This window comes from Curvibacter soli (assembly GCF_029211125.1).
Classification (GTDB): domain Bacteria; phylum Pseudomonadota; class Gammaproteobacteria; order Burkholderiales; family Burkholderiaceae_C; genus Curvibacter_A; species Curvibacter_A soli.
The window spans coordinates 1-52,280 of sequence record NZ_JARGEN010000009.1 but is presented as its reverse complement, the minus strand read 5'-3'; the positions used below and the strand labels follow the sequence as shown (position 1 = coordinate 52,280).

The following is a 52,280-nucleotide window of genomic DNA, read 5'->3' as shown; positions in this document are numbered from 1 at the left end:
GCCAGGCTCATTGCTCAGTGGAATCACGAGCCCGGCTCCAGGCTCATACCTCGTTGGACAAGACTGCAGCTTGCGGGGAAACCCGCAAGCTGCCATAATCGCCGGCTTGCGTTGCACCTTGCAGCGCAAAAAATGCGCATCTCCCTTCACACACGGGCTTGCGATCCAGCCTGCCGCGGGGCCCTTCCCCGCAGCGCCTGAGCATCGCGCATGAAACCCACCCCACGCCTTCGCGGCGCAGGCTTTGTTTGATGGTTGATGTTTTTCCGACCATTGAATAGAAGCCTTCGCAGGTTCGCCCTGCGGCGTCTTCGCGTAAGAAAACCGATGACTGATTCTTCTCTGCCAGTGCAGGGCGATTTCGCGCCTGCCGAACTTTCCATTTCCGAATCCCTGGCCCTCGCCGCGCAGCCGGTGGCCGCCGCGTCCAACGGTTTCGTGCGCCTGGGCCTGGCGCCCGAGCTGGTGCAGGCCGTGGAGGACCTGGGGTTCACCCAGCCCACCAGCGTGCAGGACAAGGTCATCCCGATGGCCATGGCCAGCGAGCCGGGTGAGGGCGAACGCTTCGTCGACCTGATGGTTTCCAGCCAGACCGGCAGCGGCAAGACCGCCGCCTTCCTGCTGCCCGTGCTGCACACGCTGATTCGCCGGCAGGCCGACGAGGAGGCCGCCGCGCGCGCCGAGTTCGAGCGCTCCTGCGCCGATGCCGCCGCCAAGGGCGAACCGGCCCCTAAGCGCGCCAAGCGCAAGGACCCGACCAACCCGCGCCACTTCAAGGCCGCCGCTCCCGGGGCACTGGTGCTGTGCCCCACGCGCGAACTCGCGCAGCAGGTGGCGCACGACGCCATCGACCTGGTCAAGCATTGCCGCGGCCTGCGCATCGCCAACGTGGTGGGCGGCATGCCCTACCAGTTGCAGATCGCCAGGCTGCAGAACGCCGACCTCGTCGTCGCCACGCCGGGCCGCCTGCTGGACCTGCAGCGCTCCATGCAGATCCAGCTCGACCAGGTCAAGTTCCTGGTGGTGGACGAGGCCGACCGCATGCTCGACCTGGGTTTCTCCGACGACCTGGCCGAGCTCAACCAGCTCACCGCCGGGCGCCAGCAGACCATGATGTTCAGCGCCACTTTCGCACCGCGCATCCAGCAACTGGCCACGCGCGTGATGCGCCAGCCGCAGAAGGTGCAGATCGACTCGCCGCAGGAAAAGCACGCCAACATCAAGCAGGTGCTGTTCTGGGCCGACAGCGCCATGCACAAGCGCAAGCTGCTCGACCACTGGCTGCGCGACACCACGATCAACCAGGCCATCGTCTTCGCCAGCACCCAGGTCGAGTGCGACGGCCTGGCCAATGACTTGCAGCAGACCGGCTTCAGCGCCGTGGCGCTGCACGGCGCCTTGAGCCAGGGCCTGCGCAACCGCCGCCTGATGGCCCTGCGCAACGGGCAGGTGCAGATCCTCGTGGCCACCGACGTGGCCGCGCGCGGTATCGACGTGCCCACCATCACCCACGTGTTCAACTTCGGCCTGCCGATGAAGGCCGAGGACTATACCCACCGCATCGGCCGCACCGGCCGCGCGGGCCGCGACGGGCTGGCCGTCACCTTCGCCGAGTTCCGCGACCGCCGCAAGATCTTCGACATCGAGGGCTATAGCAAGCAGTCCTTCAAGGCCGAGGTGATTCCGGGCCTGGAGCCGCAGCAGCGCTTCACCGAGTCGCGCGCGCCGCAGGGCCGGCATGGCGCCGGCGCGCGTGGTAGCCGCGACGGGCGCGATGCGCGCCCCGCCGGCGGTCGTGGCGGCGAATACCGCGGTCGCCGCGATGGCGATGGCGGCTATGGTCACAAGCCGGGCTTTGGCGAATCCGCATTCGCGCCGCGCGGCGGCTACGGCGCTGCTCGTTCGGAAGGCGGCTCTGACAATCGCGGCGGCCACGCCGCGCCGCGCGGCAGCCATGGCTTTGCACCCAAGCCCGCTGGCGCGCGCGCCAGCGCCAAGCCGTTCGCGCCCTACGAAGGCCGCAACAAGCGCGCCGCCAAACCGGTTCGTTGACGCCGAGGCGGGGAGCGGCCCCGCCGGACATTTCCCCGAGGGTACAGGCCGGCTTGCAATAGCCGGCTTTTTACGTGTATTGAACGACATCCCCGCCGCGTACACTGCCGCGCATCCACCGAGGAATTTGCACCATGCCACCCTTGCCTCTTGCATCTGCTGCGGATTTCGAGCACATGTTCGCGCTGGCACCGGTTTCGCTATGGCTGGAGGATTTCAGCGCGCTCAAGGCGCTCTTCGACGAATGGCGCGCCCAGGGCGTGACGGACCTGCCGGCCTTCCTGCACCAGCACCCCGAGCAGGTGGTCAAGGGCACGGCCTGTCTGCGCATCCTGCAGGTCAACCAGAAGACGCTCGCGCTGTTCGCCGCCGGGAGCCAGGAGCATCTGATGGACAACCTGGGCCGCGTCTTCCGCGACGACATGCACCAGGGCGTGGCGCGCGAATGGCTGGCGCTGTGGAACGGCGAAACCGAATTCCATAACCAGACGGTCAACTACACGATCGATGGCCGACGGCTCGATGTGGTCGTGCGCGGGCGCATCCTGCCGGGCCACGAGGGCACGTGGGAGCGCCTGCTGGTGTCGCTGGAGGACATTACCGAGCGCGAGCACGCCCTGCGCCAACTGGTGCGAAGCGAGCGCTATGCGCGCGGCCTGTTCGAGCATTCGCCCGTCTCGCTGTGGGTGGAGGATTTCAGCGCGGTCAAGCGGCTGCTCGACGACGTGCGTGCCCAGGGCATCCTGGATTTTTCCACCTTCATCAAGGTGCACCCGGAATTCGTCACGCGCTGCATGCACGAGATCCGCGTCATCGACGTGAACCAGCAGACGCTGCGCATGTTCGCCGCGCACGACAAGAACGACCTGCTCAAGAACCTGGGCCGCGTGTTCCGCGGCGAGATGCGTGACTCCTTCAGCGAGCAGTTGCAGGAGCTGTGGCTCAACCGCACGTCGCAGCAGCGCGAGGTCGTCAACTATTCGCTGGCGGGCGACGCGGTGAACATCCACATGCAGTTCGCGGTGCTGGCGGACCACCTGGAGCGCTGGGACCTGGTGCTCGTCTCCCTCGTGGACATCACCGCGCGCAAGAAGGCCGAGGCGTATCTCGAATACCTCGGCAAGCACGACGTGCTGACCCAGTTGCGCAACCGCGCCTTCTACGTGGAGGAACTGAACCGCCTTTCGCGCAAGGGGCCGTGGCCGCTCGGCGTGCTGGCCATTGACCTCGACGGCCTCAAGCGCGTGAACGACGAGGCCGGCCATGCTGCGGGCGATGCCATGCTGCGGCGCATGGGCGAGGTGCTTGGCAAGGCCGTGGACGCGCCGGGTTGCGCCGCACGCATCGGCGGCGACGAATTCATCGTGCTCATGCCCGCGACCGACGAGCGTGGCGCGCTGGCCATGCGCGAGCGCATCGAGTCGCTGATGGATCTGAACAACCAGTTCTATCCGGGCCAGACGCTCAGCGCGTCCATGGGCCACGCCGTGTGCGCCAGCGGCGACCAGGTGGAGGCCGCCATCAACCTGGCCGACCAGCGCATGTACGCCGAGAAGACGCGCTACTACCGCGACGAGCAGATCGACCGGCGCGCCCGGTCGTAGGGCCGCACGTTCCTATGCCGCATGGGGGTAGGGCCTGCCGCGACCAGCGCCGAAAGCTGACGTTCCGGCAATATCCTGGCAATGGGCCTGAAGTGAAAAGGCCGCTATCTTTTGGATAGCGGCCTTTGCAGCGCCGATGCGCTTATGGTGGTGGGTCCTGAGTGGCTCGAACACTCGACCTACGGATTAAGAGTCCGCTGCTCTACCAACTGAGCTAAGAACCCACTGAAAAAACCTGCCGCCGTGTGGTGGAGAGGATGAGGATCGAACTCACGACCTTCGCATTGCGAACGCGACGCTCTCCCAGCTGAGCTACCCCCCCACAAGCATTCCGCAGTGCAGTTGTCTGTCGTGCAGAAGAGGCAAGACCAAGATTATGCACTATTTTTGGCGCTTCCTGCGGCGTTTCGCGCTTCCCTGCTGCGCTGCGCCAAAAATTGGCCGTCCCGCCGCCGCTCACTGCATGCCGTTGCGGCTGGCCAGCTCCACGAAAAGGCCGGCGTGGTCCAGGCCGCTCAGCCCGTGGTCCACGCTCTGGGCGTAGAGCGACTCGAACAGCGCCGTCGCCGGCGCGTCGAAGCCGATCTCGCGCGCCGTGGCCAGGGCGTTGCGCATGTCCTTGAGCTGCACGGTCATGCGTGCGCGCGGCGCGAAGTCGCGCTCCACCATGCGCTGGCCGTGCAGTTGCAGGATGCGGCTGTCGGCAAAGCCGCCGGCGATGGCCTCGCGCACCTTGGCCATGTCGGCGCCGCCCTTGGCCGTGAACAGCAGAGCCTCGGCCACCGCGCCGATGGTGATGCCCACGATCATCTGGTTGGCCAGCTTGGCGAGCTGGCCCGCGCCGTGCGGCCCCACGTGCGTGGCGTGCCCGAGCGCGCCGAACAGCGCCTGCGCGCGCGCGAAGTCCGCCGCCTTGCCGCCCACCATGATGGCCAGCGTGCCCGCCTCGGCCCCCGTGGTGCCGCCCGACACGGGGGCGTCCAGGTGCGCGATGCCGCGCTCGCCCAGGCGCGCCGCATGGTCGCGAGCCTCCCGGGGCTGGATGGATGCCATATCCACCACCAGCGCGTCGGGCCGCAGCGCGGTGGCAACGCCGTGCGCGAACAGCACCTCGCCCATGGCGGCGCCGTCGGCGAGCAGGCTCAGCACCATGTCGGCGCCGCGCGCCGCCTCGGCAGCGTCGGCGCACACCTGCACGCCGTGCGCCGACAGGCCGGCGGCCTTGGCCGTGGTGCGGTTCCAGGCGCGCACGCCGAAGCCCGCCGCGCGCAGACGCAGGGCGACCGGAAAGCCCATCATGCCGGTGCCCAGCACGGCGACGCAGGGAAGGGGCGATGCGTTCATTTTTTGTCTCTCTCTCGTTGTGTGCGCCGCGCGGCCTGCGGCACCGTGGTGGCGATGATCGTTGCTTTCTTTTCGCCAAGGCTGTCACGGGGCTTGCGGCACCGCAGCCCGCGTTTGGCGCTGCCAGTGCCTTTTGTGACAGCAGCGCACGCATGTTCCAATGAGGCCAATCCCCGGCAAAGGGCGCAACGGGGGATGCGGCCCCGGCCCTGCCGCCCCTTCCATTGCGCGGCCACACTGTCATGCAACACATTGCAGAAAACCACCCGCCCATGCGCATCGCGGCACTCGATGACGATGCGCAACAGTTGAAACTCGTATGCAGCGTGCTGCAATGCATGGGCCACGACTGCGTGGCCTTCGAGCGGGCCGAACCGCTGCTGGCCCAGTTGCGCCGCGAGAGCTTCGACCTGCTGATCCTCGACTGGCAACTGCCCGGCGCCTCGGGTCTCGACGTGGTGCGCTGGGCGCGGGCCAACCTGGAGCACCGCGTGCCGATCATCTTCGTGACCAACCGCAGCGACGAACGCGACATCGTGGAGGGCCTGAGCGCCGGCGCCGACGACTTCATGGTCAAGCCCCTGCGCGTGCAGGAGCTGCGGGCCCGGGTGCAGGCGCTGCTGCGCCGCAGCTACCCCGAGATGCAGAACACGGTGCTGCAGTACGGCGGCTACCGCTTCGACACCGTGCGCAGGACGGTGGAATTCCAGGGCCAGGCCATGGAACTCAAGGACAAGGAGTTCGACCTCGCGCGGCGCCTGTTCGCCAACTGCGGCCGCCTGCTGTCGCGCGCGCATCTCATGCAGGCGGTGTGGGGGCTCGATGCCAGCATCCCATCGCGTACGCTCGACACCCACGTCTCCTCGCTGCGCGCCAAGCTGGGCCTGCGGCCCGAGCGTGGCTTCCAGTTGACCGCCGTCTACGGCCAGGGCTACCGGCTGGAGGCGCTCGACGAGGGCGATGCCGAAGGAAAGATGCCCGCATGAACATGAAAAATCGCCCCCACGCTCCACCGCTGCGCGGGTTGCTGCCTTCCGAGGGGGCAGCATTCCATCTTGGAGCGGTCCGGCGATGAAAAAACTCCTGGCCCTGGCCGCGGCGGCCCTGCTGGCCGCCGCATCCGGCGCACGCGCCGAAGACCTCGTGCCCTACGAGGTGCGGCCCGGCGACACGCTCTACGGCGTGGCCGAGCGTCTGCTGCTGGAGGGCGCGCGCGGCTGGCCCCTGCTGCAGCGCATCAACGGGGTGGCCAATCCGCGGCAGCTCGTGCCCGGCTCCACGCTGCGGCTGCCCGCCGAGCGCCTGCGCGGCACGCCGCAGACGCTGCAGGTGGCCTATGCGCGCGGCCGCGTCGTGGCCGCCGCCGCCGACGGCAGCGAGCGCGCGCTTGGCGCCGGCGACACGCTGCAGGAAGGCGAGACCGTGTGGGTGCAAGACCGCAGCTTCGCCACGCTGCGCCAGCGCGACGGCTCCGAGGTGCAGCTTCCCGCTGGCAGCCGCCTGCGCCTGCTGCACTTGCGCGAAATCGATGGCGCCGACCGTTCGCGCAGCGTGTTCGAGCTCGAAGGCGGCCGCGTGGACGCCGCAGTGCAGCCGCAGCGTCCGGGCTCGCGCTACGAGGTGCGCACGCCGCTGGCCATCGCGGGCGTGCGCGGCACCCGCTTCGGCGTCGCCCTGTCGCCTGCCGGCACCGTGTCCGACGTGACCGAGGGCGTCATCGGCGTGGCTGCGGCGCAGGCCGCCGCCACGCCGGTGCCGGTGCGCGCGGGGCAGGGCGCCGTGGTGGGCGCCGGCGCGGGCGTGAGCGTGGTGGACCTGCTGCCCGCGCCCGACCTGTCGGGCCAGCCGCAGCGGCAGGAGGACATGCCCTGGAGCGTGCCGCTGCCACCCCTGGCGCCGGATGCTGGCGCCGCGCGCTACAGCGTGCAGGTGGCGCGCGAAGGCGCCGCCGCGCAGGTGCTCGAAGCCATCGACGCGGTGGCCGCGCCCGTGGTGATCGGCGGCCTGCCCGACGGGCGCTACCTGCTGCGCGTGCGCGCCATCGACGCGCGCGGCCTGCCCGGCGCCGTGGCCGAGCGCGGCGTGCGCGTCAAGACCCGGCCCGTGGCGCCGCTGGTCCAGTCGCCGGCCGCCGGGCAGTTGCTGCCGCTCGGCACGGTGCACCTGGCCTGCACTGACGTGTACGGAGCCGAGGGCTACCTGCTGCAGCTCGCGCGCACCCCCGACTTCGCCGCGCCCGCCGAGCAGCGCGCCGAGCGCGCCTGCGGCTTCGACATCCGGGTGGAGGAGGAGGGCGCGTACTACTGGCGCGTGGCCAGCCTGGCGCGCGAGGCCGCCGGCGCGCCGCCGGAGCGCGGCCCCTACAGCGCCCTGGAATCGTTCCACGCCTCGGCCCTGCCGCCCGCGCCCGGCGCGGGCATGGAGCAGGAGGACGGCGCCGACGGCCAGCGCATCCGCTGGAAGCCGGTGCCCGGCGCCCGCTACGTGGTCGAGGTGGCGCAAGAAGGCGATGCCGACTTCGCGCACCCCGTGCAGCGCCTGGAAGTGGACGAGGCCGAAGCCCGGCTGCGCCTGCCCGCCACCTGCGGCGGGCGCTATGCCGTGCGGCTGCAGGCCATCGCCGCCAATGGCCTGCGCTCGGAGTTCTCGCCGCCGCGCTGGCTGCGCGCGCCGCAATCGCTGTGCACGGGCCAGGGGCTGCCCGTCGGCAGCGGAGCCGGCATGCCCTGGTCCCGGCCGTGACCACCCGCGCGCGTGCGCTGGCGCGCGCGTTCCGGTCTTTCTGGCCGTTCTGGTGGGCCCTGGCCGCCGCCGCGCTGGGCTGGATCAACGGCCTCGGGCCGCAGGACGGCCTGCTCATGGACCAGATCACGCGGCTCAATGGCCGCGTGCCATCGCCGGGCATCGTCATCGTCGCCATCGACGACCGCAGCATCGCCGAGCTCGGGCGCTGGCCCTGGCGGCGCAGCCTGCATGCCGCACTGCTGGAGCGGCTGCATGCCGCGGGCGCGCGCGCCGTGGGGCTGGACATCATCTTTTCCGACGAGGACCTGCTGCACCCGCAGGACGACGCCGCGCTGGCCGCCGCCCTGCGGCGCAGCGGCAACGCCGTGCTGCCGCTGCGCATGGAGCAGATCGGCGCACAGCCGCCCGCCGCCGCCCTGCCGCGGCCCGAACTGGCGGCGGCGGCGCGCGGGCTCGGCCACGTACACGTGGAGCTGGACGCCGACGGCATCGCCCGCAGCCTGTTCCTGCGCGAAGGCACGGCGGGCCGCTGGTGGAACCACTGGACGCTGGAGCTGTTGGCCGCCGCGGGCCAGCCGCTGGCCCAGGCGCGCTGGCCCGGCGAGCGCCGCCGCGCGCAGGAGGGCGCCAGCGCGCAGGGCCTGTGGCTGCGCGACTACCGCATGCAGATCCCCTACGCCGGGCCGCCGGGCAGCTTCGCGCGGGTGTCGTACGTGGACGTGCTCGACGGCACCGTGCCCGATGCCGCGCTGCGCGGCAGGATCGTGCTGGTCGGCGCCACCGCTGCGGGGCTGGGCGACGCCTACCCGGCGCCCGTCACCAGCCAGGACGGCATCATGGCCGGCGTGGAAATCTCGGCCAACGTGCTCGATGCGCTGCAGCGCGGCATCACGCTGCGCCGCGCCGCGCCCTGGCAGAACGCCGCCTTCACCGTGGTGGCGCTGCTGCTGGCCCTGGCGGCGCTGCGCCGGCTGCCGCAGCGCGTGGCGGGCGCGGCCATCGTCGCCCTGCTGTTCGCGGCGCTGGGCGCCGCCGCGCTGGCGCAGCGCTGGGCCGGCCTGCAGTTCGCGCCGGGCGCGGCGCTGCTGTGCCTGGGCCTGAGCTACCCGCTGTGGAGCTGGCGGCGCCTGGAGCGTGCCATGGGCTATCTGGCCGAGGAGTTCGAGCGCACGCGCCAGGGCGGCGGCAGCCTGCTGCTGCCCGCGCCCGCCGGCAGCGCCCCGGCGGCGGACGAGCTGGAGCGCCGCATCCGCGCCATGAGCAGCGCCGCCGAGCAACTGCGCAGCCTGCAGCGCTTCGTGCGCCAGAGCATCGACGCGCTGCCCGACCCGATGCTCGTGAGCGACGCTGCGGGCACGGTGCTGCTGGCCAACCAGAGCGCGCAACGCGAGTTCGGCGCCAGCCCCCCGCTCGTCGGCGCCATGCTCGGCGGCGTGCTGTCGCGCCAGTTGCGCGGGCCTGCGGGCGCGCCACTGCCGGCTTTCGACGCGGTATGGGCGGCCATGGACGCCAGCCCCCAGAGCGCGGACGTGCGCGAGATCCAGGTCACCGACGCGCGGCGGCGCGAACACCTGCTCAAGGCCGTGGAGCGCGTGGACGACCAGGGCGCCCACGCCGGCTGGATCGTCAGCCTCGTGGACGTGGCTCTGCTGCTGCAGGCCCAGCACCAGCGCGAGGAGACGATGCGCTTCCTCTCGCACGACATGCGCGCGCCGCTGTCCTCCATCCTCACGCTCATGGAGCTGGAGCGCGGCAACCCGCGGGAGGCCGCCGCGCTGCACCCGCGCATCGCCGCGCACGCCCAGCACGCGCTGCGCCTGGCCGACAGCTTCGTGCAGTTGGCGCGCGCCCAGGGCGACGCCTATACCTTCGACGAGGCCAACCTCGGCGACATCCTGCTCGACGCCGTGGAGCAGTTCTGGGCCCGCGCGCGTGCCATGTCCGTCACGGTGCGCGCCACGCTGCCCGATGCGCCCTGCTACGGCCGGGTGGAGCGCGCGCTGCTCACGCGCGCACTGGCCAACCTGGTGGACAACGCGCTCAAGTACAGCCCCGCGGGCGCCAGCGTGCAGTGCACGCTGCAGGTGCAGGACGGTGAAGCGCGCATCGAGGTGCGCGACCAGGGCCCCGGCATCCCCGCCGCGCAGCAGGAGCTGCTGTTTCGCCCCTTCCAGCGCCTGGGCGATACCCGCGGCGGCCCCGGCGGCGCGGGCCTGGGGCTGGTGTTCGTGCAGACCGTGCTGCTGCGCCACAACGGGCGCATCGAGGTGCATTGCGCGCCCGGCCAAGGCACGGCCTTCGTGCTGTTCGTGCCGCTTTGCGATGCCTGATGCCACGGGTTCATGCGCATACTCTGGGGGAGTATGATAATGCACCGCCCGTTTAATCTGCGCTGGCGGATAGGAGGGGTGGGGAGTATATTTTTTCTTGTGACACCCGCGCAGCGCGGGGCTTTCCCAATGTCAAAGATCGTCAACTCGCTGGCCTTGCATGCGCGCCCTGCCTACAGTTGCCTGCACAAGCAACCCCACTGCATTGCAGGAAGCGCATCCATGGCGATCTGTCAACTCCACTACTCCGGGCAGCGGCTGCCCGGCCGCCACGCGCTTGCCGCGCGCCAGGCCGCCGCCAGCGTCCCCCATGCATGGAGCCAGCCCGCCGCCGCGTCCCTGCCCGCCGCCGCGCCCCTGCGCATGCCGCCCGCCGGCACCCGCCCCGTGCCGGGCGACGAGGGCCTGCCCGCCTACATCGAACACATCGCCCCCGCCCTGGGCCACGTCGACCGCCATGCGGGCCTGCTCGCCTACTGCCGCGGCCTGCTGCTGCCGCTGCCGCGCAAGACCATGGACGTGCTGGCCCAGGCGCTCGACCCGCAGCGTGCCGGCGCCCTGCACCAGTCGCTGCACCACTTCGTCTCCAAGTCCGGCTGGTCCGACGCCGCCGTGCTGCGCCGCGTGGCCCAGTGGGTGCTGCCGCGCATGGACATGCGCGCCGGCGGCTACTGGGTGCTGCAGCAGACCGCGCTGGTGCCCGAAGGCCAGAACCCCGCCGCCGCCGGGCCGCAGCGCCGCGCCGTCAGCGTGTCGCTGGCGGGTGCAGACGGCAGCCTGCCCGTGTCGTGGCAGCGCTACCTGCCCCATGCCTGGGCCACCGATGCGCAGCAGCGCCGCAAGGCCGCGGTGCCCGCCGGCCAGGCCTTCGCCACGCCGGTGCGCATGGCGCTCAACCAGCTCGCCGCGCTGCGCGCGGAGGGCGCGCCCGCTTGGTGCGTGGTGGCCGACGCCGGCCTGGGCACCGAGCCCACCCTGCGCGACGGCCTGGCCGCCCTGGGCCTGCCCTATGTGGTCGAATCCGACGCTGGCGTCCGCGCCAGCGTGGACGGCGCGGCGCCGGCCCCGCTGCGCGACATCGCCCGCGCGCTGGCGCCGCGGGCCTGGCGCACGCTGTGCTGGCAGGACGGCGACGGCACCGAATACAGCGGCCGCTTCGCCGCCGTGCGGGTGCGCATGGCGCGCAGCCGCCGCGCGCCCGAGGCCGCGCAATGGCTGCTCGTCGAATGGCCCGCGCGGCAGTCCGCGCCGCTGCGCTACATGCTGTCCACGCTGCCCGAGCACGCCAGCCTGGTCGACCTGGTGGCCGCCATCAACACGGGCCGCCGCGCCGCGCGCGACCTGCAGGCCATGCGCCGCGACTTCGGCCTGGGCGACTACGAGGGCCGCAGTTGGCGCGGCTTCGTGCACCATGCCACGCTGGCGACGGTGGCGTACGGCTGGCGCATGGCGCAGCGGCTGCAACAGCGCTGCTGAGCCTGCAGGCCAGGAGCGGCGCCAGCGCAGACGCTGCCTGCGCTGGCAGCTACTGAATTGATAGCGGTCGGCGCAGAGGCCCTACATCAGCAGGTGCTCGCCCGCGTTGTCCCCGCCCAGGATCACGTAGTTGACCCGGCGGATGTCCATCAGCCGCGTGCCGCCCGCGTAGCTGATGGAGCTTTGCACGTCCTGCTCCATCTCGACCAGCGTGTCGGCCAGATGGCCCTTCACCGGCTCCAGGATGCGCTTGCCCTCCACGTGGCGGTACTCGCCCTTGTTGAAGTCGCTGGCGCTGCCGTAGTACTCCTTGTAGAGCGCGCCGTCCACCTCCACGGTGGTGCCGGGCGATTCCTCGTGGCCCGCGAACAGCGAGCCGATCATCACCATGCTGGCGCCGAAGCGCACGCTCTTGGCGATGTCGCCGTGGCTGCGGATGCCCCCGTCGGCGATGATGGGCTTGGTGGCCACGCGGGCGCACCACTTCAGCGCGCTCAACTGCCAGCCGCCGGTGCCGAAGCCGGTCTTGAGCTTGGTGATGCAGACCTTGCCGGGGCCGATGCCCACCTTGGTCGCGTCCGCGCCCCAGTTCTCCAGGTCGATCACCGCCTCGGGCGTGCCCACGTTGCCCGCGATCACGAAGGCGCCGGGCAGCCGGCGCTTGAGGTAGGCGACCATGTTCTTCACCGCGTCGGCGTGGCCGTGGGCGATGTCGATGGTCACGTAGGCGGGCTCCAGCCGCTCCTCGGCCAGCCGGTCCACGGTGGTGTAGTCGGCCTGCTTCACGCCCAGCGAGATGGAGGCGAAGCAGCCCTTGTCGTGCATGCCGCGCACGAAGGCCACGCTGTCCAGGTCGAAGCGGTGCATCACGTAAAAGTAGCCGTTGGCCGCCAGCCAGGCGCAGATCTTCTCGTCCACCACCGTTTTCATGTTGGCCGGCACCACGGGCAGGCGGAAGCTGCGCGGGCCCAGGGTGACGCTGGTGTCGCATTCCGCGCGGCTGTCCACGCGGCACTTGCGCGGCAGCAGCAGGATGTTGTCGTAGTCGAAGATTTCCATGGCAAGGCTCCAAGCTCCAGTGAAGGGGCCGGGCGGAGGGATTTCCACCACGGCTGGGCGCTTGGCCTGATGCCGGCTTTTGGGGCGCTGGCGGCGAACGCGGGCGCAAAAAAACCGGGCGTCAGGAAACTTGGGCCCGGTGGCTGATTCTAGGCCGCCCGTGTTGCCCCGGCCTGCGCGGGGGCTTATGGCCGGTATATGGGAAATAAGGGGAACCGGCTGGCGGCTACTGCGTGGCTGGCGGCGCGCAGCGCGACACGGCGGCGGCCTGGATGCGCCCGCGCGCGTCCTGCAGCAGCCCCACCAGGCGCAACCGCTCGGGGCGCGCGCCTGCGGGGATGGACATGGATCGCCGCTCCTGGTAGCCCAGGGGCCCGTCGCCGTCGAGCTGCAGCGCCGGCCCGCTCCACGGCGCGGCCAGCGCGTTGCGCACCAGGTTGCGCTCCACCGGCGAGCCCTCGGTGCCGGTGGGCAGTGTTTCCACCAGCAGCAGCCAGGCGGTCAGCGGCGCGCCCGGGCGCGGCGGCTGCCGGCCCGCGGGCGGCAGGTAGCGCATCGCCGTGCCCAGATAGCCGCCCACGGGCACGCCGCGCGCCACGCGCAGGCCCGGCAGGGCCTGCTGCTGGACTGGCTGCGGGCCTTGCGGCGCGCGCATGGCCACGGCGGCGCGGCGCGTGCTGGTTGCGGCGGGCGCCTTCAGGCCCAGCGATGCCAGCCGCTCGGTGCTGTCGCGCGTGGCGGCGGCGGAGAGCGGCGCCTCGTCGCCGCGCGGGCTGGGCACGATCCAGTCCAGCGCCAGCTCGCCCGCGGCCGGCACCTGCGCGGGGCGGCTCCAGCAGGCTGCGCAGTCGGCGCTCATGAAGCGCTCCACGATGGCGGCGGGCGCGGGCTCGCCGTCGCTCGTGCAGGCGGTGAGCCACTGGGCCGCGGCGGCGCCCGCGTGCAGCAGGGCGGTGATGATTGCCGCGGCGCGGGCGGCGCGGGGGAAGGGCGGGGGCATGGACTTCGGCCGGGTTCCTACAATCGCGGCATGTTCCCACAACACCCGCCCGCCGCGCAGCCCGCCGCCGGCATGGCCCCGCAAGCCTCCCCCCTGCTGCGCAACCTCAACCCCGAGCAACTGGCCGCCGTCACGCTGCCCGCAGGCCATGCGCTGATCCTGGCCGGCGCGGGCTCGGGCAAGACGCGCGTGCTCACCACGCGCATCGCCTGGCTGCTGCAGAACGGGCTGGCCACGCCGGGCGGCATCCTGGCCGTCACCTTCACCAACAAGGCGGCCAAGGAGATGCTCACGCGCCTGTCGGCGCTGCTGCCCATCAACGTGCGCGGCATGTGGATCGGCACCTTCCACGGCCTGTGCAACCGGCTGCTGCGCGCGCACCACAAGCTCGCCAACCTGCCGCAGGCGTTCCAGATACTGGACACGCAGGACCAGCTCAGCGCCATCAAGCGGCTGATGAAGCAGTTCAACGTCGATGACGAACGCTTCCCGCCCAAGCAGGTGCAGTGGTTCATCGCCGGCGCCAAGGAAGACGGCCGCCGGCCCGGCGACGTGGAGGGCGGCAACGAGGACGACCGCAAGAAGATCGAGCTGTACCAACTGTACGAGGAGCAGTGCCAGCGCGAGGGCGTGGTCGATTTCGGCGAGCTGATGCTGCGCAGCTACGAGCTGCTGCGCGACAACGACGCCATCCGCGCGCACTACCAGCGCCGCTTCCGCCACATTCTGGTCGATGAGTTCCAGGACACCAACCGCCTGCAGTACGCCTGGCTCAAGCAGCTTGCCGGCCCCGAATCCAGCGTGCTGGCCGTGGGCGACGATGACCAGAGCATCTACGCCTTCCGCGGCGCGCGGGTGGGCAACATGGCCGACTTCGTGCGCGAGTTCAACGTGGCCCACCAGATCAAGCTGGAGCAGAACTACCGCAGCTTCGGCAACATCCTCGACGCCGCCAACGAGCTGATCGGCCACAACAGCAGTCGCCTGGGCAAGAGCCTGCGCACCGAGCAGGGCGCGGGCGAGCCGGTGCGCGTGTACGAATCCACCAGCGACCTGGGCGAGGCGCAGTGGATGGTGGAAGAGATACGCAACCTCGTGCGCGGTGGGCGCGGCGCCGGGCCCTCCCAAGCCGCGCCAGCCGCCCCGGGGGGCGGCGCAGCACACGAAGCGGCAAGCGCGGGGGCTGAGGGATATGAAAAGCGCGAGATCGCCATCCTCTACCGCAGCAACGCGCAAAGCCGCGTGATCGAGACTGCGCTCTTCAACGCCGCCGTGCCCTACCGTGTGTACGGCGGCCTGCGCTTCTTCGAGCGCGCCGAGATCAAGCACGCGCTGGCCTACCTGCGCCTGCTGGAGAACCCGCACGACGACACCAGCTTTCTGCGCGTGGCCAACTTCCCCGCGCGCGGCATCGGCGCGCGCACGCTGGAGCAGTTGCAGGACGCCGCGCGCAAGGCCGGCGCCTCGCTGCACGACGCCGTGGCCGGCATCCCCGGCAAGGCGGGGGCCAACCTGGCCGGCTTCGTCGCCATGATCGACGTGATGCGCGAGCAGACTAAAGGGCTGCCGCTGCGCGAGATCATCGAAGTGGTCAACGACGCCAGCGGCCTGGTGGAGCACTACCGCCACGAGCGCGAAGGCGCCGACCGCATCGAGAACCTGCACGAGCTGGTGAACGCCGCCGAGAGCTTCGTCACGCAGGAGGGCTTTGGCCGCGACGCCGTGGCCCTGCCCGTCGATGAACTGCGCGGCGAGCCGCCGCACGGGGACGAACTGGCGCAAAGCCCCGCCAGCCAGGGCATAGACCCCGCGCGCCCGCTGCTCGACGAACCGCTCGCGCCCGACGCGCAAACCGGCGAGACCCTGAGCCCGCTGGCCGCCTTTCTGACCCACGCCGCGCTGGAGGCCGGCGACAACCAGGCCCAGGCCGGGCAGGACGCGGTGCAGCTCATGACCGTGCACTCGGCCAAGGGCCTGGAGTTCGACTGCGTGTTCATCGGCGGGCTGGAAGAGGGCCTGTTCCCGCACCAGAACGCCATGAGCGACCGCGACGGGCTGGAGGAAGAGCGCCGCCTGATGTACGTGGCCATCACCCGCGCCCGCAAGCGCCTGTACCTGAGCCACGCGCAGACCCGCCTGCTGCACGGCCAGATGCGCTACAGCGTGCCCAGCCGCTTCTACGACGAACTGCCCGAAGGCGCGCTCAAGTGGATCACGCCCAGGCACGGCGGCTTCGGCGCATATGCTCCTGATTCGATAGCTACAGGCGCAGGAACGACAGGCGCTGGCGGCCCATTCGGCAAGTATTCATCGCCCTTCGCCAGCTTCAGCAACGTGGTGCGCGGCACCCCGCCCGTGGCGCAGAAGGCCGCTCCCTCGCACGGCCTGCGCGCGGGCCTGCAGGTGTTCCACGCCAAGTTCGGCGAAGGCACCGTGCTGTCCATCGAAGGCATGGGCGACGACGCGCGCGCGCAGGTCAACTTCGCGCGCCATGGGGTGAAGTGGCTGGCGCTTTCCGTCGCCAAGCTCACCGTCGTCGAATAGCGGGCGTCGCAGCCCAGCGTTTTCAGCAGGACTTGCGCAAACAAGGATGCACCAGCCGTTGCGTCCAGAAGGCGGGCGTCTCGCCTGAACCCGTTTTGCGTAAGTCGTGTTCAGAAGTGCCGGCGCGGCACATGGTGCCGTGCCCGCATGGCGTGGTTTTGCGGCTTGGCTGGCATACTCCCCCACACCCATCTTCCCGCCGCCCTGAAAACGGGCGGTGTGGCAATATACTCCCCTACCTCCGTGCCCCGGCGCGCTGCCGCAGCCCCCATCCGGCCGCGCCCAGCAGCAGCGCCAGCAGCGCCAGCGCCCACTGCGACAGCGTGGGCACGCCCGTCACGCCGCCGCCGGGCGGCAGTGGGGGCGCGGCGGCGAACACCAGCTTCACCGTATTGGGGACGGCCACCGTGTCGTACACCACGCTGGCCGTCAGGCCGGCGACGGCGGGCAGGGTTCCTATGGTGAAGTTGCCGGCAATGGTGCCCGCCGTCAGCAGCGTGTAGCTCCCCGCCACGGGCGTGCCGGCCAGGTTGGTGACGTTCAGCATGGTCGCATTCAGCGTGGCCGTGCCGCCGACGGCCAGCAGGTCGGCGGCGGGCGGCAACGCGCTGGCGTCGATCTCGGCGCTGTAGGTGCCGGTCAGGGCCGCGTCGCCCGCCACGCTGATGGTGCCCACCGAATGGCCTGGCGCCAGCGTGCCGTTGAGCGCCAGGCTGCCCGCCACCGTGGCCGTGCCCTTGAGCGTGCTGCCCGCACCCGTCAGCAGCAGGTCGCCCGTCACCGTGGTGCCGGTCAGGTCCAGCATGTTGCCGGCGCCGGTGAAACGCACGGCGGCGCCGGGGGGCAGCCCGCCGATGTCGCCGCCCGCGCCGGCCGCGATGCTGCTGCCGCTGCTGGCGATGATGGTGTTGCCGCTGCCTTCCACCCGGATGCCGTCGCCGCCCGCGCCGCCATAGCCGGGCGCGCCGCCGGCAGCGCCGCTGCCGCCCGTGACGGCTTGGCCGCTGCCGATGGTGATGGCATTGCTGGCACCCGCCAGCCAGATGCCGCTGCCCCCGCCGCCGCCGTGGCTGTTGACGAAGGCATCGCTGCCGCCGACACCGCCGTTGCCGCCCGTGGCGCCCCCTTGCAGCGCGATGCTGGCGCCGCTGCCGGTCACGTACATGCCGCCCCCGCCGCCGCCGCCGCCGCCGCGGTTTGGGGTGTTGCCACCGTTGCCGCCGGTCGCGGTGCCGGCAAGGGTGATGGTGGTATTGCCGGTGCCCACCACGGCCCCCGCGCCGCCGCCGCCGGAGCCGCCGTTGCTGCCGCTGATAATGTTGGAGCCGCCCGCGCCGCCGGTCAGCGAAGCCAAGGACGGGTTCGGCAGGTCACTGACGATGACCATGCCGTCGCCGCCGCCGCCGCCGCCGCCGGCAGGAGCGCCGCCATCGCCGCCGGCCCCTCCGCCGATGCCCCCACCGGGGCCTGCACCCACGCCGCCGACACTGCCGGCGCCGCCGTAGCCGGGGGTGCCATTGGCGCCGCTGGCGGGGTTGCCGATGTCGCCGCCGCCGCCAATACCGGCGGCGCCGCCAATGCGGTAGATGTTGCCACCGCCGGCGCCGCCGCCGTAGCCGCCACCGCCAGCGCCGTAGGCGCCGAGCCCTCCGCCTCCGCCGCCCGCCCAGGCCGGCAGCGGCGCGCCCGCCCAGGCCAGGGCGCAGAGCAATACCGCCGCCGCCAAGGCGCGGCGCCGGCTGCGGGGTGGGGAGGGAACGTCCGGGCCGTAGGGCCGGCGGTCAATCAAGGGCATGGAGTCGAAGGAGTGCATGGACGGAGGGACTATTTCAGGGAAGGCGCCCATCGCGGCGCCCGCGCGTTGTGGGCCGGTAGGATGTGCGTCAAAATGCAAGAAATCACAAACCTGCCATTCATAAACCAGCCATTGTGGCGGCGTCCGCATTCCCTTGGCAATTCCCCAAAAGAGTGAATTTCATGCTCGCCCCTGCCGCCTCCCCTGCCTTGCCGCCAACCCTGCCTGCTGCCTTGCAGTCGGCGCTGGACCGATCCCTGGTACGGCTGTATTCGTCCGACCTGGACTTGCACGCCTTGCCGCAGGCCATCTTCGGCTGCGTGGACGAACTGATCGCGGTGGAGCAGGTGTCGTATGGCGAGTTCCACGCCCCGAGCCGTGATTTCCGCTGCCTGTTCCTGCACAACCCCGACGAGGGCCACCAGCGCACGATGAGCCTGGAGGCGTACAACCGCCACGCGGCCAGCCATCCGTTCTGGCAGAACGATCCGGCGTTCTATGGCGAGCGGGCGCTGCGCGAGTCGGATTTCTTCACCGACGCGGAGTTCATGGAACTGCCGATCGCGCGCGAGGTGTTCCTGCCGTCTGGGGCGCGCCGGATCATGGGCATCGTGATCGCGCTGCATGGCTACGTGGTGACGATCGCGTGCCACCGCGTGCTGGGGCGGCCCGCATTTTCCGACGGCGAGCGCGATCTGCTGCAGGCGCTGCGCGGGCATGCGCAGCGCCTGCACCGCCAGGCGCTGGAGCGCATGGTGGCGTCGCTCACGCTGCGCGAGCGGCTGGCCTACCTGTGCCCGGACCTGACGCGGCGCCAGCGTGACGTGGCGGTGCGGCTCGCGCAGTCGATGTCGAACGAAGCGATCGCGCAGGAATTGCACGTGAGCCTGGATACGGTGAAGAGCCATGTGCGCACGCTGTTCGAGAAGCTGGGCGTGGAGGATCGACTGGCCGCCGCGATGGCGATCATGCAAAAGCCGCTGTTCGCCCGGCTGCCGCCGCTGTGGAGCCTGCCCGGCTCGCACGGTGGGCCGGCGGGCGCGCAGGTGAACGCTCCCCCGGGCGAGGCGGATGCCATTGCCGGCGCGCTGCGCGCGTAGGCGCGGCTGGGCTGCGCCTCTGCCACAATCGCGGCCATGTTCACCGGAATCATCACGGGCGTGGGACGCATCGTCGCCGCGCAGGATCTGGGCGCCGCCGCGGGCTATGGCAAGCGCCTGGCGATCGAGGCGCCCGCGGGTTATCTCGACGATGTGGCGCCGGGCGACAGCATCGCGCTCAACGGCGCCTGCATGACGGTTGCGGCGCTGCAGCCGCAGGCGGGGCGGTTCGACATCGACATTTCGCAGGAGTCGCTGGGCAGGACCACGGGGCTCGGCGCGCCGGGCCCGGTCAATCTGGAGAAGGCGGTGCGCGCGGACGACCGGCTGGGCGGCCACATCGTGTCGGGGCACGTGGACGGCGTGGGCCGCGTCACGCACTTCGCGCGGGTGGGCGAAAGCTGGGAACTGCGCGTGCTGGCGCCGCCCGAACTGGCGCGCTTCCTGGCCTACAAGGGTTCGGTGGCGGTCAACGGCGCGAGCCTGACGGTGAACCGCGTGCAGGACGCGCCCGAGGGCTGCGAGATCAGCATCAACCTCATCCCGCACACGGTGGAAAACACGACGCTGGGCACGCTGGCGCCGGGCGCCGCCGTCAACCTGGAGGTCGATACGGTGGCGCGCTATGTGGCGCGCATGCTGGAGCTGCGTGCGCAGCCATGACGCAGCAGGCGCTGGCGCTCCAGGACATTCTTTTCACGCAAGGCTTCGGCACCCGCCGCATCTGCGCGGGGCTGGTGCAGCAGGGGTACGTGTCCGTGGCGCGGCCCGGAGACGGCGCACCCTGCGCCTGCACCGATCCGGCGCAGGCTTTCGTGCCCGACGGCCTGCGCTTCTGGGTGCAGGGCGCCGCGTGGGAATACCACGCCCGCGCCTACCTCATGCTGCACAAGCCGGCGGGGGTGGAGTGTTCGCAGAAGCCATCCACCTACCCGAGCGTCTATACGCTGCTGCCCGCGCCGCTGCGCTCGCGTCCTTCCAAGAGCGCCGTGGCGGGCGTGCAGGCCACCGGACGGCTGGACCAGGACACGACGGGGCTGCTGCTGCTGAGCGACGACGGTCAGTTCATCCACCGCATGGCATCGCCGAAGAAGCATGTGCCCAAGGTGTACGAGGTGGCCGCGAAGCATGCCGTGGACGCGGCGCAGGTGCGGCTGCTGCTGGAGGGAGTGGTGCTAGACGACGACCCGCGCCCCGTGCGCGCGGCGGCCTGCGAGCGCATAGGTGAATATGGGCTGCGGCTGACGCTGACCGAGGGCAAGTACCACCAGGTCAAGCGCATGGTGGCCGCGGCGGGCAACCGCGTGGAGCGGCTGCACCGCAGCCGCATCGGCGCGCTGGACCTGCCGCCCGACCTGGCGCCGGGCCAGTGGCGCTGGCTCACGCAGGTCGAACTGGCGCTGGTGACGGCGCAGGCGCCTGCATAAACCTGGAAACGGCAGTTGACCGCTTTGCATCCCTTGCCAGGCCGCATGCAATCGAGCGTTGACGGCTTCGATGGGGTTCACCTCGTGGGTGAGAGCGCCATGCACCTGCCAGCACCGCGCTCGGCGCGCCATGCGGCGTTGCTCCTCCTTGCGGGCATCAAGCCCGCCGCGTCGCCCGGTCTTGCCTGGCACGCCGATCACGGCACCGGCAGGCGCATCCAACTGCCGTTTCCAGGATAAAAAATGCCCCCCGGTGCGAACCGGGGGGCATGGCGGACGGGGGGTGCGGAGCGGTCAGCGCTGCGCGAGGGGTTTCACGTCGCGCTTGGTGGTGCCGGTGAACAACTGGCGCGGGCGGCCGATCTTGTACTCGGGGTCGCCGATCATCTCGTTGAGCTGGGCGATCCAGCCGACGGTGCGGGCCAGCGCGAAGACGGCGGTGAACAGGCTCACGGGGATGCCAATGGCGCGCTGCACGATGCCGGAGTAGAAGTCGACGTTCGGGTAGAGCTTGCGCTGCACGAAGTAGTCGTCTTCCAGAGCGATCTTCTCGAGCTGCTTGGCTAGCGCGAGCAGCGGGTCTTTTTCCAGGCCCAGTTCGGATAGCACTTGGTTGCAGGTTTCCTGCATGAGCTTTGCGCGTGGGTCGTAGTTCTTGTAAACACGGTGGCCGAAGCCCATGAGCTTGACGCCGGAGGACTTGTCCTTGACCTTCTCCATGAACTCGCCGACCTTGGCGATGCCGCCGTTGGCCTGGATGTGTTCGAGCATGTTCAGGCAGGCTTCGTTGGCGCCGCCGTGGGCCGGGCCCCAGAGGCAGGCCACGCCTGCCGCGATGGCGGCGAACGGATTGGTGCCCGAGGAGCCGCACAGGCGCACGGTGGAGGTGGAGGCGTTCTGCTCGTGGTCGGCGTGCAGGATGAAGATGCGGTCGAGCGCCTTCTCGACGACGGGGTTGACCTTGTATTCCTCGCACGGGGTGCCGAACATCATGTGTGTGAAGTTGCCCGCATAGGACAGCGAGTTCTTCGGGTACATGAAGGGCTGGCCGATGCTGTACTTGTAGGCCATGGCGACCAGCGTGGGCATCTTGGCGATCAGGCGGATCGCGGCGATCTCGCGGTGCTCGGGGTTGTTGATGTCGGTGCTGTCGTGGTAGAAGGCCGAAAGTCCACCCACCAGGCCCGTGAGCACGGCCATCGGGTGCGCGTCGCGGCGGAAGCCGCGCAGGAAGAACTGCATCTGTTCGTTGACCATGGTGTGCTTGGTCACGGTCTCGGTGAACGTCTGCTTCTGTGCGGCATTGGGCAGCTCGCCGTAGAGCAGCAGGTGGCAGGTTTCGAGGAAGTCGCAGTTCACCGCGAGCTGCTCGATGGGGTAGCCGCGGTAGAGCAGTTCGCCCTTGTCGCCGTCGATGTAGGTGATGGCGGACTGGCATGCGGCCGTGGACAGGAAGCCCGGGTCATAGGTGAACATGCCCGTCTGCGCGTACAACTTGCGGATGTCGATCACGTCCGGCCCGATGGTGCCGTGGTAGACCGGCAGGTCGACGCTGGGGCTGCCGTTACTGAACGACAGGGTGGCTTTGTTGTCAGCAAGTTTCATTTCGACTTTCCTTCTAGGGTTGACCCAACATCTGGCGGGGTGCGCTTCGCATCACAGATGCGCATCAGCTCCAGCACTTCTCTTACTTCATGCGTATCGGTGGCGCCTGCGGGCTCCTTGCGGCGCAGGAGCAGGTCCAGCAGGTCGTTGTCTGCCAGATCCATCAATACGGTCAATCCACGCGCATGCGCCGCTGTGAGCGATGGCTCGTGTCGCGTGAAGAAACGCTCGATGAACAGATCGTTCTCGAGCAGTCCACGCTTGCAGCGCCACTTGAGCTTGCCGAGTTCCCGCGCTTGCAGCGGCTCGGCGGCAGGCTGGCGTGCCGGTGGTGCGGTCATGTCGGTGTCCACGGTGCCTTCGGTTTACGGATGCGCGGGTGGTCACACCGCGCGGCGCACCATCAGTTCCTTGATTTTGCCGATCGCCTTCGTGGGGTTCAGGCCCTTGGGGCAAACGTCCACACAGTTCATGATGGTATGACAGCGGAACAGGCGGTACGGATCCTCGAGGTTGTCCAGGCGCGCGCCAGTGGCCTGGTCGCGGCTGTCGGCGATGAAGCGGTAGGCCTGCAGCAGGCCCGCGGGGCCGACGAACTTGTCGGGGTTCCACCAGAAGCTCGGACAACTCGTGGAGCAGCTCGCGCACAGGATGCATTCGTACAGGCCGTTGAGCTCCTCGCGCTCTTCGGGCGACTGCAGGCGCTCCTTCTCGGGCGGCGTGTTCTCGTTGATGAGGTAGGGCTTGACCGAGTGGTACTGGTTGAAGAACTGGGTCATGTCCACGATCAGGTCGCGGATCACGGGCAGGCCGGGCAGGGGCTTGAGGACGATCGGGTCCTTGAGCGTGCGCAGGTTGGTCAGGCAGGCCAGGCCGTTCTTGCCGTTGATGTTCATGGCGTCGGAGCCGCACACGCCTTCGCGGCAGGAGCGGCGGAAGGCAATGGACGGGTCCTGGGCCTTGAGCTTGATCAGCGCGTCGAGCAGCATGCGCTCGTGGCCGTCGAGTTCGATCTCCACCGTCTGCAGGTACGGCTTGGCGTCCTTGTCCGGGTCGTAGCGGTAGATCTTGAAGGTGCGTTTGATGGTGCTCATGGGGGTGCTTTCTTGTTTTGTCGCTTAGAAAGTACGTGGCTTCGGCGGCACGGTCGGCACCGTCAGCGGTTTCAGGCGCACGGGCTTGTAGTCGAGGCGGTTGCCCTCGCGGTACCACAGCGTGTGCTTCATCCATTCCTTGTCGTTGCGGCCCAGCGGAAAGTCGGCGTCGTCGGCCGGGCGGTCGTAGTCGTCCACCGAGTGCGCGCCGCGGCATTCGTGGCGGGCGGCGGCGGAGATCATCGTGGCCTTGGCGACTTCGATGAGGTTCTCCACTTCCAGCGCTTCCATGCGCGCCGTGTTCCAGACCTTGGACTTGTCCTTGAGCGCGATGCTCGGCACGCGCTCGGCCACTTCCTTGATCTTGGCAACGCCTTCGTCCATGGACGCCTGGGTGCGGAAGACGCCCGCGTGGGCCTGCATGGTCGTGCGGATGTCGTTTGCGACGTCTTGCGCGTATTCGCCGCTGCTGGAGCTTTCGAGACGGTTCAGGCGGCTGAGTGAAAAATCGGCAGCATTGGCGGGCAGTTCCTTGGCTGCGGCGGTGGCCTTGCTGTATTCGGTGATGTGGTTGCCCGCAGAGCGGCCGAACACTACGAGGTCGAGCAGCGAGTTGGTACCCAGGCGGTTGGCGCCATGCACGCTCACGCACGAGCATTCGCCCACCGCGTAGAGGCCGCCGACGATTTTCTCGCCGCCGCTGCCGTCGGGCGTGACGACCTGGCCGTGGATGTTGGTCGGGATGCCGCCCATCTGGTAGTGGATGGTGGGCACCACGGGGATCGGCTCCTTGGTGATGTCCACGTTGGCAAAGTTGACGCCGATCTCGAACACCGAGGGCAGGCGCTTGTGGATGGTCTCCGCCCCCAGGTGGTCGAGCTTGAGCAGCACGTAGTCCTTGTTGGGGCCGCAGCCGCGGCCTTCCTTGATTTCCTGGTCCATGGAGCGCGACACGAAGTCGCGCGGCGCCAGGTCCTTCAGCGTGGGGGCGTAGCGCTCCATGAAGCGTTCGCCTTCGCTGTTGATGAGGATGGCGCCCTCGCCGCGGCAGCCTTCGGTGAGCAGCACGCCGGCGCCGGCCACGCCGGTGGGGTGGAACTGCCAGAACTCCATGTCCTGCAGCGGCAGGCCCGCGCGCGCGGCCATGCCCAGGCCGTCGCCGGTGTTGATGAAAGCGTTGGTCGAGGCCTGGAAGATGCGGCCCGCGCCGCCCGTGGCGAGCAGCGTGGCCTTGGCCTGCAGGGTGTAGATCTCGCCGGTTTCCAGCTCCAGCGCGGTCACGCCCACCACATCGCCGTCGGCGTCGCGGATCAGGTCCAGCGCCATCCATTCGACGAAGAACTGGGTGCGCGCCTCCACGTTCTTCTGGTAGAGCGTGTGCAGCAGCGCATGGCCGGTGCGGTCGGCGGCGGCGCAGGCGCGCTGCACGGGCTTTTCGCCGTGGTTGGCGGTGTGGCCGCCGAAGGGGCGCTGGTAGATGGTGCCGTCGGCGTTGCGGTCGAACGGCATGCCGAAGTGCTCCAGTTCATACACCGCGTTGGGCGCCTGGCGGCACATGAATTCGATGGCATCCTGGTCGCCGAGCCAGTCGGAGCCCTTCACGGTGTCGTAGAAGTGCCATTCCCAGTTGTCGTCGCTCATGTTGCCGAGCGAGGCGCCGATGCCGCCCTGCGCGGCCACGGTATGCGAGCGGGTGGGGAACACCTTGGAGAGCACGGCGACGTTGAGGCCCGCGCGCGAAAGCTGCAGGGACGCCCGCATGCCGGAGCCGCCGGCCCCCACGATGATGACGTCGAACTTGCGCTTGGAGATGTTGGCTTGGGTGTAGCTCATTGTGTTTTGGCTTTCAGTCTCGCGGGGGGAATCAAAGGCGCCACAGAACCTGCACTGCCCAGCCGGCGCAGCCGACGAGCCAGACGAGGGTGAGGAGGTCGAGCAGCAGACGGCCCCAGACGGGCTTGATGTAGTCCATCCAGATGTCGCGCACGCCCACCCATGCGTGGTAGGCCAGGGAGACGATGACGGCGAACGCCAGCACCTTCATCCATTGGCGCGCGAAGATGCCCGACCAGGTGTCGTAGCCGATCGGGCCCTTGCTGAAGATCACCTGCGCCAGCAGCAGCACGGTGAACAGCGCCATCAGGGCGGCGGTGGCGCGCTGGGCCAGCCAGTCGCGCAGGCCGTAGTGGGCGCCGACGACGGTGCGCTTGGAGCCGTAATTCACAGACATGGGAAGTCCTTCTTGTAGTGCGTATCGAGGGGGAAGGGGAGCAGGGCGGCGCGCGGGGCTCAGTACAGGCCGAACAGCTTGGCGCCCAGGATCACGGTCAGGCCGATGCCCAGCACGAGCGTGACGAGCGCGGAGGTGCGGCCGAACTCCTTGCTCACCGAGTGGGTCGCATCCATCCAGAGGTGGCGCACGCCGGCAATGAAGTGGTGCAGGTAGGCCCAGATCAGTGCCAGCGCCACCAGCTTGATGAACCAGCCCGGAACAAAACCAAGGCCGCTGTTGAAAGCGGCCTTGAATTTCGAAAACGAGATTTCGGAGGAGATGGATGCATCGAACATCCAGATGATGAACGGCAGTAGCACGAACATCAGCAGCCCGCTGGCGCGGTGCAGGATGGAAACCCAGCCGGCGGGCGGCAGGCGGTAGGTGGTCAGGTCGGTGATGGCGTTGATATTGCGGAACTCGGGCCGCGGCTTGGCGATTTCGGTCATGGCAGGCGCTTTCGTGGGTATAACTGTTTTGTAATTCGGTGACGAGCAAACAACGCAAAATTCTATTGCAACGCACCAGCATCTCTTGGGGGAGCACGGTATTTTCGATGTTGCCGCTCAAGAAGGTGGGGGCAGGGCATGGATCAGCTCAGTGCATTGTGGTAGTGGTGCGTGTCGGTGCGGTAGAGGCCGCGCCGCAGCTCCATGGGCGTGTCATGGTAGGTGCAGGCAAGGCGCTCCACGCTCAGCAGCGGCGTGTGCGCGTCCACGCCCAGCAGGGTCGCCTGCTCGCTATCGGGCAGGACGGCGCGGATTTTCTCGTCCGCGCGCACCATGCGCACGCCGAACTCCAGTTCGAACATTGCATAGGTGGCGCCCGGGTATTGCGCCATGCGCTCGGCGGTCAGTCCCTTGAATGGCTGGCCCGGCAGCCAGATGTCCTCCAGGATGGTGGGCACGCCCGCGAGCGACAGGACGCGCCGCGCCTGCAGCACCGCGTCGCCCGTGCGCAGGGCCAGGCAGCGTGCGATGTCGGCGTTGGCGCGCACGCGCTTGCATTCCAGCACGCGCCGCTGCGCCGGGCCTTCCGCGCGCGCGTCGCCGCTATCGGGCACCAGTCGCAGAAAGCGGTACTGCACCTGCTGCTCGGCGTGCGTGGCGACGAAGGTGCCCTTGCCCTGGCGGCGCACGACGAGGTTCTCGGCGGCCAGCTCGTCGATGGCCTTGCGCACCGTGCCCTGGCTCACGCGGAAGCGCGCGGCCAGCTCGATTTCGCTCGGAATAAGCTCCCCGGGCTTCCACTCGCCCGCCTGCAGGCTCTGCAGGATCAGCGTCTTGATCTGCTGGTACAGCGGGCTGAAGGCCGGCGTTTGCGGTGCGGCAGCGGAGGAAGAGGAGGGCGTCTGGGCCATTGGCAATGGGATGGGGCGAAACGGACGCGGAAAAAAGCGTGGCGGAGTGGCGGAGTGGCGTGGCGGAGTGGCGGAGTGGCGTGGCGGGCAGGGCTGTGGCTCTCCGATCATATCTTATATAAGACATAAGACAAATTGACGCTGTCCGACTTTCGCGGGTACACTCGCGCACTATCATTCTTCCCCGGCGCGGCTGGTCGGTGCGCCCCAGGCTGGCGGTGCGCGCGACCAACGTCATCACCCAACTTCCAGGAGTTTCCTCATGAGCAAGAAACCTGTCCGCGTTGCCGTCACCGGCGCCGCTGGCCAAATCGGCTACGCCCTGCTGTTTCGCATCGCCTCGGGCGAAATGCTGGGCAAGGACCAGCCGGTGATCCTGCAACTGCTCGAAGTGCCCGTCGAGGGCCCGCAAAAGGCACTCAAGGGCGTGATGATGGAGCTCGACGACTGCGCCTTCCCGCTGCTGGCCGGCATGGAGGCCCATGGCGATCCGATGACCGCCTTCAAGGACGCCGACTATGCCCTGCTGGTCGGCTCGCGCCCCCGTGGCCCCGGCATGGAGCGCGCCGAACTGCTGGCTGTCAATGGCGCCATCTTCACGGCGCAGGGCAAGGCCCTCAATGCCGTGGCCAGCCGCAGCGTCAAGGTGCTGGTGGTCGGCAACCCCGCCAACACCAATGCCTACATCGCCATGAAGTCCGCGCCCGACCTGCCGGCCAAGAACTTCACCGCGATGCTGCGCCTGGACCACAACCGCGCGCTGAGCCAGATCGCCGCCAAGACCGGCAAGGCGGTGGCCGATATCGAGAAGCTCACCGTCTGGGGCAACCATTCGCCCACGATGTACGCCGACTACCGCTTCGCCACCATCAAGGGCGAAAGCGTGGCCAAGTTGATCAACGACCAGGACTGGAACGCCAATGTGTTCCTGCCCACCGTCGGCAAGCGCGGCGCGGCGATCATCGAGGCGCGCGGCCTGTCCTCGGCTGCCTCGGCCGCCAATGCCGCCATCGACCACATGCGCGACTGGGCGCTGGGCACCCAGGGCAAATGGGTCACGATGGGCGTCCCCTCGGGCGGCCAGTACGGCATTCCGAAGGACACGATGTTCGGCTTCCCGGTCACCTGCGAGAGCGGCGAATACAAGATCGTCGAAGGACTGGAAATCGACGCCTTCAGTCAGGAGCGCATCGACAAGACCCTGAAGGAACTGCAGGACGAGCAAGCCGGCGTTGCCCATCTGCTCTGAACCAACCCTGCCGCCCGCCCATGAGCGACTGGAACCCTGGGCTCTACCGCCGCTACGAAGACGAACGCACGCGCCCGGCGCGTGAGTTACTGGCGCGGGTGCCGCTGGAGCGCGCCGCACGGGTGGTGGACCTGGGCTGCGGCCCGGGCAATTCGACCGAACTGCTCGTGCAGCGCTTTCCCGGTGCGGCGGTCGCCGGCGTGGACAATTCCGACGCCATGCTGCAAAGCGCGCGCCAGCGCCTGCCCGGAGTGCGTTTCGATTCCGCCGACATCGGCGCCTGGCAGCCCGAGGCGGCACCCGACCTGATCTATGCCAACGCCTCGCTGCAGTGGGTGCCCGCGCATGAAACGCTGGTCCCGCGCCTGTTCGACGCCCTGGCGCCCGGCGGTGTGCTGGCCATCCAGATGCCCGACAACCGCGAGGAGCCCACGCACCGCCTGATGCGCGAACTGGCGGCCCAGGCGCCCTGGGCCGGGCCGATAGGCGATGCCGGACGTCTGCGCACCGACCTGCTGGCCATCGCCGGCTACTACGATCTGCTGGCCCCGCGCGCCGTGCTGGTGGACGTGTGGCACACCGTCTACCAGCACCCCATGGCTTCCGCTGCCGCCATCGTCGAATGGGTGCGCGGCACGGGGCTGCGGCCTTTCATCGACCCGCTGCCGCCCGCGCTGCGCGAGAGCTTCCTGGCCGAGTACGAGCGCTGCGTCGATGCGGCCTACCCCGCGCGCACGGACGGGCGCCGCCTGCTGGCCTTCCCGCGCATGTTCATCGTCGCGCGCAAGCCATCGTGACCACCGCTGCAGGCGCTGCCGCCCATCCCGCTACCGTGCTGCTCGGTGCGCAGGCCGGTGCCGTGGCGCTGCCCGTGTGCGACCACTACAGCGGCGTCGAGGCGCGCATGCGCAAGAGCCTGGCATTGCAGGCCGAGATGGCGCAGGAGTTCGGCGCCTGCGTGTTCGACGTCACGCTCGACTGCGAGGACGGCGCTCCCGCCGGCGGCGAGGCCGAGCACGCCGCGCTGGTGGCCGAGCTGGCGCTTTCCGCCGTCCCGGGTGCCCGCGTGGCCGCCCGCGTGCACCCCGTGGACCATCCGGCGTTCGAGGCCGACGTGGCCGCCATCGTGGGCCGCGCCGGCGCGCGCCTGTGCCATGTGATGGTGCCCAAGGTCGAATCGGTGCACGACGTGGCGCGCGCCGCACAGGCGCTCGATGCGGCGGGCGCCCCGGCGCTGCCGCTGCACGCGCTGATCGAGTCGCCCATGGCCGTGCACCGCGCGTTCGACATCGCGGCCCATCCGCGCGTGCAGTCGCTCTCGTTTGGCCTCATGGATTTCGTCTCGGCCCACGGCGGCGCCATTCCCGCCGGCGGCATGGGGGTGCAGGGCCAGTTCAGCCATCCGCTGGTGCTGCGCGCCAAGCTCGACATTGCCTCGGCCTGCCACGCCAGCGGCAAGGTGCCGTCGCATTGCGTGGTGACCGAGTTCCGCGACGCCCAGGCGCTGCGCCAGGCCGCCACGCGCGCCGCGCGCGAGCTGGGCTACATGCGCATGTGGAGCATCCACCCCGACCAGATCCGACCCATCCTGCAAGCCTTCGCGCCACCGCCGCAGGATATCGAGGATGCTGCAAAAATCATAGCTGCCGCCGCAGGTGCGGATTGGGCTCCGATCAGTTTCGGTGGCCAACTGCACGACCGCGCCAGCTATCGCTACTACTGGCAGACCCTGGAGCGTGCACACCGCACCGGGCAAGTTCTGCCGTCCTCGGTGCAGCCGTATTTCGCTGCGCCTCCCCGCTAAGAAAGGAAAGGTCCCTTGATGATGAAAACTCTTCTCGCATCCCTGCTCATGGCATGCGCGCCGGCGATGGTGCTGGCGCAGGCGGATGCTCCCGCCAAGGCCGTGGCCAAGACCGCCGCCACCAAGCCCGCGGCCACCAAGATCGCCAAGGCCAAGCCCAAGCCCTCGGCCAGCCGCGTCGAGCTCAAGAGCGCGGCAGCCAACGTGGCCGCAGGCGTCTCCGCCGCCGAAGCGGCGCTGTCGCCCACCGAGCTGGCGCTGTCGGAGCGCGTGCAGACGGGCCGCATGCCGTGCGAGCTGGGCGCCTACGTCACCGTGTCCGCCGACGCGCGCATGCCCGGCTACTTCGACGTGGAGGGCAAGGGCTTCAAGTTCCGCATGGCCCCGGTGGAAAGCCGCACCGGCGCCATCCGTCTGGAAGACCCGAAGGCCGGTGCGGTATGGCTGCAGATCGCCAACAAGTCCATGCTCATGAACCAGAAGCTCGGCCAGCGCATGGCCGACGAATGCATGAGCCCGCAGCAGGCGCTCGTGGCCGAAGGCTTCAAGACCAACCCGCCGCCCAGCCTGCTCGAAACCGCGGCAATCACCACCAAATAACACACGTCTCGCGCAAAACAAGGTGAGGCAAGCCGTTCGCCTTTGGGCGCGGCCCCTTGCCGCATCCTTATTTGCGTAAGTCCTGTCAAAAGACCCGCGCCGCCGCCCCATTTTTGAAACTGGAGAACAAGATGTTGCAAGCCTACCGCCAACACGTCGCCGAGCGCGCAGCGCTCGGCATCCCGCCGTTGCCGCTCGATGCGAAGCAGACGGCCGATCTGATCGAGCTGATCAAGACCCCGCCGGCGGGCGAGGACGCCTTCCTGCTGGACCTGCTCACGCACCGCGTGCCGCCGGGCGTGGACGATGCGGCCAAGGTCAAGGCCAGCTTCCTCGCGGCGGTGGCGCACGGCGACATCGCGGTGGCCCTCATCAGCCGCGCCAAGGCCACCGAGCTGCTGGGCACCATGGTGGGCGGCTACAACGTGCATCCGCTGATCGAACTGCTCGACGACAAGGACGCGGCGGTGGCCGGCGTGGCCGCCGAGGGCCTGAAGAAGACCCTGCTGATGTTCGATTTCTTCAACGACGTGGCCGACAAGGCGAAGGCCGGCAACGCGAAGGCCAAGGAAGTGATCCAGTCCTGGGCCGATGCCGAATGGTTCACCAGCCGTCCCGAGGTCGGGCAGAAGATCACCGTCACCGTCTTCAAGGTGCCCGGCGAGACCAATACCGACGATCTGTCCCCCGCGCCCGACGCCTGGAGCCGCCCCGACATTCCGCTGCACTATCTCGCCATGCTGAAGAACACGCGCGAAGGCGCGGCCTTCCGGCCCGAGGAAGACGGCAAGCGCGGGCCCATGCAGTTCATCGAGGACCTGAAGAAGAAAGGCCACCTCGTGGCCTACGTGGGCGACGTGGTGGGCACGGGATCTTCTCGCAAGTCGGCCACCAACAGCGTGATCTGGGCCACGGGCCAGGACATTCCGTTCGTGCCCAACAAGCGCTTCGGCGGCGTCACGCTGGGCGGCAAGATCGCGCCGATCTTCTTCAACACGCAGGAAGACTCGGGCTCGCTGCCGATCGAGGTGGACGTCTCCACGCTGGAGATGGGCGACGTGGTCGATGTCCTGCCCTATGACGGCAGGATCGTGAAGAACGGCGCCACGGTGGCCGAGTTCAAGCTCAAGAGCGACGTACTGTTCGACGAGGTGCGCGCGGGTGGGCGCATCAACCTCATCATCGGGCGCTCGCTCACGGGCAAGGCGCGCGACTTCCTGGGCCTGCCCGCATCCACCGTGTTCCGCCTGCCCAAGGCGCCGGTCGACAGCGGCCGGGGCTTCACCCTGGCGCAGAAGATGGTGGGCCGCGCCTGCGGCCTGCCCGAAGGCAAGGGCATCCGCCCCGGCACCTACTGCGAGCCCCGGATGACCACCGTGGGCAGCCAGGACACCACCGGCCCCATGACCCGCGACGAGCTGAAGGACCTGGCCTGCCTTGGTTTCTCTGCCGACCTGGTAATGCAGTCGTTCTGCCACACCGCGGCCTACCCCAAGCCTGTGGACGTGAAGACGCACCGCGAGCTGCCGGCCTTCATCAGCAACCGCGGCGGCGTGGCGCTGCGCCCGGGCGATGGCGTGATCCACTCCTGGCTCAACCGCCTGCTGCTGCCCGACACCGTGGGCACCGGCGGCGACTCGCACACCCGCTTTCCCATCGGCATCAGCTTCCCCGCGGGCTCGGGCCTGGTGGCCTTCGGCGCCGCCACCGGCGTGATGCCGCTGGACATGCCCGAATCCGTGCTGGTGCGCTTCAAGGGCGCCATGCAGCCCGGCATCACGCTGCGCGACCTGGTGCACGCGATTCCCTACTATGCCATCGAGGCCGGCCTGCTCACGGTCGCCAAGCAGGGAAAGAAGAACGTGTTCTCGGGCCGCATCCTCGAAATCGAGGGCCTGCCCGACCTGAAGGTGGAGCAGGCGTTCGAGCTGTCCGACGCCTCCGCCGAGCGCTCCGCCGCTGGCTGCACGGTCAAGCTCAACAAGGCGCCGATCATCGAGTACCTGAACTCCAACGTCGTGCTCATGAAGAACATGATCGCCGACGGCTACCAGGACAAGCGCACGCTGGAGCGCCGCATCAAGAACGTCGAGGCCTGGCTGGCCAACCCGCAACTGCTCGAAGCCGACAAGGACGCCGAGTACGCCGCCGTGATCGAGATCGACCTCGACCAGATCAAGGAGCCCGTGCTCTGCTGCCCCAACGACCCGGACGACGCCAAGCTGCTCTCCGACGTGGCCGGCACCAAGATCGACGAGGTGTTCATCGGCTCGTGCATGACCAACATCGGCCACTTCCGCGCCGCCAGCAAGCTGCTCGAAGGCAAGCGCGACATCCCGGTCAAGCTCTGGGTCGCGCCGCCCACCAAGATGGACGCGAGCGAGCTGACCAAGGAAGGCCACTACGGCGTGTTCGGCACCGCGGGCGCGCGCACCGAGATGCCCGGCTGCTCGCTGTGCATGGGCAACCAGGCCCAGGTGCGCGAGGGCGCCACGGTGGTCTCCACCAGCACGCGCAACTTCCCGAACCGACTCGGCAAGAACACCAACGTGTACCTGGCCTCGGCAGAGCTGGCGGCCATCGCCTCCAAGCTGGGCCGCATCCCCACGGTGGCCGAATACAGCGCCGACATGGGCGTGGTCAACAAGGACGGCGACAAGATCTACCGCTACATGAACTTCGACCAGATCGTCGAGTACAAGGAAGTGGCCGACGGCGTGGCCGTCTGATACGGCATTGCCTTCGAGCGCATCACTGCGTTGGGGCGCCTTGTGCCGTGCTGCGGCACTGTCTGCGGCCCCCCCCCCGCGCCTTGTCCTGCGCCCGAAGGCAAAGCCATTTGGGCACTGCGCCCGCCCTGTGACCCAAACCCCGCGGGCTGCGACCTGCGGGGTTTTTTGCTTTTTGCGGCCTGAGACAATCCAGCCCCATGACAGACACGACCACGATCCCCGCGAACGATGATGGAGCGGGCGCCCTGCCCGACGGCTGGCTGCGCGTCGAATCGCTGGACCTCGAAGCCCAGGGCGTGGCCCGGCGCGCCGACGGCAAGGTGGTGTTCATCGAAGGCGCGCTGCCCGGCGAACTGGTGAGTGCCAGCACCTACCGCAAGAAGAACAACTGGGAGCAGGCCACCCTCACGGCCATCCACCACGAATCGTCGCAGCGCGTCGCGCCGGGCTGCCCGCACTTCGGTCTGCACGCGGGCGCCTGCGGCGGCTGCAAGATGCAGCACCTGCACCCTGCCGCCCAGGTGGCCGTCAAGCAACGCGTGCTGGAGGACAGCCTCTGGCATCTGGGCAAGGTGCGCGCCGAGACGCTGCTGTGCCCCATCCATGGCCCCGCCTGGGGCTACCGCTACCGCGCACGGCTGTCGGTACGCCATGTGCAGAAGAAGGGCACCGTGCTCGTGGGCTTTCACGAACGCAAGAGCCGCTACGTGGCCGACATGGGCGTCTGCCCCGTGCTGCCGCCGCACGTGAGCGCCATGCTCATGCCGCTGCGCGCGCTGGTCGGCAGCCTGGAGGCGCGCGACACCTGCCCGCAGATCGAGCTGGCCTGCGGCGACGAGGTGACGGCCCTGGTGCTGCGCCACCTGGAGCCGCTCTCCGACGCCGACACGGCCCGCCTGCGCGCCTTCGCCGCAGCCCACCCCAGCGTGCAGTGGTGGCTGCAGCCCAAGGGGCCCGACACCGTGCGCCTGCTCGATGCCGACGGGCCGCAACTGGCCTACGCGCTGCCCGAGTTCGGCATCCGCATGCCGTTCAAGCCGACCGACTTCACGCAGGTCAACCCGCACATCAACCGCGTGCTCGTGGGCCGCGCGCTGCGGCTGCTGGCCGTGCAGCCCAACGAGCGCGTGATCGACTGGTTCTGCGGCCTGGGCAACTTCACCCTGCCCATCGCCACCCGGGCGCGCGAGGTGCTGGGCGTGGAGGGCAGCGAGGCGCTGGTGGCTCGCTCGCGCGAGAATTACAAGGAAAATCAGGCTCCAGCGCAGGCAGGACGGGCGCTGGCAGCTACAACTTTCGTAGCACGCAACCTGTTCGAGATGACGCCGCAGGCGCTGGTGCAGGACGGCGTTGCCGACAAGTGGCTGGTGGACCCGCCACGCGAAGGCGCCTTCGCGCTGGCCAAGGCGCTGGCCGACCTGCACCAGCAGCGCATCGGTGCCCAGGGCGCGGGGCTGCTGCCCGCCGGGGCCGAGGCCGAGGGCTGGACGCCGCCCGCCCGCATCGTCTACGTGAGCTGCAACCCCGCCACGCTGGCGCGCGACGCGGGGCTGCTGGTGCACCAGGCGGGCTACCGCTGCGTCGCGGCGGGGGTAGTCAACATGTTTGCGCACACCGCGCACGTGGAAAGCATCGCGGTGTTCGAGCGCTCCGACACACCGGGCTGATCGTGCAGTGCTATCGAAAAAGAAGCTGCCACCGCAGGTTTTTCGAGGATTTCAGAGGGTTTTGTTGCTGAAACTGCCGGAATGCGTGCGGTGGAAGCTATCTATTCGATAGCGCTAGTGCAGTGTTCAATGTTAAGCAGCACATAAAACCGCGCCTTTTGACGCATGGCGGCGTTGCAAATCCTCGCGATAGCGACGGCTATCGTTGTGGTGCTGTGGTTTGCGCCTTGCCCTGCGCCAAAACGCATCGCTTTTATTGGTGCCGCCAAGCATCGAACACTGCACTAGCTGCGGTCGCGCTCTGCCGCCGTGGCGGGTGGGCGCGTATCCGCCTCGGGCGCGGGCCGGGCATCGGTCTTGCCCAGCACCGAGGGCACGGCCTCGATCTTGTTGTCGCGCATGTAGATGTCCATGTCCTTCCAGCCCGCGAAGATCGCCGCCTTGCTGGCCTTGCCGTTGAGGGTGAAGCAGTCTTCCAGGCTGCGCATCGAATGGCGGCAGGCGCCGCCGACGGCGCGGGCCTCGGCCTCGCGCTGCGTCACCTTCGGGTCCGGGCCCAGGCCGGGAATGTCGCAGCCGGCGAGCAGCGAGGCGAGGGCGAGCAGCAGAAGAAGGCGCTGGGGCATGAGGGTGCATCCAGAAAAGGGGCTTGTTTCCATTATCGGCACGATGGCGGACGAATTGACCCCCGGCTCCACCGCACGGCATGCCGCAGGTCAAGGCCGCACGTGAAAAGGGCCTCTTGCGGAGGCCCTGCGGGAGGATGCGCGGAGGTGCTCAGTCGCGCTCGCCGCCGAAGATGCCGAGCAGCGACAGCAGGCTCTGGAACACGTTGAAGGCGTCCAGGTACAGCGCCAGCGTGGCCGAGATGTAGTTGGTCTCGCCGCCGTCGAGGATGCGCTTGATGTCGTAGAGCATGAAGGCGCTGAAGATACCGATGGCCACCACCGAGATGGCCAGCATGGCCGCGGACGATCCCACGAAGATATTGATGACGCTGCCGACCAGCAGCACGATCACCCCTACGAACAGGAACTTGCCCAGGCCCGAGAGGTCGCGCTTGACGACCGACGCCAGGCTGGCCATGGCCAGGAACACGCCGGCGGTGCCGCCGAAGGCCGTCATCACCAGCGCGGGCCCATTGCTGAAGCCCAGCACCATGGCGATGAGCCGCGACAGCATCAGGCCCATGAAGAAGGTGAAGCCCAGCAGCACCGGAACACCGGCGGCGGAACGCTTGGTCTTCTCGATGGCGAACATGAAGCCGAAGGCACCACCCATGAAGACGATCAGCCCCAGGCCGCCCGTGAGCGAGCGGGTGATGCCCGTGGCCACGCCGAGCCACGCCCCCAGCACGGTGGGCAGCAGGCTCAGCGCCAGCAGCCAGTAGGTATTGCGCAGCACCTTGTTGCGCTGCTCTAGCGACAGGCCGTAGCCGTAGCTCGGGGTTTCCAGGGTCTGGACGGGTGTATTCATGGTCTTCTCTCCTTGACTGCGTTGGCAGGTGGGCAAATTCTAGGGGGCATGCGGGCGCAGGGCGCCAATGGCCTCATGGGATTGCCTACTATTGCGTTGGAGTGTTTTGTAGGCAGGCGCGGGAATCGGTGCCGGCTCCAAGGTTATCCTCGTACACCGTTCATCACCGACCCCGACCTTACACCATGCAGACCAAATCTATGCTCGAACTCGCGGATATCAAGAGGATCGCCGCCGCCGCCGAGGCACATGCCATCGCCAACCAATGGGCCGTGACCATCGCCATCGTCGATGACGGCGGCCATCTGCTGTGGCTGCAGCGACTCGATGGCGCGCCCGCGATCTCGGCGCACATTGCGCCAGCCAAGGCCCACACGGCGGCCCTGGGCCGCCGCGAAAGCAAGATCTACGAAGACATTATCAATGGCGGGCGCTACGCATTCCTGACCGTACCCGACGCACAGGGAATGCTCGAAGGCGGCGTGGCCATTCTGCACAACGGGCATTGCATCGGCGCGGTGGGCGTGAGCGGCGTGAAGTCCAGCGAGGATGTGCAGATCGCCAAGGCAGGCATTGCCGCGCTGGGGCTTTGACCGGCCCGGCGGCATCCGTGCAAAAGCAAAAACGCCGGCTGCGAGGCCGGCGTTTTTCGGTGGCGGATGATGGTTGCGGGAAAAAAATGCTTGGCTGGTCGGATAAATCCGTTGGCTAGCAAAAAACGACCCTTGGAGACTTGGGAATCAAGCCTCGGAGTCGCCCCACGATGAAACTCTATTTGGTCAGGGATGGGGCGCTTTGTACGGCGGCCTTCTTGTCGACTGCGGCGAACAGGGGTTGTGCGGAAAGAACGGCTTGCATGCGGGATCTCTTGGGGAATCGATACCTGAGATGGAACACTCCCCCAGGCTTGCTGCCCACTGCGTGTGGCCGCCAACCCCCTCGCCGGGGGGCGATGCCAGCGGCCCGGCAAAGCCGGTTCCGCGGTATCCCTGGCATTGGGCTGCGCCAGTTTCATGCGTCGCGGGTGGCGCGCGAGCGCCATGGATAACTGAGATGAACTGTTCTCGATTAAAAGTCAAGCATCCGCAGTGTAAAAAATCACTTCTGCGGATCGGTCACGAACCCGATCTTGCGCAGACCGGCCATCTGTGCCGCCGACATGGCCTGCGCCACGCGCTCGTAGCGCACTTCCTTGTCGCCGCGGATGTGCAGGTCGGGCTGCGGGTTTTTCGCCGCCTCGGCGCGCAGCAGGGTTTCGAGCTGCGCGTCGCTGTCGATCCTGGTTTCGTTCCAGTAGTAGGTGCCGTCGGCGGCCACGCTCAGCCGCACCGTTTCGGGCTTGACGTCCTCGGGCTTGTTGGTGGCCCGGGGCAGGTCCACGTTGACCGCATGCTTCATCACGGGCACCGTGATGATGAAGATGATGAGCAGCACCAGCATGACGTCCACCAGCGGCGTCATGTTGATCTCGTTCATCACCTCGTCGGAGTCCTCCTGGGTACCGAACGCCATGTCAGTTGCTCCACCGCGCTACGCGCGAGGCCGCTGCGCCACCGGTGACGAGGGTTTTCTCGTAGACGCGGTAGGTCTTGTACGGGGCGGCGCCGAGAGACTCGATGATGTGCCGCATCGGCCGGTTGTCCTCCAGGATCCACGACAGTTCGACCTGCTTCACGCCCTTGGCGCGCAGGCCCTGTCGCATCGTGTCGATGGCCAGGAAGGGCGCGATGGCGCCGGCCAGTTCGCCGCTGATGCTGCGGCTGATGCCCATCAGCGGCACGCGCGCCGTCTTCGTGCCGCGCTTGAGACGCAGCATCAGCTTGGCCCAATTGAAGGGCAGCAGCTTGCCGCCGAAGTCCGCGATCATCTCGTTGAGGTTGGGCAGGGCGATGCCGAAGCCCACGGCCTTGCCGTTGAGTTCGACGATGGCCACGCAGGTCGGGTCGATGAACATCTTCAGGCTCTTGGCCATGTGCGCGATCTCCGCTTCGGTGAACGGGATGAAGCCCCAGTTCTGCGACCAGGCGTCGTTGAAGATCGCGGTGACCGTGTCGAACTCTTCGAGGTAGCGCTTGGTGTCGAGGTTGCGCACCGTCAGCGCCGACGGCTTGCGCGGGCCGATCATGCGGCGCGCGGCGGCGGGCATCTCGTGCTCGATGTCGTAGAGGTAGGCGATCGTGTCCTTCGCCTTCGCGTAGCCCTCGGCCTCGACCCGTGCGCCGACGTAGCGGGCGTCGTGGCCCATCAGCATCATCGGCGGCGTATCGAAGCCATCGATCAGCAGGCCCGTCTCCTCGTTGATCGACAGGTTGAAGGGGCCGAGCACCTTCGTCTTGCCGCGCGCGGCGAGCCAGCTTTCTGCAATCTCGAAGAGTGCCGCGAAGACCTCGCTGTCGTCCTCTGCGCAGATCATCCCGAAGTGGCCAACTGCCGGGTCCTTCACGAGCCTGTCGATTTGTGCGCTGATGCGGCCGACATCACGGTCGCCTTTGCGGGCAAGCCAGAACTGTGTCTCGGCGTGCGCAAAGTAGGGATTTTTCCGTGGCGACAAGGCCTCGCGCCGCTCCATCATCAGCGGCGGCACGAAGTGCGGGTCGCGGGCGTGGATTTTCGAGGGCAACTGGATGAAGCGGTCCAGTTCCGCCGGTGTGCGAACCGGGATGATTTCGAGAGTGGTCATCAGACAGCCGGGAGAGACTTGTTGCGTGCGAGAAATCCGAGCCAGATCGTGCGTACGCCGTGCCAGGCGAACGTCAGACCTTGCCATGCGGTGACGATGTACAGGCCGGCCGGGCCGGCGCCGATCAGCAGCGCGAGCGCCATGATCGTCATGGTGATGTTACGCCGCGCGATGAAGCTACGCACGCGGCCGTCCAGCCGCGTAGCCGCATGCAGCGCGAAGCCGAGGCGGGCCTTGGCAATGCCCAGCACGATGCGGTCACCGAGGTAGAAGACGATCAGCCAGACGGCTGCCGCGTAGAGGTGGTCGTCCATGGACCGTCCGCCAAGACCCCAGGCCCAGGCGAAATACCAGAAGGGCGGATGCACGATGTCCAAGCCGTGGTCGAGCACATTGCCAATGGCCGAATCGGTCAGCGTCACTCGTGCAATTTTGCCATCGACGCTGTCGAGCACGCTCATGCCGTACGCGCACAGGAAGCCGAGCAGGAAGTTCCCTTGCGCGAACAGTGGCACGGCCGCGACTGTGAGGATGATCGACAACGCCGTCACCGTGTTGGGGTGGATGCGCCAGCGAGTACATAAGCGCACCAATTGCCATACCAGCGGTGGGTAGACCCAGCGGGTGAGCAGATCGGTCGAGCCCTTGTAGTTGTCCCAGAACATCTGGCGTTCGAGTCGATTGCGCGCGGCCTTGCCATTGACCGCGTAGATCCAGTAGGGCAGCGAACGTCGCAGCTTGTTGACGTAGGCGGGGAAGTCCTGTTCGTCATACGGTGCTATGCGCCCGGCGGCCAGCATGGTGTCGGCCACCTCGCGCAGCGTTAGCGCGCCGGATGGAATGTCGCCGGCGAGCGCAGGCTCGAGGCGCAGCACGACGGCGCGCTCGGCGCCTTCCCCGCGGACAGCGACGCAGGGCCCCGTGCCGCGAAGCAGAACGTCGATCAGTCGCGGGTCGACCGCGTTGCCGCCGTCAATGGCGACCAGCGCGCCGCTGACCAGCGCCTGGCGCAGGCGCATGCCCAGCGGCACCGTGTCGACGTCGGTCTTCGCGGCGGGCCAGGCGGTGCTGCCGGCATCGACGCCGGACAGGACGACGTGCGTCCCGGCATCGAGATGCTTCACGCTGCGCCGCAGACGTTCGACGGGCGGGATGCCGAATAGTGGCTCTGCGCGGGCGGCAGCGGTGGTGTCGATCCAAAGATTCATATGCTCTCAGATGCTCGCAGTTGCAGGAGTCCGATCGCCGAGAACAGCGCCGGCGCGGCGAGGGCGATGACCAGCGGAGGCCACCGGGCGCTCAGACCCAGGACCGCGACGATACCGTCGCAGAGAAGAAACCCCAGGCCGAGGATCAGCGCCATCGCCATTCTTGATCCACCGCCCGTGCCGCGCGGCAGCGATACCGCCGTCGGCAGCGCTAGCAGCAACATGACGAAGACCGCCAGCGGCGCGGCGTAGGCGCGATACAGCACGCTCTCGTAGTAGCGATGGGGCCGCGTTCCAGTGCGGGTGCCTTTGATCACTTCGGCCAGCATGACGGTCGAGAGGTTGGGGCGTGCGATGTCGAGCCGCAACACGTCTTCGGGCTGCAGGTTGGTGTCCCACGCGCGTTCGGCTACCTGGATGTGCTCGACGCGCTTCTCGCCATAGCGGAACTCGTTGACGCCCTTGAGCCGCCAAGCCTGGCCGTCCCACTGCGCCTCGGTGGCGGTCAGGCGGCTCTTGAGCAGACCGGCGTCGTCGCGGACGTACAGCCGCACGTCGATCAGGCTGCGGCCATCGGGGCTGGTGCTTTCCATGGACACGGTGCCGCCGGAGGTGTGCGCCCAGCGCTTGGTCGGCGTGTCGTCGGCGGGCGCGCTGGCGCTCCACCATTCCTTCAGACCGTTTTCCGCTGGCGGCAGCACATGGTCGGACAGCAAGAACTGGGCGACGGCCAGCACTGCCGCCAGCGGCAGCAGGTAGCCGAGCAGCCGCATCATGCTGACGCCCGCCGTGCGCATCGTGGCGATTTCGAGGTTGCGCGCCATCGTGCCCAGCCCCATGAGCGTGCCGAGCAGCACAGCGGGCGGCAACGCCATCACCAGCTCGGCCGGGAGGCGCAGCATGCCGTAGTAGACAATGCCGATCAAGCCCCGATCACGCTTGAGCACGTCGGTGGTGACGTCGAGCAGTTCGAGCACCTGCATCAGCGCCGTGATTACCAGCAGCAGCACGAGGATCTGCGTGCCGACGCGTCGCCGCACGTACGAAGCCATTGCGTGGTTCATGCTGCCACCTTGGCGGAGCGTCGCGGCTTGAGGCGTTCTATCAGCCGCTCCAGCACGCCGATGGTGCGGGACACCGGGTTGTCGCCGGGCCATGCGAGGCTGCCGCGGAAAATCCACAAACTCAGCAGCGCGAACAGCACATAAGGCGTCCACACCGCCAGCGCGGCCGGCAGGCGTCCACTCTCGGCCATGCTCTTGCCGAACTGAAGCGTGTGGTTGAGCAGCAGCAAGGCAAGCGACGCGAAAACGACGCCAGGCGTGCGCCGTCCGCGCTTGGAGGCCATGCCCAGCGGCAGCGCCAGCAACGGCAGCAGGGGCGGCAGCAGCGCACGCGCGAGCCGGCTGTGAAATTCGGCGGACGAGTCGGGGTCTGGGTTGCTGTACATGGTCAGCCAGAGCTCGGGCAGCGTGCGTTCGGTGGCCGACTCGCCTCGGTCGCGAAAGGGCGCGCGCACCGGCGAGAAATCTTCGACGAAGCCGTCGGCGAAGCGCGCGGTGGAGATCGCGCCGTCAGCCGTCTGCCGCACCCGCAGGCCGTCTTCCAGCTTGAGGCGCAGCTTGCGCGTGGCCGACTCGGTCTCCAGTTTGCCGCGCACGGCCGTCGTGATTTCTTCGACGCCGTTCTGGCGGCGCTCCATGAACACGCCCTGGAAGCGGCGGCCCCCGTCTTCTACGCTGTCGGCGCTGAAGCTGAAGCCGTGCGCGATGTCGATGAAGCGGTTTTCCTCGATCTTCGCATTCCAGTTGGTCTGCAGTACCGCGTCCATCTTGACGTGGTAGTCATAGCGCGCGAGCGGTTGCAGTTGCCCGAAGAGGTATAGGTTGAACATACTCAGCAGGAGTGCGAGGATGAAATAGGGCACTGCGATGCGCGTGATCGAGCGTCCGGTGGCGAGCATCGCGTCAAGTTCGCTGTCATCGCCCATGCGCGCCGCGGCCATGAAAATGGCTGCCGTGAACGCTACTGGCAGCGCAAGTCCCAGGTAGTGCGGCACCAGGTCGGCTGCCGCCACCAGCGCGCTTGTGATCGACGCCCCGGTGGACGCCGCGATGTCAAACAGCCGCAACAGCCGCTGCAGCATCGTCGCCAGCAGCATGGTCGCCAGCGCCGTCAGCAGCGGCACCACGAACAGGCGCACCGCATAGCGGTCGAGCCGATCGAACGAGAGAAAGGGCAAAGGGCGAAGCCTCAGGGAGCAGTGCGCTGCTGGGCGCCGCGCAGGACGGCGCTCAATTTGGCGATCATCGCAGCATCGAGCGATACGGCGGCATCTAGCGCCGGCAGCCCGGGCCAGCCGGCATCGGGGAATGCCACACCTTCAAACATGCGCACGCCGTCGTAGCGCGGAATTACATGAAAGTGCACGTCCGGGTCAACCATCATCAACATGAGGTAGTTTATCCGCTCGTATCCCACAAAGTGGCGCAGTGCGACCTCAATGCTGCGGACCACGCCCTGCATTTCCACGAAGGCCTTGGCACTCACATCGGCGAAGGCCTGGACTGGCTCGCGGCATACCAGCACCATGGAGCCCAGCGTGGGCTGTTTGGGGCGCAATAGCAGCGTCCAGCAGTCCGTCTGCGCCAGTCGTGTGGCGGGGTCGCCGAATTTCGTTTCAGTGGCATTGGCCATCGCGGTCGTCCAAGGTCGTGTGTAGCAAGTGTTTTCAGCGGCCGATATTTTCGCCTGAGTCGCCAGGCCACACACGTGGCAGGCTTAGCGCATAGGCGCCGTCCGGAACGAAGTTTTCGGCCTCGGCCGACCAGCGACGCACCTCGACCATGATTTGCGGGCCATTGGCACCGTTCATCAGGCGCAGTCGGTGCCAGAGTGCGCCCTGGTCTTTCGGATTCGGCACGGCCGAGGAAGATGGCACGCACAAACAGGGAATCGGCAGCGCCGGCCCGGCGACCACGTCCATGCGGGCGTCACGGGCATGACCGTGCAGCACCAACTCGGCGCCCACACGCTGCAGCACGGCGCGTAGCCCGTGGCGATCGGCCAGCGCCTTGCGCCAGCCGACGGCGCCGTCGGCTGGTGGATGGTGAAGCATGACGATGCGAATCCGTCCCGCCTTGCCCTCGGCCGCCAATACCTGTTCAAGCCGCGATAGTTGCTGCGCGCCGAGCCAGCCGCGAGCCAGCAGCGGTGGGGTCGGCAGCGCCGAGTTCAATCCTATCAGCGCCACGCCATTGCGGCGATGAACGAAGGGCCAACCATCGTCCGCACGCGTCCACTCCTGCCAGATCCCGAGTCCCTGCGCAAACGGCACGGGTACCAGCGCGTCGTGGTTGCCGGGCACGAGACTGATGCGCTCCGGCGGCGCGAGCGCGGTCAGCCAGCGCGCCGCTTGCTCGAATTCGTCGGGCAGCGCGAAGTTCGTGATGTCACCCGTGACAAGGATGTGGTCGACTGCGTGGGTGCGGATGTCCTGCGCGAGTGCATCGAGGATGTCGATGCGATGCAGCGCGCGCCGTCGCTGCCAGGACCAGGCGCTGAGCTGCCGTTTCGTGAAATGTTGCGGCAGCGACAACACGGGCTCGAAAGGGAGGTGCAGATCCGACACGTGCGCAAACGCAAATTCGCTCATCGATAATCGCCCGCTGCTTCTTTTTCAGATCTTTCGATCATGCCAAAACTTCATACCCCGCACGTCGGGCTATTTTCATGAGCGCCAACGCGGGTTCCACCCAGCGTGTCGCGGGGATCATCGTCGGCGAATCGACCTTGAGTGTCTGGGGGCTCACGTCACAGGCGCGGTTGGGTCGCCAGTTCGAGCGCGCCGGCGTGGTCAGCGCGCCGGCCGATGCCGATCGCGTCATAGTGCTGCGGGCCGACTGGGTGTATGACGAAGCGCTGGTGCGCGGCCTCGCTGGTGCGACGGATGACGTCGCCTTGCGTGCCGGCAACGGCGAGGTGGTCGCGCTGTCCGTCCCGTCCGCACGTGCCGCTGAAGCTGCAACCTTGCTGGCCGAGCGGCGGACGCTGGCCGATGCGCGAACTGTCTCGCCGGCACAGATCGCCGATGGCTACAACGACAAGCTGCGCAAGCGCGAGCCCCCGTACCTGTTGCCGCTGACGGCAGGTAGCATGGACGCCATTGAGTGGCGTACCTTCCTCGGCGCCTACAAGGGCGTCACCGACTTGGTCACGCTCTATGTCTGGCCGCGGCCGGCGCGCTACGTTACGCGCCTGTGCGCCGAGGCCGGCATCACGCCGAACCAGGTGACCTTGGCCAGCTTGGCGCTGGTGCTGGTCGCCATGTGGCTGTTCTGGACGGGGCACTACGCGCTCGGGCTCGCCGCCGCCTGGGGCATGACCTTTCTTGACACCGTGGACGGCAAGCTGGCGCGGGTTACGCTGCAGTCCTCGCGCTTTGGCGATGTCTTCGACCATTCCATCGACTTGATTCACCCGCCGTTCTGGTGGTGGGCATGGATTGTCGGGCTGCCGGCGGTGGGCCTGTCGCTGACGCATGCCACGCTGACTCTTACGGCGATCATCGCGGGCTACGTGCTGCAGCGCCTGGAGGAAGGCTTATTCATCGCTTGTTTTGGCATCGAGATGCACGTATGGGAGCGCTTCGACAGCCGCTTGCGGCTCATCACCGCGCGTCGTAACCCGAATCTGCTGCTGCTGACGGCGTCCATGCTCTTCGGGCGTCCGGACCTCGGCATTCTGGCCGTGGCCATCTGGACCGTGGCCTGTCTGGTCGTGCATGCCGTGCGGCTGCTGCAGGCCGCCGCGGCGCGCCGTCGTGGTCCGCTGCGGTCCTGGCTCTCCGCCCCACCGTGAGAGAAGAACTGCGCACGTTGGTCGATGACGAGCTGCGGCGTGAAGTCCCGCCCGCAGTCGTGACGCTGGCCGAGCGGCTCGCTGCACGCGCGCAGGGCGGGGCGGCCGCCGTGCTGTTTTATGGCTCGGCCCTGAGAGATTGCACACTCGACGGCGTGCTTGATTTCTACGTGCTCGTCGACCACGTCACCGACTGGCCGGGTTCGTTGCTCGCTGCCTGCGCCAACCGTCTGCTGCCGCCAAACGTCGGTTACCTGGAGGAATCGGTCGATGGCCAGAGCCTGAAGGCCAAGTACGCGGTGATGACGGTGGCGCAGTTCCGGCGGGCGATGTCGCTGCAGTGCCTCGATACGACGCTGTGGGCGCGCTTCTCGCAGCCCTGTGCCTGCATCTACACCCGCAGCGAGGCCGACCAGCTCGCCATGCGCGATGCGGTCTGCGACGCCGTGGTGGCGGCGGCGCACTGGGCGGCAATTTTGGGGCCGCTGCATGCCGAGCCAATTGCTTACTGGCGTGCCTTGTATGCGCGCACCTACGCGGCCGAGCTGCGGGTCGAGCGCGGCACCCGCAGCGCCGATCTGCTGGCTCACAACGGGCCGCGCTATGCGCGCTTGCTGCCGCTTGCGTGGGAGGAGGGCGGCCTCGCCTTCACCACGGCGGTTGATGAATTGGCACCCGTGCTGGCGCCGGACGAGCGCACCATCGCCGAGCGCCGCTGGCGCATGCGCCAGCGGCTGGGCCCCATACTGAACGTGCTGCGGCTTCTGAAGGCCGCCCTGACCTTCGACAACGCTACCGACTACGTCGCGTGGAAGGTCGAGCGCCACAGCGGCTACAAGATCGAGCCCACGCCGTTTCAGCGACGCCACCCATTGCTGGCGGCGCCCGGGATCTACTGGCGGCTGCGCCGCCGTGGCGTGCTGCGCTGACGCGCCGACTACGATATGCTTCGTGGCGGATCTCGTTCGCGCGAGACTCCGGCCTTGCCTGCTATTGCCCATGTTCATGTTCCCGTCGGATTCCTCTCCCCGCACCTCGCCCCGACCCATTGGCTGTCGGCGCCTGGCCGGACTGTGCGCGGCGGTCCTGGTGGCTTCCATCGCCTCTGCCGCTGAACCCGGTGGCACGCCGCCACTGGAACGCGATGCCGAGGCCAAGGTCTACCCGACCCTCATCACGCGCTCTTTCACAGTTCTCTATGAGATGCAGCGCGGCGGCATCCGCGGCAGCGGCGAGTTCGTCTGGAAGCGCACGGCTGAGACCTACGAAGCGCACCTCAAGGGCACGGTAGCTGGCTTGGCGCTGTTCAACTGGGCCAGCCAGGGAGGCTTCGACGCCGCCGGCGTGGCGCCCAATAACTATGTGGAGAAGCGCCTGGGCAAGTCCGCGCGTGAGGCTACCTTCGTGCGCGGAGAATCGAAGATCGATTTCTCGGGCTCCGCGCCCGACATTCCCCTGGTGCCGGGCACGCAGGACCGCGTCAGCTGGCTGGTGCAGTTGCAGGCCATTCTGGCGGCGGACCCGGCCAAGGCGAAGGCGGGCGAGCGGGTCGTGATGCCGGTGGTTGGCGTGCGCGGCCGTGCCGAAGCCTGGGTCTTTGAAATCTCGGGCGCGGAGAGCATCAAGACCCCCGCAGGCACACTGAACACACAGAAGCTGACACGTTTGTTGCACAAGCCCGAGGACACCCGGGCCGAGGTCTGGGTGGAGCCGGCGCGGCAGTTCCTGCCAGTGCGCATACGCCTTACGCTGCCGCCATTCGACGCACCGCTCGACATGGCGCTGGTCGACATCAGCGGTTAGCAATCCTTCTGCGGAGCCGCGAAATTGGAGTTCTCATCGGGGACTTCCCCGCACCCGGTATGCTTCAGTTATCTCCCGATGTCTTTCGTTGCGCCGTGACTACCACTTCCACGCCCGTTGAACGGGCAACTGCCGCTGCCCCGGTCACCCGAAATTTCGCATGGCGGGGACAGGCGCGCGCGCTGATCGCCGACCTGTTCGAACGCTCGCCCGTCATCTACTGGACCGATTTCCTGCTGACCACGGGTCTGGGCTGGACGCTTGTCGCCGTCTATTTCCTGGCAACGCCTTGGAGCGCGGTGCAGATCGTGGCCTTCATCGTCGCCAGCCTGCTGTTCTTCCGTTCGGGCACCTTCATCCACGAGATCATCCACATGCCGAGCCAGCAGATGGTCTGGTTCAAGCGGGCATGGAACCTGGCCCTGGGCATTCCGTTCCTGATGCCGTGGATCATGTACAGCAACCACATCGAGCATCACAACCACCGCCGCTTCGGCACGCCGTCGGACGGCGAATACCTGCCGCTTGGTTCGTCCCCGGTGAAGGAAACGCTCAAGTATCTGGCGCAGGCGCCCTTGCTGCCGCTGTTCATGCTGGTGCGCTTCGGCGTGCTGGGTCCGCTGTCGTGGCTGCACGGCGGTCTGCGACGCTGGGTGCTGACGCGTGCGTCGGCGGCCGTGACAAATCCTTACTACAGCGAGCGCTTTCCCAAGCGCTTCGAGAAGCACCTGAAGATCGTCGAAGTGCTGTGCTTCGTCTACATCCTGGCGCTCGCCGTGCTGGTCTGGCGTGACGTGATCAGCCTGACGCACGTGGCCATGGGTTACCTGCTGCTGGCCTGCACGCTGGGGCTGAATTGGGTACGCAACCTAGCCGCGCACCGCTACATCAACGACGGCACGCCGATGGACCTGGCGGGCCAGGTGGAGGAATCCATCAACATTACCGGCCAGACCTGGTTGACCATCGCCTTGTTTCCAGTGGGTTTGCGCTACCACGCGCTGCACCATCTCTTCCCCGCACTGCCGTACCACAACATGGACGAAGCACATCGGCGCCTGATGGCGAGCCTGCCGGCGGATGCCGCCTACCGCATCACCAACCGCGACAGCTTCTTCGCCGCAGTGCGCGAACTCTGGCAGTCTGCCCGGCAAACGCCGCACGAGAGATCGGCGATGCGTGCGTGGCTACCGCGGCCCGACCGATCTTGAACGCCAGTGTGCCCGGGCTGGCGCCCGTGTTCGAGTCGCGCGATGCGTTGGCGAATGCTTCGCTGCCGCCGTGCCTCATCGTCAATCCCCTGAGCTTTCGTGCATCCCGCGGCCTGGCCGGTCAGGCCGAGGCGCTGGCGAAGGCGCAGGGCGCCGAGGTGGTGGTGGTCGACGGTCCTGCATCGCTCACGGCCGCCGTCGAAACCATCCTGGTCCGGCGCCAGCGCCACGTGATGGTGCTGGCCGGTGACGGCACCGTGCGCGCCGTCATCCATCAACTGGCCAGTCTGCCGGTCGGTGCATGGATGCCGGATCTGCTCGTGCTGCCGGGTGGCCGCACCAACCTCACGGCCGCCGACCTGGTGCCGGGCGCGGACGCGCTCACCTCGCTCAAGCGTGGCCTCGCGGCCGTGGCCGCGAAGCGCTGGGACCTGGCCGTGGTCGAGCGCGCCACGCTGTGCATCGAGCAGGCACCGGCACCGACGCGCTACGGCCTGTGGGTCGGCGCGGCGCTGATCGATGGCGTCATCCGCCGCACGCATGCGCACCGCACCGGCGGCGACGGCCCGCTGCGCACCGGCCACCTGAGCACGGCGGCATCGTTGCTGCGCCTCCTCTTCCTTGGGCTGCGCGGGCGTTCCGGCCTGTCGTGCCCAGACCTGCGCATCGAGGCCGGCGCGCTGGGCCGCCTCGAGGGCAAGGTGAGCCTGCTGCTGGCGACTACGCTGCAGCACCGCCACGGCCTGTTCGACCCCTATGCCACGCGCGCCGACGGCGGCATGCGCCTGACGGCGGTGTCGCGGGATGCCACCGGCTTCTTCCGTACGCTGCCCCTCCTGTTCACCGGGCGTTTCTTGCAATCGATGGACGCGGCCCACGGCTTTCTCAGCGGCGGCTGCGCGTACGTCGAGATCATCGGCCTGAGCGGCTATTCGCTCGACGGCGAGGCCTATGACACCGACCCTGCGCGCCCGGTCGTGATCCGTCACGGCCCCTCCTTGCGGTTCTTCGCGGCATGAGCGCCGAGCCGACCGACGTCGTGACCGCCGCCCGCGTCCGCGGCGCGGTGCCGATGATCGGCGCCTTCGTGTGCGCCTATCCGGGCCGCAGTGCGGCCGCGCTCGCTGCGGTCTTTGTCGCAGGGCTGCTCGACGGCCTTGGCATGTCGATGCTGCTGTCGATGCTGACGCTGACGACCGCCAACGACGTCAACCACAAGCCGTCGATGCCCGAGCAGGTTGCCACGCGCATCGCTGACTTCCTCGGGCTGCAGCCGACGGCACCCGTCATGCTCACTCTGGCGATCACGCTGATCGCGCTGCGCGCCGGCCTCACGCTGGTGGCCAACAAGCAGGTCGGCTACACCGTGGCGCATATCGCCACTGACCTGCGACTGGCGCTCATCCGCGCAGTGATGGGCGCGCGCTGGAGCCATTACCTACAGCAGTCGGTTGGCCGGCTGTCGAACGCGGTCGCGACCGAGGCGCAGCGCGCCTCCGAAGCCTTCCAGTACAGCGCCGAGATGGCGGCGATGCTGCTGAATTCGCTGATCTATATCGGCATCGCGCTGGCGATCTCGTGGCAGGCCGGCGTGGCCGCGGCCATCGCCGGCGGCCTGCTGCTGGCGCTGCTGCACACGCTCATCCGCAGCTCGCGCCGCGCGGGCCAGCACCAGACGCGGCTGCTGACCTCGCTGCTGTCGGCCATCGGTGCGCAGTTGGTCGCGGCCAAGCCGCTCAAGGCGATGGCGCGCGAAGACCACGTCGACGCGTTGCTGTCCGACCAGATGAGGCAACTGCGCCGCGCGCTGCGCCGCCAAGTGGTCAGCCGTGAAGCGCTCGGCGCGCTGCAAGATCCGCTACTCGCCATCATGGTCGGCATCGGCTTTTTCCTCAGTCTGGTGCTGCTGAAGATGCCGCTGGCGTCGGTACTGGTCATGCTGTTCCTGCTGGCGCGCGTGGTGGGTTATCTTTCCAAGACCCAGCGCGCCTATCAGCAGGTCGTGGTGCGCGAGAGCGCCTACTGGGCGCTCATCGACGGCATCGACGCGGCGCATGCGCAGGCCGAACCGAAAGGCGGTGATCGCATGGTGACGCTGTCCGGCAGCATCGTCTTCGACCATGTGCGCTTCCGGCACGGTGACGGACGACTGGTGCTCGACGATGCGTCCTTCGTCATCCCTGCGCGCGAGCTGACCGTGATCGTCGGCCCCTCGGGCGCCGGCAAGACCACGATGCTCGATCTGGTGGTCGGGCTGCTGCAGCCGGAAGCCGGCAGCGTGCGTGTCGATGGCGTGCCGATGGGCGAACTGGCTCTGCGCCCCTGGCGACGCCAGATCGGCTACGTGCCGCAGGATTCGGTGCTGGTCAACGAATCAATCGCCTATAACCTCGCGCTCGGCGATGAAGACCTCGGCGAGGCCGATCTGCGCGACGCCTTGCGCGCCGCTGATGCGCTCGACTTCGTCGATGCCATGCCCGAAGGCCTGCAGACCCGGGTGGGTGAGGGCGGTTCGCGCCTGTCCGGTGGCCAGCGCCAGCGCCTGTCCATCGCGCGGGCGCTAGTGCACAAACCCAGCCTGCTGGTGCTCGACGAGGCTACGAGCAGCCTCGACGCCGAAGCCCAGGCCGTCGTGATCGACACCGTGCGCCGCCTGAAGGGCCGCCTGACTATCCTGGCCGTGGCGCACCAGGGCCTGCTGATCGAAGCGGCCGACCGGATTTACCGTCTGGCCGATGCACAGGTGGGCCTGGTGCGCGGCCCCGTCGGAGCCGCCAATGCAGCAACCCAGGAGCACGGCACGTGAGCGGGGCGGACCGCCCGGTTGACCTGGGGCGCCGTTGGCGCCGCGCCCGCCGCCGCGCGCTCTTCCTCGGACTGCGCGCCGTGCTGCGCCTGGCCGGCTTCCAGCGCGTGCGTGTCCTCGGCAACCTGACGGGCGCGCTGCAGTACCGGCTGGCGTGGCGCCAGCGTCGGCGCATCGCGCACGATATGGCGCTGGCGCTCGGCCGGCCGCCGGGCGACCCGTCGGTGGCGCCGCTGCTGCGCGAGGCCTATCGTGTGAACAACACCGCCGTGCTCGAGATCCTGGCGATGTTCGACCGGCGCCAGAACGAAGACCAACTCATCGCGCACTGCGAGGTCGACGGCCTGGAGCATCTGCGTGCTGCCATGGCGGGCGGGCGCGGCGCGATCCTGTTGGCCACGCACATGGGCAACGCTGCATTGCTCACCGTGAAGCTGGCGCGCGCAGGCTGGGGCGTGAGCGTGGTCTACCGCGAAGCGCGGATGATGTCCGCCGGTCTGCTGCAGAACGGCCTTGAGCAGTACGGTATCGAAGGCATACTGGCGAACGCCGGTATACGCGCCTATGCGCAGATGGTCGCGGCGCTGAAGCAGGGCCGCATCGTCTTCGTCATGATGGACCAGGGCGTGCAGCAGGCCGAGACCGGCCTGCTGCAGCGCTTTCTCGGCAAGGACGCTGCCATGCCGGCCGGCCCCGCGCAGCTCGCCCGCGCAGCACGTGCGCCGCTACTGCCGGTGGCGACGACGGCGGCCGAACCGGCCTGGCGCTTCGAAATCCAGCCGCCGGTGCCGTTGGGGCAGGACTCGCTGGAGTCGGACGTCGAGCGCTTGGTACGCCTGACGGAGCAGCAGGTTCTGCAGCGCCCGCAACTGTGGAGTTGGCACCACCGGCGCTGGCGCAAGCTGCGACCCGCCACCACGCCGCCCGTCGCTTCGTCCTGACGCGGCGCGCCCGCAGTGCCGACGACTGCGTCGATGATGGATATGATCACGGCCTCGGCGGCCAGCTTGATCGGCTCGCGAAGTACGGCAGGGCAGTCAGTCGTCAGTCAGTCGTCAGTCAGTCAGTCAGTCAGTCAGTCAGTCACCTGAATCCGTGACCACCCCATAACGAATCCGCACCTCATTGGATTTTCTGAATTTCGTTGCCCGGATTGCCTGCCTGCATGCGTCCAAGAGACCCTGCGCTGGCCGTTATGACGGGCATGAACGTCGCCCAGCGGCCACCAGGACACTCCACAAACGGTGTTCGGCACGCAGCGTGCAGGGCTGCGCCTGCAGCGATGGCTGCACGGGGTGTGGCTGGTGTTGCCGGGATGGTTCGCAGTTGCTGGTCAGGGCACCGCGCTGCGCCATGTCGCCCGTCTATGTCGCCCGC

The 52,280-nt window shown here is 68.4% G+C and carries 45 protein-coding genes and 2 tRNA genes; 25 read left to right on the top strand and 22 right to left on the bottom strand.

All coding sequences use genetic code 11. The features are described from left to right. The first annotated feature begins 327 nt into the window (after positions 1 to 327). Together PY257_RS01535 and PY257_RS01530 are read left to right on the top strand one after the other, a co-directional pair. Positions 328 to 2,052 (top strand): DEAD/DEAH box helicase, encoded by a 1,725-nt coding sequence (locus PY257_RS01535; protein ID WP_275738057.1) that lies wholly within the window; start codon positions 328 to 330, stop codon positions 2,050 to 2,052. Between the two features lie 134 nt (positions 2,053 to 2,186). Beyond that, positions 2,187 to 3,656 (top strand): sensor domain-containing diguanylate cyclase, encoded by a 1,470-nt coding sequence (locus PY257_RS01530; protein ID WP_275738055.1) that lies wholly within the window; start codon positions 2,187 to 2,189, stop codon positions 3,654 to 3,656. A gap of 148 nt (positions 3,657 to 3,804) precedes the next feature. Here PY257_RS01530 and PY257_RS01525 read toward each other — a convergent pair. From PY257_RS01525 to PY257_RS01515, 3 genes are all read right to left on the bottom strand, one after another. After that, a tRNA-Lys gene (locus PY257_RS01525) sits at positions 3,805 to 3,880 on the bottom strand. A 22-nt stretch (positions 3,881 to 3,902) separates the two neighbouring features. Further along, positions 3,903 to 3,978: transfer RNA gene (locus tag PY257_RS01520), tRNA-Ala, on the bottom strand. A 134-nt stretch (positions 3,979 to 4,112) separates the two neighbouring features. After that, on the bottom strand, positions 4,113 to 5,000 hold the full coding sequence (locus PY257_RS01515) for an NAD(P)-dependent oxidoreductase (protein ID WP_275738053.1): 888 nt from the start codon (positions 4,998 to 5,000) through the stop codon (positions 4,113 to 4,115). A gap of 272 nt (positions 5,001 to 5,272) precedes the next feature. On the opposite strand from PY257_RS01515, the gene PY257_RS01510 reads away from it, so the two are divergent. From PY257_RS01510 to PY257_RS01495, 4 genes are all read left to right on the top strand, one after another. Beyond that, positions 5,273 to 5,986 carry a response regulator transcription factor gene (locus PY257_RS01510; protein ID WP_275738066.1) on the top strand — a complete coding sequence of 238 codons (714 nt, stop codon included), beginning with the start codon at positions 5,273 to 5,275 and terminating at the stop codon, positions 5,984 to 5,986. Between the two features lie 85 nt (positions 5,987 to 6,071). Continuing rightward, positions 6,072 to 7,742 (top strand): FecR domain-containing protein, encoded by a 1,671-nt coding sequence (locus PY257_RS01505; protein ID WP_275738051.1) that lies wholly within the window; start codon positions 6,072 to 6,074, stop codon positions 7,740 to 7,742. Continuing rightward, complete coding sequence (locus PY257_RS01500; protein ID WP_275738049.1) at positions 7,739 to 10,075, top strand: CHASE2 domain-containing protein; 2,337 nt, start codon at positions 7,739 to 7,741, stop codon at positions 10,073 to 10,075. The genes PY257_RS01505 and PY257_RS01500 overlap by 4 nt, the downstream gene beginning before the upstream one ends. A 222-nt stretch (positions 10,076 to 10,297) precedes the next feature. Beyond that, positions 10,298 to 11,551 (top strand): IS701 family transposase, encoded by a 1,254-nt coding sequence (locus PY257_RS01495; protein WP_275738047.1) that lies wholly within the window; start codon positions 10,298 to 10,300, stop codon positions 11,549 to 11,551. An 81-nt stretch (positions 11,552 to 11,632) separates the two neighbouring features. Here PY257_RS01495 and PY257_RS01490 read toward each other — a convergent pair whose 3' ends face one another. Beyond that, positions 11,633 to 12,610 carry a GMP reductase gene (locus tag PY257_RS01490; protein WP_275738045.1) on the bottom strand — a complete coding sequence of 326 codons (978 nt, stop codon included), beginning with the start codon at positions 12,608 to 12,610 and terminating at the stop codon, positions 11,633 to 11,635. Between the two features lie 226 nt (positions 12,611 to 12,836). Then, positions 12,837 to 13,610, bottom strand: a complete 774-nt coding sequence (locus tag PY257_RS01485; RefSeq protein ID WP_275738043.1) for a hypothetical protein — start codon at positions 13,608 to 13,610, stop codon at positions 12,837 to 12,839. 30 nt (positions 13,611 to 13,640) lie between these two features. On the opposite strand from PY257_RS01485, the gene PY257_RS01480 reads away from it, so the two are divergent. Next, positions 13,641 to 16,154: a UvrD-helicase domain-containing protein gene (locus PY257_RS01480; protein WP_275738041.1), complete on the top strand. Its 2,514-nt coding sequence runs from the start codon at positions 13,641 to 13,643 to the stop codon at positions 16,152 to 16,154. Between the two features lie 235 nt (positions 16,155 to 16,389). Here PY257_RS01480 and PY257_RS01475 read toward each other — a convergent pair whose 3' ends face one another. Beyond that, the gene (locus tag PY257_RS01475) at positions 16,390 to 17,949 is read right to left on the bottom strand and encodes an IPTL-CTERM sorting domain-containing protein (protein WP_275738039.1); all 1,560 of its coding nucleotides are present in this window, start codon (positions 17,947 to 17,949) and stop codon (positions 16,390 to 16,392) included. 182 nt (positions 17,950 to 18,131) lie between these two features. Here PY257_RS01475 and PY257_RS01470 point away from each other — a divergent pair, with 182 nt between their 5' ends. The 4 genes from PY257_RS01470 to PY257_RS01455 are packed head-to-tail and all read left to right on the top strand — an operon-like array spanning position 18,132 to position 20,716. Further along, entirely contained in the window at positions 18,132 to 19,049 is a 918-nt protein-coding gene (locus tag PY257_RS01470; protein ID WP_275738037.1) for a helix-turn-helix transcriptional regulator, read from the top strand. Between the two features lie 36 nt (positions 19,050 to 19,085). Continuing rightward, complete coding sequence (locus tag PY257_RS01465) at positions 19,086 to 19,712, top strand: riboflavin synthase (RefSeq protein ID WP_275738035.1); 627 nt, start codon at positions 19,086 to 19,088, stop codon at positions 19,710 to 19,712. Between the two features lie 11 nt (positions 19,713 to 19,723). After that, positions 19,724 to 20,476: a 16S rRNA pseudouridine(516) synthase gene (locus tag PY257_RS01460; protein ID WP_275738064.1), complete on the top strand. Its 753-nt coding sequence runs from the start codon at positions 19,724 to 19,726 to the stop codon at positions 20,474 to 20,476. Positions 20,477 to 20,521: 45 nt separating this feature from the next. Beyond that, positions 20,522 to 20,716, top strand: coding sequence for a hypothetical protein (locus PY257_RS01455; protein ID WP_275738033.1), 195 nt, complete (start codon positions 20,522 to 20,524; stop codon positions 20,714 to 20,716). A 54-nt stretch (positions 20,717 to 20,770) separates the two neighbouring features. Here PY257_RS01455 and PY257_RS01450 read toward each other — a convergent pair whose 3' ends face one another. From PY257_RS01450 to PY257_RS01420, 7 genes are all read right to left on the bottom strand, one after another. Then, a complete protein-coding gene (locus tag PY257_RS01450) occupies positions 20,771 to 22,081 on the bottom strand; it encodes a citrate synthase (protein ID WP_275738031.1) in 1,311 nt (436 codons plus the stop codon). Beyond that, positions 22,078 to 22,422: an FAD assembly factor SdhE gene (locus PY257_RS01445; protein WP_275738063.1), complete on the bottom strand. Its 345-nt coding sequence runs from the start codon at positions 22,420 to 22,422 to the stop codon at positions 22,078 to 22,080. The genes PY257_RS01450 and PY257_RS01445 overlap by 4 nt, the downstream gene beginning before the upstream one ends. 42 nt (positions 22,423 to 22,464) lie before the next feature. Beyond that, positions 22,465 to 23,166: a succinate dehydrogenase iron-sulfur subunit gene (locus PY257_RS01440; protein WP_275738061.1), complete on the bottom strand. Its 702-nt coding sequence runs from the start codon at positions 23,164 to 23,166 to the stop codon at positions 22,465 to 22,467. A 33-nt stretch (positions 23,167 to 23,199) separates the two neighbouring features. Beyond that, a complete protein-coding gene (gene sdhA, locus PY257_RS01435; protein ID WP_275738029.1) occupies positions 23,200 to 25,008 on the bottom strand; it encodes a succinate dehydrogenase flavoprotein subunit in 1,809 nt (602 codons plus the stop codon). A 31-nt stretch (positions 25,009 to 25,039) separates the two neighbouring features. Further along, positions 25,040 to 25,405, bottom strand: a complete 366-nt coding sequence (sdhD, locus tag PY257_RS01430; RefSeq protein WP_275738027.1) for a succinate dehydrogenase, hydrophobic membrane anchor protein — start codon at positions 25,403 to 25,405, stop codon at positions 25,040 to 25,042. A gap of 59 nt (positions 25,406 to 25,464) precedes the next feature. Then, positions 25,465 to 25,896 (bottom strand): succinate dehydrogenase, cytochrome b556 subunit, encoded by a 432-nt coding sequence (sdhC, locus tag PY257_RS01425; RefSeq protein WP_275738025.1) that lies wholly within the window; start codon positions 25,894 to 25,896, stop codon positions 25,465 to 25,467. A gap of 143 nt (positions 25,897 to 26,039) precedes the next feature. Further along, on the bottom strand, positions 26,040 to 26,807 hold the full coding sequence (locus PY257_RS01420; protein ID WP_275738023.1) for a GntR family transcriptional regulator: 768 nt from the start codon (positions 26,805 to 26,807) through the stop codon (positions 26,040 to 26,042). 262 nt (positions 26,808 to 27,069) lie between these two features. Between PY257_RS01420 and PY257_RS01415 the strand changes: the two genes are divergently transcribed. From PY257_RS01415 to rlmD, 6 genes are all read left to right on the top strand, one after another. After that, a complete protein-coding gene (locus tag PY257_RS01415) occupies positions 27,070 to 28,056 on the top strand; it encodes a malate dehydrogenase (RefSeq protein WP_275738021.1) in 987 nt (328 codons plus the stop codon). 20 nt (positions 28,057 to 28,076) lie between these two features. Beyond that, a complete protein-coding gene (gene tam / locus PY257_RS01410; protein ID WP_275738019.1) occupies positions 28,077 to 28,853 on the top strand; it encodes a trans-aconitate 2-methyltransferase in 777 nt (258 codons plus the stop codon). Next, entirely contained in the window at positions 28,847 to 29,860 is a 1,014-nt protein-coding gene (locus PY257_RS01405; protein ID WP_419095640.1) for an HpcH/HpaI aldolase/citrate lyase family protein, read from the top strand. Before tam ends, PY257_RS01405 begins: the two co-directional genes overlap by 7 nt. Positions 29,861 to 29,881: 21 nt before the next feature. Beyond that, entirely contained in the window at positions 29,882 to 30,460 is a 579-nt protein-coding gene (locus tag PY257_RS01400; RefSeq protein WP_275738059.1) for a hypothetical protein, read from the top strand. Positions 30,461 to 30,591: 131 nt separating this feature from the next. Then, on the top strand, positions 30,592 to 33,189 hold the full coding sequence (acnB, locus tag PY257_RS01395) for a bifunctional aconitate hydratase 2/2-methylisocitrate dehydratase (protein ID WP_275738014.1): 2,598 nt from the start codon (positions 30,592 to 30,594) through the stop codon (positions 33,187 to 33,189). A gap of 200 nt (positions 33,190 to 33,389) precedes the next feature. Continuing rightward, positions 33,390 to 34,859 (top strand): 23S rRNA (uracil(1939)-C(5))-methyltransferase RlmD, encoded by a 1,470-nt coding sequence (rlmD, locus tag PY257_RS01390; RefSeq protein ID WP_275738013.1) that lies wholly within the window; start codon positions 33,390 to 33,392, stop codon positions 34,857 to 34,859. A 284-nt stretch (positions 34,860 to 35,143) separates the two neighbouring features. On the opposite strand, the gene PY257_RS01385 is transcribed toward rlmD, so the two are convergent. After that, positions 35,144 to 35,485 carry a hypothetical protein gene (locus PY257_RS01385; RefSeq protein WP_275738011.1) on the bottom strand — a complete coding sequence of 114 codons (342 nt, stop codon included), beginning with the start codon at positions 35,483 to 35,485 and terminating at the stop codon, positions 35,144 to 35,146. A gap of 151 nt (positions 35,486 to 35,636) precedes the next feature. Beyond that, the gene (locus PY257_RS01380) at positions 35,637 to 36,335 is read right to left on the bottom strand and encodes a Bax inhibitor-1/YccA family protein (RefSeq protein WP_275738009.1); all 699 of its coding nucleotides are present in this window, start codon (positions 36,333 to 36,335) and stop codon (positions 35,637 to 35,639) included. Between the two features lie 185 nt (positions 36,336 to 36,520). On the opposite strand from PY257_RS01380, the gene PY257_RS01375 reads away from it, so the two are divergent. Further along, positions 36,521 to 36,928 carry a GlcG/HbpS family heme-binding protein gene (locus PY257_RS01375; RefSeq protein ID WP_275738007.1) on the top strand — a complete coding sequence of 136 codons (408 nt, stop codon included), beginning with the start codon at positions 36,521 to 36,523 and terminating at the stop codon, positions 36,926 to 36,928. 505 nt (positions 36,929 to 37,433) lie between these two features. Here the strand turns inward: PY257_RS01375 and PY257_RS01370 are convergent. Genes PY257_RS01370 through PY257_RS01340 form a run of 7 tightly spaced genes read right to left on the bottom strand, consistent with a single transcriptional unit; the run spans position 37,434 to position 43,878 of the window. Then, positions 37,434 to 37,847, bottom strand: a complete 414-nt coding sequence (locus PY257_RS01370) for an ExbD/TolR family protein (RefSeq protein ID WP_275738005.1) — start codon at positions 37,845 to 37,847, stop codon at positions 37,434 to 37,436. Between the two features lies 1 nt (position 37,848). Next, the gene (locus tag PY257_RS01365; protein WP_275738003.1) at positions 37,849 to 39,015 is read right to left on the bottom strand and encodes a dATP pyrophosphohydrolase; all 1,167 of its coding nucleotides are present in this window, start codon (positions 39,013 to 39,015) and stop codon (positions 37,849 to 37,851) included. After that, complete coding sequence (locus PY257_RS01360) at positions 39,015 to 40,223, bottom strand: CDP-alcohol phosphatidyltransferase family protein (protein WP_275738001.1); 1,209 nt, start codon at positions 40,221 to 40,223, stop codon at positions 39,015 to 39,017. The genes PY257_RS01365 and PY257_RS01360 overlap by 1 nt, the downstream gene beginning before the upstream one ends. Further along, complete coding sequence (locus PY257_RS01355; protein ID WP_275737999.1) at positions 40,220 to 41,287, bottom strand: LptF/LptG family permease; 1,068 nt, start codon at positions 41,285 to 41,287, stop codon at positions 40,220 to 40,222. The genes PY257_RS01360 and PY257_RS01355 overlap by 4 nt, the downstream gene beginning before the upstream one ends. Further along, entirely contained in the window at positions 41,284 to 42,465 is a 1,182-nt protein-coding gene (locus PY257_RS01350; RefSeq protein WP_275737997.1) for an LptF/LptG family permease, read from the bottom strand. Before PY257_RS01350 ends, PY257_RS01355 begins: the two co-directional genes overlap by 4 nt. A gap of 11 nt (positions 42,466 to 42,476) precedes the next feature. Then, positions 42,477 to 42,920, bottom strand: coding sequence for an HIT family protein (locus PY257_RS01345; RefSeq protein WP_275737995.1), 444 nt, complete (start codon positions 42,918 to 42,920; stop codon positions 42,477 to 42,479). 34 nt (positions 42,921 to 42,954) lie between these two features. Then, positions 42,955 to 43,878, bottom strand: coding sequence for a metallophosphoesterase family protein (locus PY257_RS01340; protein ID WP_275737993.1), 924 nt, complete (start codon positions 43,876 to 43,878; stop codon positions 42,955 to 42,957). A 77-nt stretch (positions 43,879 to 43,955) separates the two neighbouring features. On the opposite strand from PY257_RS01340, the gene PY257_RS01335 reads away from it, so the two are divergent. The 7 genes from PY257_RS01335 (at position 43,956) to PY257_RS01305 (ending at position 51,844) form a co-directional block, all read left to right on the top strand. Continuing rightward, entirely contained in the window at positions 43,956 to 45,083 is a 1,128-nt protein-coding gene (locus PY257_RS01335; RefSeq protein WP_275737991.1) for a CDP-alcohol phosphatidyltransferase family protein, read from the top strand. A 17-nt stretch (positions 45,084 to 45,100) separates the two neighbouring features. Continuing rightward, entirely contained in the window at positions 45,101 to 46,012 is a 912-nt protein-coding gene (locus PY257_RS01330; RefSeq protein WP_275737989.1) for a hypothetical protein, read from the top strand. Between the two features lie 70 nt (positions 46,013 to 46,082). Beyond that, a complete protein-coding gene (locus PY257_RS01325) occupies positions 46,083 to 46,886 on the top strand; it encodes a DUF3108 domain-containing protein (RefSeq protein ID WP_275737987.1) in 804 nt (267 codons plus the stop codon). Between the two features lie 95 nt (positions 46,887 to 46,981). Beyond that, complete coding sequence (locus PY257_RS01320) at positions 46,982 to 48,097, top strand: fatty acid desaturase family protein (RefSeq protein ID WP_275737985.1); 1,116 nt, start codon at positions 46,982 to 46,984, stop codon at positions 48,095 to 48,097. Next, a complete protein-coding gene (locus tag PY257_RS01315) occupies positions 48,094 to 49,116 on the top strand; it encodes a diacylglycerol kinase family protein (protein ID WP_275737983.1) in 1,023 nt (340 codons plus the stop codon). Before PY257_RS01320 ends, PY257_RS01315 begins: the two co-directional genes overlap by 4 nt. Next, complete coding sequence (locus PY257_RS01310) at positions 49,113 to 50,903, top strand: ABC transporter ATP-binding protein (protein ID WP_275737981.1); 1,791 nt, start codon at positions 49,113 to 49,115, stop codon at positions 50,901 to 50,903. The genes PY257_RS01315 and PY257_RS01310 overlap by 4 nt, the downstream gene beginning before the upstream one ends. Beyond that, positions 50,900 to 51,844, top strand: a complete 945-nt coding sequence (locus PY257_RS01305) for a lysophospholipid acyltransferase family protein (protein WP_275737979.1) — start codon at positions 50,900 to 50,902, stop codon at positions 51,842 to 51,844. Before PY257_RS01310 ends, PY257_RS01305 begins: the two co-directional genes overlap by 4 nt. Positions 51,845 to 52,280: the final 436 nt, after the last annotated feature.

Bases quoted from the DNA above. Each gene is read 5' to 3' on its own strand.
- sdhA (WP_275738029.1), bottom strand. From the start codon at position 25,008: ATGAGCTACACCCAAGCCAACATCTCCAAGCGCAAGTTCGACGTCATC.
- PY257_RS01465 (WP_275738035.1), top strand. From the start codon at position 19,086: ATGTTCACCGGAATCATCACGGGCGTGGGACGCATCGTCGCCGCGCAG.
- sdhD (WP_275738027.1), bottom strand. From the start codon at position 25,405: ATGTCTGTGAATTACGGCTCCAAGCGCACCGTCGTCGGCGCCCACTAC.
- rlmD (WP_275738013.1), top strand. From the start codon at position 33,390: ATGACAGACACGACCACGATCCCCGCGAACGATGATGGAGCGGGCGCC.
- PY257_RS01485 (WP_275738043.1), bottom strand. From the start codon at position 13,610: ATGCCCCCGCCCTTCCCCCGCGCCGCCCGCGCCGCGGCAATCATCACC.
- PY257_RS01380 (WP_275738009.1), bottom strand. From the start codon at position 36,335: ATGAATACACCCGTCCAGACCCTGGAAACCCCGAGCTACGGCTACGGC.
- PY257_RS01385 (WP_275738011.1), bottom strand. From the start codon at position 35,485: ATGCCCCAGCGCCTTCTTCTGCTGCTCGCCCTCGCCTCGCTGCTCGCC.
- PY257_RS01340 (WP_275737993.1), bottom strand. From the start codon at position 43,878: ATGAGCGAATTTGCGTTTGCGCACGTGTCGGATCTGCACCTCCCTTTC.
- PY257_RS01360 (WP_275738001.1), bottom strand. From the start codon at position 40,223: ATGAATCTTTGGATCGACACCACCGCTGCCGCCCGCGCAGAGCCACTA.
- PY257_RS01470 (WP_275738037.1), top strand. From the start codon at position 18,132: ATGCTCGCCCCTGCCGCCTCCCCTGCCTTGCCGCCAACCCTGCCTGCT.
- PY257_RS01490 (WP_275738045.1), bottom strand. From the start codon at position 12,610: ATGGAAATCTTCGACTACGACAACATCCTGCTGCTGCCGCGCAAGTGC.
- tam (WP_275738019.1), top strand. From the start codon at position 28,077: ATGAGCGACTGGAACCCTGGGCTCTACCGCCGCTACGAAGACGAACGC.
- sdhC (WP_275738025.1), bottom strand. From the start codon at position 25,896: ATGACCGAAATCGCCAAGCCGCGGCCCGAGTTCCGCAATATCAACGCC.
- PY257_RS01445 (WP_275738063.1), bottom strand. From the start codon at position 22,422: ATGACCGCACCACCGGCACGCCAGCCTGCCGCCGAGCCGCTGCAAGCG.
- PY257_RS01370 (WP_275738005.1), bottom strand. From the start codon at position 37,847: ATGGCGTTCGGTACCCAGGAGGACTCCGACGAGGTGATGAACGAGATC.
- PY257_RS01475 (WP_275738039.1), bottom strand. From the start codon at position 17,949: ATGCCCTTGATTGACCGCCGGCCCTACGGCCCGGACGTTCCCTCCCCA.
- PY257_RS01365 (WP_275738003.1), bottom strand. From the start codon at position 39,015: ATGACCACTCTCGAAATCATCCCGGTTCGCACACCGGCGGAACTGGAC.
- PY257_RS01325 (WP_275737987.1), top strand. From the start codon at position 46,083: ATGTTCATGTTCCCGTCGGATTCCTCTCCCCGCACCTCGCCCCGACCC.
- PY257_RS01535 (WP_275738057.1), top strand. From the start codon at position 328: ATGACTGATTCTTCTCTGCCAGTGCAGGGCGATTTCGCGCCTGCCGAA.
- PY257_RS01480 (WP_275738041.1), top strand. From the start codon at position 13,641: ATGTTCCCACAACACCCGCCCGCCGCGCAGCCCGCCGCCGGCATGGCC.
- PY257_RS01310 (WP_275737981.1), top strand. From the start codon at position 49,113: ATGAGCGCCGAGCCGACCGACGTCGTGACCGCCGCCCGCGTCCGCGGC.
- PY257_RS01375 (WP_275738007.1), top strand. From the start codon at position 36,521: ATGCAGACCAAATCTATGCTCGAACTCGCGGATATCAAGAGGATCGCC.
- PY257_RS01510 (WP_275738066.1), top strand. From the start codon at position 5,273: ATGCGCATCGCGGCACTCGATGACGATGCGCAACAGTTGAAACTCGTA.
- PY257_RS01335 (WP_275737991.1), top strand. From the start codon at position 43,956: ATGAGCGCCAACGCGGGTTCCACCCAGCGTGTCGCGGGGATCATCGTC.
- PY257_RS01530 (WP_275738055.1), top strand. From the start codon at position 2,187: ATGCCACCCTTGCCTCTTGCATCTGCTGCGGATTTCGAGCACATGTTC.
- PY257_RS01495 (WP_275738047.1), top strand. From the start codon at position 10,298: ATGGCGATCTGTCAACTCCACTACTCCGGGCAGCGGCTGCCCGGCCGC.
- PY257_RS01415 (WP_275738021.1), top strand. From the start codon at position 27,070: ATGAGCAAGAAACCTGTCCGCGTTGCCGTCACCGGCGCCGCTGGCCAA.
- acnB (WP_275738014.1), top strand. From the start codon at position 30,592: ATGTTGCAAGCCTACCGCCAACACGTCGCCGAGCGCGCAGCGCTCGGC.
- PY257_RS01355 (WP_275737999.1), bottom strand. From the start codon at position 41,287: ATGAACCACGCAATGGCTTCGTACGTGCGGCGACGCGTCGGCACGCAG.
- PY257_RS01400 (WP_275738059.1), top strand. From the start codon at position 29,882: ATGAAAACTCTTCTCGCATCCCTGCTCATGGCATGCGCGCCGGCGATG.
- PY257_RS01345 (WP_275737995.1), bottom strand. From the start codon at position 42,920: ATGGCCAATGCCACTGAAACGAAATTCGGCGACCCCGCCACACGACTG.
- PY257_RS01420 (WP_275738023.1), bottom strand. From the start codon at position 26,807: ATGGCCCAGACGCCCTCCTCTTCCTCCGCTGCCGCACCGCAAACGCCG.
- PY257_RS01450 (WP_275738031.1), bottom strand. From the start codon at position 22,081: ATGAAACTTGCTGACAACAAAGCCACCCTGTCGTTCAGTAACGGCAGC.
- PY257_RS01515 (WP_275738053.1), bottom strand. From the start codon at position 5,000: ATGAACGCATCGCCCCTTCCCTGCGTCGCCGTGCTGGGCACCGGCATG.
- PY257_RS01455 (WP_275738033.1), top strand. From the start codon at position 20,522: ATGCAATCGAGCGTTGACGGCTTCGATGGGGTTCACCTCGTGGGTGAG.
- PY257_RS01505 (WP_275738051.1), top strand. From the start codon at position 6,072: ATGAAAAAACTCCTGGCCCTGGCCGCGGCGGCCCTGCTGGCCGCCGCA.